The 57,671-nt window shown below is 39.9% G+C and carries 58 protein-coding genes and 1 riboswitch (1 of these 59 running past the window's edge); of the genes, 35 read left to right on the forward strand and 23 right to left on the reverse strand.

The window, feature by feature from the left end; translation table 11 throughout:
• Positions 1–172: 172 nt before the first annotated feature.
• Genes IAE53_RS05505 through menB form a run of 3 tightly spaced genes read right to left on the reverse strand, consistent with a single transcriptional unit; the run spans position 173 to position 3,025 of the window.
• Positions 173–1,357 (reverse strand): pyridoxal phosphate-dependent aminotransferase, encoded by a 1,185-nt coding sequence (locus IAE53_RS05505; RefSeq protein WP_188353340.1) that lies wholly within the window; start codon positions 1,355–1,357, stop codon positions 173–175.
• 14 nt (positions 1,358–1,371) lie between these two features.
• Positions 1,372–2,163 carry a carbon-nitrogen family hydrolase gene (locus IAE53_RS05510; protein ID WP_148423979.1) on the reverse strand — a complete coding sequence of 264 codons (792 nt, stop codon included), beginning with the start codon at positions 2,161–2,163 and terminating at the stop codon, positions 1,372–1,374.
• 28 nt (positions 2,164–2,191) lie between these two features.
• Complete coding sequence (gene menB, locus IAE53_RS05515; protein WP_004910708.1) at positions 2,192–3,025, reverse strand: 1,4-dihydroxy-2-naphthoyl-CoA synthase; 834 nt, start codon at positions 3,023–3,025, stop codon at positions 2,192–2,194.
• Between the two features lie 34 nt (positions 3,026–3,059).
• On the opposite strand from menB, the gene IAE53_RS05520 reads away from it, so the two are divergent.
• Positions 3,060–3,434 carry a PaaI family thioesterase gene (locus tag IAE53_RS05520; RefSeq protein WP_010275891.1) on the forward strand — a complete coding sequence of 125 codons (375 nt, stop codon included), beginning with the start codon at positions 3,060–3,062 and terminating at the stop codon, positions 3,432–3,434.
• Positions 3,435–3,497: 63 nt separating this feature from the next.
• Here the strand turns inward: IAE53_RS05520 and asp3 are convergent, their stop codons facing one another.
• Genes asp3 through asp1 form a run of 3 tightly spaced genes read right to left on the reverse strand, consistent with a single transcriptional unit; the run spans position 3,498 to position 7,523 of the window.
• Positions 3,498–4,520, reverse strand: a complete 1,023-nt coding sequence (asp3, locus tag IAE53_RS05525) for an accessory Sec system protein Asp3 (protein ID WP_010275895.1) — start codon at positions 4,518–4,520, stop codon at positions 3,498–3,500.
• Complete coding sequence (gene asp2 / locus IAE53_RS05530) at positions 4,520–6,040, reverse strand: accessory Sec system protein Asp2 (protein ID WP_200136096.1); 1,521 nt, start codon at positions 6,038–6,040, stop codon at positions 4,520–4,522. Before asp2 ends, asp3 begins: the two co-directional genes overlap by 1 nt.
• A gap of 10 nt (positions 6,041–6,050) precedes the next feature.
• Positions 6,051–7,523 carry an accessory Sec system protein Asp1 gene (gene asp1 / locus IAE53_RS05535; RefSeq protein ID WP_188353339.1) on the reverse strand — a complete coding sequence of 491 codons (1,473 nt, stop codon included), beginning with the start codon at positions 7,521–7,523 and terminating at the stop codon, positions 6,051–6,053.
• A 223-nt stretch (positions 7,524–7,746) separates the two neighbouring features.
• On the opposite strand from asp1, the gene IAE53_RS05540 reads away from it, so the two are divergent.
• Together IAE53_RS05540 and IAE53_RS05545 are read left to right on the forward strand one after the other, a co-directional pair.
• The gene (locus IAE53_RS05540; RefSeq protein WP_233610684.1) at positions 7,747–8,679 is read left to right on the forward strand and encodes a sensor histidine kinase; all 933 of its coding nucleotides are present in this window, start codon (positions 7,747–7,749) and stop codon (positions 8,677–8,679) included.
• Complete coding sequence (locus IAE53_RS05545; protein WP_200136095.1) at positions 8,600–9,301, forward strand: LytTR family DNA-binding domain-containing protein; 702 nt, start codon at positions 8,600–8,602, stop codon at positions 9,299–9,301. The genes IAE53_RS05540 and IAE53_RS05545 overlap by 80 nt, the downstream gene beginning before the upstream one ends.
• A gap of 44 nt (positions 9,302–9,345) precedes the next feature.
• Here the strand turns inward: IAE53_RS05545 and gyrA are convergent, their stop codons facing one another.
• The 6 genes from gyrA to dnaA form a co-directional block, all read right to left on the reverse strand.
• Entirely contained in the window at positions 9,346–11,895 is a 2,550-nt protein-coding gene (gyrA, locus tag IAE53_RS05550; RefSeq protein ID WP_200136094.1) for a DNA gyrase subunit A, read from the reverse strand.
• 66 nt (positions 11,896–11,961) lie between these two features.
• The gene (gyrB, locus tag IAE53_RS05555) at positions 11,962–13,974 is read right to left on the reverse strand and encodes a DNA topoisomerase (ATP-hydrolyzing) subunit B (RefSeq protein WP_139968479.1); all 2,013 of its coding nucleotides are present in this window, start codon (positions 13,972–13,974) and stop codon (positions 11,962–11,964) included.
• 46 nt (positions 13,975–14,020) lie between these two features.
• Positions 14,021–15,145, reverse strand: a complete 1,125-nt coding sequence (recF, locus tag IAE53_RS05560; RefSeq protein ID WP_148423984.1) for a DNA replication/repair protein RecF — start codon at positions 15,143–15,145, stop codon at positions 14,021–14,023.
• Positions 15,127–15,576: a S4 domain-containing protein YaaA gene (gene yaaA, locus IAE53_RS05565; protein WP_004910727.1), complete on the reverse strand. Its 450-nt coding sequence runs from the start codon at positions 15,574–15,576 to the stop codon at positions 15,127–15,129. Before yaaA ends, recF begins: the two co-directional genes overlap by 19 nt.
• Before the next feature lie 180 nt (positions 15,577–15,756).
• Complete coding sequence (dnaN, locus tag IAE53_RS05570; protein WP_148423985.1) at positions 15,757–16,890, reverse strand: DNA polymerase III subunit beta; 1,134 nt, start codon at positions 16,888–16,890, stop codon at positions 15,757–15,759.
• A gap of 230 nt (positions 16,891–17,120) precedes the next feature.
• Positions 17,121–18,467: a chromosomal replication initiator protein DnaA gene (dnaA, locus tag IAE53_RS05575; RefSeq protein WP_148423986.1), complete on the reverse strand. Its 1,347-nt coding sequence runs from the start codon at positions 18,465–18,467 to the stop codon at positions 17,121–17,123.
• Between the two features lie 600 nt (positions 18,468–19,067).
• On the opposite strand from dnaA, the gene IAE53_RS05580 reads away from it, so the two are divergent.
• From IAE53_RS05580 to IAE53_RS05610, 7 genes are all read left to right on the forward strand, one after another.
• The gene (locus IAE53_RS05580) at positions 19,068–19,691 is read left to right on the forward strand and encodes a carbonic anhydrase family protein (protein ID WP_188353337.1); all 624 of its coding nucleotides are present in this window, start codon (positions 19,068–19,070) and stop codon (positions 19,689–19,691) included.
• Between the two features lie 165 nt (positions 19,692–19,856).
• On the forward strand, positions 19,857–20,795 hold the full coding sequence (locus IAE53_RS05585; RefSeq protein WP_010275940.1) for an AEC family transporter: 939 nt from the start codon (positions 19,857–19,859) through the stop codon (positions 20,793–20,795).
• Positions 20,796–21,188: 393 nt separating this feature from the next.
• Entirely contained in the window at positions 21,189–22,367 is a 1,179-nt protein-coding gene (locus IAE53_RS05590) for an ABC transporter substrate-binding protein (RefSeq protein WP_200136093.1), read from the forward strand.
• Positions 22,368–22,415: 48 nt separating this feature from the next.
• Positions 22,416–23,294 (forward strand): branched-chain amino acid ABC transporter permease, encoded by an 879-nt coding sequence (locus tag IAE53_RS05595; protein ID WP_148423988.1) that lies wholly within the window; start codon positions 22,416–22,418, stop codon positions 23,292–23,294.
• Positions 23,294–24,268 (forward strand): branched-chain amino acid ABC transporter permease, encoded by a 975-nt coding sequence (locus tag IAE53_RS05600; RefSeq protein WP_148423989.1) that lies wholly within the window; start codon positions 23,294–23,296, stop codon positions 24,266–24,268. Before IAE53_RS05595 ends, IAE53_RS05600 begins: the two co-directional genes overlap by 1 nt.
• Positions 24,240–25,025: an ABC transporter ATP-binding protein gene (locus IAE53_RS05605; protein WP_004914183.1), complete on the forward strand. Its 786-nt coding sequence runs from the start codon at positions 24,240–24,242 to the stop codon at positions 25,023–25,025. Before IAE53_RS05600 ends, IAE53_RS05605 begins: the two co-directional genes overlap by 29 nt.
• On the forward strand, positions 25,022–25,735 hold the full coding sequence (locus tag IAE53_RS05610) for an ABC transporter ATP-binding protein (protein WP_148423990.1): 714 nt from the start codon (positions 25,022–25,024) through the stop codon (positions 25,733–25,735). Before IAE53_RS05605 ends, IAE53_RS05610 begins: the two co-directional genes overlap by 4 nt.
• Positions 25,736–25,800: 65 nt before the next feature.
• Here IAE53_RS05610 and fba read toward each other — a convergent pair whose 3' ends face one another.
• From fba to IAE53_RS05630, 4 genes are all read right to left on the reverse strand, one after another.
• Positions 25,801–26,679 carry a class II fructose-1,6-bisphosphate aldolase gene (gene fba / locus IAE53_RS05615; protein WP_148423991.1) on the reverse strand — a complete coding sequence of 293 codons (879 nt, stop codon included), beginning with the start codon at positions 26,677–26,679 and terminating at the stop codon, positions 25,801–25,803.
• Between the two features lie 3 nt (positions 26,680–26,682).
• Positions 26,683–27,249 (reverse strand): hypothetical protein, encoded by a 567-nt coding sequence (locus tag IAE53_RS05620; protein WP_188353333.1) that lies wholly within the window; start codon positions 27,247–27,249, stop codon positions 26,683–26,685.
• Between the two features lie 156 nt (positions 27,250–27,405).
• Entirely contained in the window at positions 27,406–28,221 is an 816-nt protein-coding gene (locus IAE53_RS05625; protein ID WP_148423992.1) for a Cof-type HAD-IIB family hydrolase, read from the reverse strand.
• Entirely contained in the window at positions 28,218–29,729 is a 1,512-nt protein-coding gene (locus tag IAE53_RS05630) for a transcriptional antiterminator (protein WP_148423993.1), read from the reverse strand. The genes IAE53_RS05625 and IAE53_RS05630 overlap by 4 nt, the downstream gene beginning before the upstream one ends.
• Before the next feature lie 194 nt (positions 29,730–29,923).
• Here IAE53_RS05630 and ulaG point away from each other — a divergent pair, with 194 nt between their 5' ends.
• From ulaG to IAE53_RS05740, 22 genes are all read left to right on the forward strand, one after another.
• Complete coding sequence (gene ulaG, locus IAE53_RS05635) at positions 29,924–30,997, forward strand: L-ascorbate 6-phosphate lactonase (protein WP_188353331.1); 1,074 nt, start codon at positions 29,924–29,926, stop codon at positions 30,995–30,997.
• Positions 30,998–31,009: 12 nt separating this feature from the next.
• Positions 31,010–31,489 carry a PTS sugar transporter subunit IIA gene (locus IAE53_RS05640; protein ID WP_010292480.1) on the forward strand — a complete coding sequence of 160 codons (480 nt, stop codon included), beginning with the start codon at positions 31,010–31,012 and terminating at the stop codon, positions 31,487–31,489.
• A gap of 10 nt (positions 31,490–31,499) precedes the next feature.
• Entirely contained in the window at positions 31,500–33,011 is a 1,512-nt protein-coding gene (locus tag IAE53_RS05645; protein ID WP_031941304.1) for a PTS ascorbate transporter subunit IIC, read from the forward strand.
• A gap of 33 nt (positions 33,012–33,044) precedes the next feature.
• Positions 33,045–33,350: a PTS sugar transporter subunit IIB gene (locus IAE53_RS05650; RefSeq protein WP_004913450.1), complete on the forward strand. Its 306-nt coding sequence runs from the start codon at positions 33,045–33,047 to the stop codon at positions 33,348–33,350.
• Between the two features lie 10 nt (positions 33,351–33,360).
• Positions 33,361–33,999: a 3-keto-L-gulonate-6-phosphate decarboxylase UlaD gene (locus IAE53_RS05655; RefSeq protein WP_010292489.1), complete on the forward strand. Its 639-nt coding sequence runs from the start codon at positions 33,361–33,363 to the stop codon at positions 33,997–33,999.
• Between the two features lie 2 nt (positions 34,000–34,001).
• The gene (locus tag IAE53_RS05660) at positions 34,002–34,868 is read left to right on the forward strand and encodes an L-ribulose-5-phosphate 3-epimerase (protein ID WP_188353329.1); all 867 of its coding nucleotides are present in this window, start codon (positions 34,002–34,004) and stop codon (positions 34,866–34,868) included.
• A complete protein-coding gene (locus tag IAE53_RS05665) occupies positions 34,868–35,587 on the forward strand; it encodes an L-ribulose-5-phosphate 4-epimerase (protein WP_148424073.1) in 720 nt (239 codons plus the stop codon). Before IAE53_RS05660 ends, IAE53_RS05665 begins: the two co-directional genes overlap by 1 nt.
• A gap of 299 nt (positions 35,588–35,886) precedes the next feature.
• Positions 35,887–36,768, forward strand: coding sequence for an XRE family transcriptional regulator (locus IAE53_RS05670; protein ID WP_148423997.1), 882 nt, complete (start codon positions 35,887–35,889; stop codon positions 36,766–36,768).
• 16 nt (positions 36,769–36,784) lie between these two features.
• Complete coding sequence (locus tag IAE53_RS05675; RefSeq protein ID WP_188353328.1) at positions 36,785–37,531, forward strand: multidrug ABC transporter permease; 747 nt, start codon at positions 36,785–36,787, stop codon at positions 37,529–37,531.
• Positions 37,532–37,781: 250 nt separating this feature from the next.
• Complete coding sequence (locus IAE53_RS05680; RefSeq protein ID WP_148423998.1) at positions 37,782–39,638, forward strand: FAD/NAD(P)-binding protein; 1,857 nt, start codon at positions 37,782–37,784, stop codon at positions 39,636–39,638.
• The gene (locus IAE53_RS05685) at positions 39,638–40,873 is read left to right on the forward strand and encodes an amidohydrolase family protein (protein ID WP_200136092.1); all 1,236 of its coding nucleotides are present in this window, start codon (positions 39,638–39,640) and stop codon (positions 40,871–40,873) included. The genes IAE53_RS05680 and IAE53_RS05685 overlap by 1 nt, the downstream gene beginning before the upstream one ends.
• Complete coding sequence (locus IAE53_RS05690; RefSeq protein WP_148424000.1) at positions 40,870–41,679, forward strand: HAD-IIB family hydrolase; 810 nt, start codon at positions 40,870–40,872, stop codon at positions 41,677–41,679. The genes IAE53_RS05685 and IAE53_RS05690 overlap by 4 nt, the downstream gene beginning before the upstream one ends.
• 54 nt (positions 41,680–41,733) lie before the next feature.
• Positions 41,734–42,600 carry an NAD(P)-dependent oxidoreductase gene (locus IAE53_RS05695; RefSeq protein ID WP_148424001.1) on the forward strand — a complete coding sequence of 289 codons (867 nt, stop codon included), beginning with the start codon at positions 41,734–41,736 and terminating at the stop codon, positions 42,598–42,600.
• A 99-nt stretch (positions 42,601–42,699) separates the two neighbouring features.
• Positions 42,700–43,764, forward strand: coding sequence for a BMP family protein (locus IAE53_RS05700; protein WP_148424002.1), 1,065 nt, complete (start codon positions 42,700–42,702; stop codon positions 43,762–43,764).
• 114 nt (positions 43,765–43,878) lie between these two features.
• Positions 43,879–44,013 carry a 50S ribosomal protein L34 gene (gene rpmH, locus IAE53_RS05705; protein ID WP_002816117.1) on the forward strand — a complete coding sequence of 45 codons (135 nt, stop codon included), beginning with the start codon at positions 43,879–43,881 and terminating at the stop codon, positions 44,011–44,013.
• Between the two features lie 128 nt (positions 44,014–44,141).
• Positions 44,142–44,492 (forward strand): ribonuclease P protein component, encoded by a 351-nt coding sequence (gene rnpA / locus IAE53_RS05710; RefSeq protein WP_010292508.1) that lies wholly within the window; start codon positions 44,142–44,144, stop codon positions 44,490–44,492.
• Positions 44,489–45,328: a YidC/Oxa1 family membrane protein insertase gene (locus IAE53_RS05715; RefSeq protein ID WP_010292510.1), complete on the forward strand. Its 840-nt coding sequence runs from the start codon at positions 44,489–44,491 to the stop codon at positions 45,326–45,328. Before rnpA ends, IAE53_RS05715 begins: the two co-directional genes overlap by 4 nt.
• A gap of 99 nt (positions 45,329–45,427) precedes the next feature.
• The gene (lepB, locus tag IAE53_RS05720; RefSeq protein ID WP_139967746.1) at positions 45,428–46,039 is read left to right on the forward strand and encodes a signal peptidase I; all 612 of its coding nucleotides are present in this window, start codon (positions 45,428–45,430) and stop codon (positions 46,037–46,039) included.
• Complete coding sequence (locus IAE53_RS05725) at positions 46,008–46,472, forward strand: GNAT family N-acetyltransferase (protein WP_148424003.1); 465 nt, start codon at positions 46,008–46,010, stop codon at positions 46,470–46,472. Before lepB ends, IAE53_RS05725 begins: the two co-directional genes overlap by 32 nt.
• The gene (locus IAE53_RS05730) at positions 46,469–47,392 is read left to right on the forward strand and encodes a magnesium transporter CorA family protein (RefSeq protein WP_139967744.1); all 924 of its coding nucleotides are present in this window, start codon (positions 46,469–46,471) and stop codon (positions 47,390–47,392) included. The genes IAE53_RS05725 and IAE53_RS05730 overlap by 4 nt, the downstream gene beginning before the upstream one ends.
• Positions 47,393–47,466: 74 nt before the next feature.
• Positions 47,467–47,564: riboswitch (purine riboswitch) on the forward strand.
• 74 nt (positions 47,565–47,638) lie between these two features.
• Positions 47,639–48,973 (forward strand): nucleobase:cation symporter-2 family protein, encoded by a 1,335-nt coding sequence (locus IAE53_RS05735; RefSeq protein ID WP_148424004.1) that lies wholly within the window; start codon positions 47,639–47,641, stop codon positions 48,971–48,973.
• Complete coding sequence (locus IAE53_RS05740; RefSeq protein ID WP_148424005.1) at positions 48,970–49,539, forward strand: xanthine phosphoribosyltransferase; 570 nt, start codon at positions 48,970–48,972, stop codon at positions 49,537–49,539. The genes IAE53_RS05735 and IAE53_RS05740 overlap by 4 nt, the downstream gene beginning before the upstream one ends.
• Here the strand turns inward: IAE53_RS05740 and IAE53_RS05745 are convergent.
• The gene (locus IAE53_RS05745) at positions 49,534–50,352 is read right to left on the reverse strand and encodes a LysR family transcriptional regulator (protein ID WP_148424006.1); all 819 of its coding nucleotides are present in this window, start codon (positions 50,350–50,352) and stop codon (positions 49,534–49,536) included. The two genes, IAE53_RS05740 and IAE53_RS05745, sit on opposite strands and share 6 nt — an antisense overlap.
• A gap of 115 nt (positions 50,353–50,467) precedes the next feature.
• On the opposite strand from IAE53_RS05745, the gene IAE53_RS05750 reads away from it, so the two are divergent.
• A complete protein-coding gene (locus tag IAE53_RS05750) occupies positions 50,468–51,466 on the forward strand; it encodes a YeiH family protein (protein ID WP_200136091.1) in 999 nt (332 codons plus the stop codon).
• Positions 51,467–51,574: 108 nt separating this feature from the next.
• On the opposite strand, the gene IAE53_RS05755 is transcribed toward IAE53_RS05750, so the two are convergent.
• Positions 51,575–52,348 (reverse strand): 2-keto-4-pentenoate hydratase, encoded by a 774-nt coding sequence (locus tag IAE53_RS05755; protein WP_200136090.1) that lies wholly within the window; start codon positions 52,346–52,348, stop codon positions 51,575–51,577.
• A gap of 290 nt (positions 52,349–52,638) precedes the next feature.
• Positions 52,639–54,099 (reverse strand): glutamate--cysteine ligase, encoded by a 1,461-nt coding sequence (locus tag IAE53_RS05760; RefSeq protein WP_148424009.1) that lies wholly within the window; start codon positions 54,097–54,099, stop codon positions 52,639–52,641.
• A gap of 147 nt (positions 54,100–54,246) precedes the next feature.
• On the opposite strand from IAE53_RS05760, the gene IAE53_RS05765 reads away from it, so the two are divergent.
• Positions 54,247–55,131, forward strand: coding sequence for an alpha/beta hydrolase (locus tag IAE53_RS05765; RefSeq protein WP_200136089.1), 885 nt, complete (start codon positions 54,247–54,249; stop codon positions 55,129–55,131).
• Between the two features lie 35 nt (positions 55,132–55,166).
• Here the strand turns inward: IAE53_RS05765 and IAE53_RS05770 are convergent, their stop codons facing one another.
• The 4 genes from IAE53_RS05770 to IAE53_RS05785 are packed head-to-tail and all read right to left on the reverse strand — an operon-like array spanning position 55,167 to position 57,361.
• Complete coding sequence (locus IAE53_RS05770) at positions 55,167–55,430, reverse strand: PspC domain-containing protein (RefSeq protein ID WP_010292537.1); 264 nt, start codon at positions 55,428–55,430, stop codon at positions 55,167–55,169.
• Positions 55,431–55,448: 18 nt separating this feature from the next.
• Complete coding sequence (locus IAE53_RS05775) at positions 55,449–55,643, reverse strand: hypothetical protein (RefSeq protein WP_004915105.1); 195 nt, start codon at positions 55,641–55,643, stop codon at positions 55,449–55,451.
• A 33-nt stretch (positions 55,644–55,676) separates the two neighbouring features.
• Positions 55,677–57,026 carry a DUF4097 family beta strand repeat-containing protein gene (locus IAE53_RS05780; protein WP_188353324.1) on the reverse strand — a complete coding sequence of 450 codons (1,350 nt, stop codon included), beginning with the start codon at positions 57,024–57,026 and terminating at the stop codon, positions 55,677–55,679.
• Complete coding sequence (locus IAE53_RS05785) at positions 57,023–57,361, reverse strand: PadR family transcriptional regulator (protein ID WP_004915101.1); 339 nt, start codon at positions 57,359–57,361, stop codon at positions 57,023–57,025. Before IAE53_RS05785 ends, IAE53_RS05780 begins: the two co-directional genes overlap by 4 nt.
• A 122-nt stretch (positions 57,362–57,483) precedes the next feature.
• Here IAE53_RS05785 and IAE53_RS05790 point away from each other — a divergent pair, with 122 nt between their 5' ends.
• Positions 57,484–57,671: the beginning of an SDR family oxidoreductase gene (locus tag IAE53_RS05790; RefSeq protein WP_148424012.1), read on the forward strand. Its footprint extends 640 nt past the window's final position; the window shows 188 of its 828 coding nt (coding positions 1–188); the start codon lies at positions 57,484–57,486; the stop codon falls past the right edge of the window.

Consider the following 57,671-nt stretch of genomic DNA (forward strand, 5'->3'; position numbering starts at 1 on the left):
TTGAGACAACTATATTATCTTATCACCTTTCGCTCGCCTTGTCAACTACTTTCTTCGTTGACTTTTTTCGCTCGCTTCGGTGCCGCTTAGACAACTATTAAAACTATACGCTCTTTTTTCCCTTTGTCAATACCTTTTTCTCGTTTTATTCAATTATTTTTCAATAAGCCTATTACTGCCTAAAAATAGCCAATTGACTAATTCGTTCAGCGGCTTCTACTAGGCGCTCCGCTTCAACTGTCAAGCCCACCCGGACGTAGCCTTCGCCACCATCCCCAAATCCAGATGCATCTGCAACAGCCACGTTAGCCTCTTCCAGTAATAGATCTGCAAACGAACTTGACGTATAACCCTCGGGTACTGGCATTAATACATAAAAAGCGCCTTTAGGTGCATAGGGTGTCCAACCAAATTTGGTCACGGCCGTAACAAATGCATCCCGTCGTTTCTCATATAAAGCAACTAAGTTCGAGACCGATTCTTGACGTGCTGTTTTATTTGCCAATGCTTCAATCGCTGCATCCTGTACCGCAGGAAAAAGTGATACAAATAAGTGGTCTTGAATCAGATTAAGCGCTTCAATCATCTCAGCATTACCAACCGCAAACCCAACACGCCAACCAGCCATATTAAAGGTTTTTGAAAAAGTATATGTCTCAATTCCCACTGATTTAGCGCCTTTTGTTTGTAAAAATGACAGTGGTTTTTGACCGTCAAATCCAATAGCGCCATAGGCAAAGTCTGATACAATACCAACTTGCTTTTCTTCAGCAAAAGCGACCGTATCATTATAAAACTTGGCAGTTGCAACCGCCCCTGTCGGATTGTTTGGATAGTTTAAATAAAGAAACTTCGCTTTTTCAGCTGTTTTGTCATCAATATCATGATAGTCAATCAAAAAATCATTCTCGCGCTTGAGCGTAACTGATTCATATTTAACCCGTCCCAACGCTGCCCCTGACAAATAATCTGGGTATCCTGGATTAGGTAGTAAGAGCAATTCTCCTGGATTCATTAACGCCCAAGGTAATTCAACTAAACCGATTTTTGATCCAGCTAAAATGGCCACTTCCGTGTATGGATCAATAGTTACACCATATTCATCCTGATAAAACTGGGCAATTGCTTCCTTGAAGCGCAATTCGCCACGAAAAAGCGAATACTTATGATCAGCTGGTTTTGCTGTTGCATTCTGCATCGCTTTGACAATATAATCCGGCGTGGGTTGATCTGGGTTACCTTGCCCCAAATTGATGACATCATGCCCAGCCGCAATTTTTGCGTTTACTTTTGCCACTAATGAAGCAAAAAATTGTTTTGGAAGTGTTTTTAATAAATCAGATTCTTCAAAATGCATTCTCTTTACCTCGCTTAACGGTATAAATCAGGACGGCGGTCGCTAAAAACCGGTATCTGCCCACGGATTGCTGTTTCATCAGCAATATCTATGTCAGCTGTGACTAACATATCATCAACATCCGTGCCTTGCGCTACAATGTTGCCCAATGGGTCAATTACTAGTGAACGCCCACCAAAAGTATTGTCTCGGTCACTACCGACACGATTTGCAGCAACAACAAACGCTTGATTTTCAATCGCACGTGCTTGTAATAAAATTTGCCACTGCGCAATACGTTGTATAGGCCATTCTGCTGACACATACAAAATTGCTTGTGGACCACTTGACATCATGGTCCGTACCCATTCTGGAAAACGAATATCGTAACAAATCACACCAGCTGACAAGACACCCGCCAGTTCGAATGTATTTGTTTGACGCCCTGCAGCAACATATTTTTCTTCATTCATTAAGCCAAATAAATGCGCCTTATCATAACGTGAGACTTGTTGCCCTAACTGATTAAAAACAAACATTGTGTTGAAAAATCGCCCATCACGCATTGTTGCAACCGAACCACCAACAATATTGAGTTGATATGTTTTGGCTAATCTGGCTAATAAATGACGGCTCCGTTCGCCGTCATTGTCAACTAGTTGCGGCAAATCAGTCAGTGCATAACCAGTGTTCCACATTTCAGGGTAAATTAAAATATCTGCCCCTGCTTCAGAAGCTTTCTGAGCGTATTTTGCCACGGTTTGTTCATTTACCTCAGGTTGTCCTAAAGCAATATTCATTTGTGCAATAGCAACTTTTAACGTCATAACAGCTCATTTCTCAGTGATAGGTAGATTAAGGAAACTTTGGATATTGATCAAAGTCTGGATCACGTTTCTCCTTAAATGAATCACGACCTTCTTTGGCTTCATCTGTGGTGTAGTACAACATTGTTGCATCCCCAGCAAATTGTTGCAATCCAGCTAAACCATCCGTATCTGCGTTCATAGCCGCTTTAATAAAGCGTAGTGCAGTTGGTGATTTTGTCAGCATTTCATCAGCCCATTCAATTGTCGCTGTTTCAACTTCTGCCAAAGGGACAACACGATTAATCCAGTTCATTTGATAGGCTTCTTGCGCAGAATAAAAATGGTTCAAAAACCATACTTCCTTTGCACGCTTATGGCCAATAACACGTGCCAAATAACCCGAACCATAGCCAGCATCAAATGAGCCGACCATCGGACCAGTTTGTCCAAATTTTGCATTGTCAGCGGCAATTGTAAGATCCGCAACTAACTGCAAAATATTACCACCACCAACAGACCACCCTTTGACCATAGCAATAATTGGTTTTGGAATAATTCGCATGAGACGTTGCAAATCAAGCACATTAAGACGTGGAATACCATCAGCCCCAACGTAACCACCATTGCCACGCACTTTTTGATTACCACCAGAAGAAAACGCCTGATCGCCAGCTCCTGTCAAAATTATAACGCCTATTTCAGCGTTGTCACGAGCTAATGTAAAGGCATCAATCATATCTGAAACCATGCCAGGTGTAAATGCATTGTGCGTTGACACATCATTCATTGTGATTTTGGCAATTTTACCAGGGTTCTTACCGTCTGTGTTTTTTTCAAACAAGATTTCGTCGTATGTTTTGATAGCTTTCCAAGTTGTCATTTGTTATACTCCATTCAGAAGGGAAATTAGTTATATGAATATTATAGAACTTTTAGGCCTAAAAACCACATTATTAGCTGCAGAAAAAACAATTGTCGAAGTTGACGTCACCGATAAGCTGATGCAACCCTTTGGCATTGTTCATGGCGGTATCAACGCCCTATTAGCCGAAACAGCCGCCTCATTAGGCGCTAATGAAGCTAATGACGACAGTCAGATACCTGTTGGTGTTGATATCCAAGTTGCGCATTTAAAGGCCGTCTCGCAAGGTCATTTAATTGCAACAGCCACGCCACTATCAGTTGGTCGTACGTTGCAAGTATGGGATGTTAAGATTCGTGAAAGTATCAAAAATGAGCTAACCAGTACTGCCACTGTAACGCTGATCAATAAATCCCGACCTGTTTAAAAAGTCAGTTGTATTTGACCTATGCTGGAAATCTTTCAGTCTAGGTCAAACACAACTGACTTTTTATTTAGTGAACCATTGCGCTAATTTATTGACTTTAGGTTGGCGAGCAGCAATTTCAGCCGCACGGGCCAGTTCTTCATCAGTCAATGTTTCATAAGGTAACATCTCTAAGCGCTCATATTTTGGTCGATTCACAACCAGACGGGCAATATAGTTTGGGGCAATTGGATTGCCTAACGCGCGTACACCGTCAATCGTTCGTGTAATGGCCCAACCAGTAATACCGGGATCAAGTTGCACATCATCAGTGATAATTGCCGTACTGCCTTTGATGATTTGCTGATAGTACAAGGCCGCATAGCTTGAAACGGGACCGTACCCGACAAATTCAATATTACGAGCGTGTACGTCGCGGCGTGCATTTTTAAAGGCAGCCATCAGGCTGTCTTGCCGATAAAAACCAGCTTGTAAATGGTCACTTGTGACAAATAAAACCCCTTGCTGTGTCACTTTAATTTTGTCTGTCATGTAATCAGTTACTGCCGCTTCCGGCTCTGAAAAAATAACACGCAATGTTTTACTGACAATTTTAGCTGGCTTTTGTAAATTTGTATACACACCGGGCGCAATTTCTTGATCGTTTTCACTTAAAACACCCGTCATTTTTTCTCTAAGCAAAAAATCATGAAAAACAAAGTTGCCTGTACCTGCAGATACCAGATCGACGGTATAAAAATGATACTGATCCGGTACTTCAATCGTCAACTGTTCCGCATTTTTACTAAATGTCTTAATGACCTGAAATTGTTCATCAAAAAAAGTGATACTTAGATAGGCAAACATGCGCTCACTCATGTCAATATGACGGATTACTTCATAAGTTTTTCCTTGCTGTAATCGTGGTAAATCCGCTATCGGTTTGTCATTTAAATCATGACGTTGTGACTGCCAACGAGCAATAATGTGGCCACTTGGCAAAAAATAGTGTTCATAGAACACCTCATTCAATGCTCGAAAATCAACTGTTGCCCCTTGTAGTGCCAGTAATTGTGTTTGCGGTTGCCAATAAATTTGATATTGCATTATTCGTCCTCCGCTAGCCGATTGTCTCGCAATTGCGTCAACTGTGTCATCATAAAGTCAACCATTTCATCAATCTTTTCATTATGATAACCCGCTTCAACCTGATGCGTTAATAAGGCATGATGTGTGTCAAGATAATCAAGTAATTCAGGTAAGCTGTCGCCATCATAATTATCTTGTGCCATCGTCAGTAACGCTACTGTTGTAGTTGACCAGTCCACAGTGCTAATATGTCGCCAAAGCTTCTGATTCAGAGCTTCAGTATCATTTGGTCGCACGTATCCTGTCAAGTGACGTCGAACATCTAATGTCCAGTCTTGATTGTATTGATGAGCAAATTCTGCATCCGCAGTTAATGTGCCTAAATTAATAATTGGTTTAGCTAACACCAATGCACCGGGTTGAATGTCCCCAGCATAATACATCGCTGGGTAACTGCCCATTGAATATCCTGTCAAAATGACATCTTGTGATGTTAAATTAAGTTCCGCCATCGCGCGTTTAATGATGTCAATCACTGTTTGTTCATAGGCTGGCGACCCAACATCAAATGCACCACCTTGCATACGAGCATCTGTAAACAGCAAATACGGAACACCTAATTGATTAAAAGCTGATGCCATCTCAAAACCATCGACATGTAATCGTGCCCCTGAAAAGTTGACCACTAATGGTTTAGGCAACGTCCCTGGATTGAAATAAGATAATACTTCCTCGTCTTCTGATGTTAATTGCCACTGACCACCAGGTAACAAATGCCCTAAACCATGACGAGAACGACGCTGGTGAACCACATGCAGTGTTAACTGCCCTTTGCCACTGCCTAAAACAATTATTTGATAGCTGTCATAATCAGCAGGCGCTTGAACCTGCGTCATTCGCCGCAAAGCATCTCCTTTAATCATGTCTTGCTTTAAAATGTCACCATCGCGATAAAAGATGAATAGCAGAGCTGCAGCGGCTGTCCCCGTTTGACGATAATCTAGCCAAATTTCGTTGGTTTGATTAGCAATGAAATCTGTTTTAAGTGTCTGTAATGTCCCGATTTGTTGCCATTCTGAGCCAAAATCACCGTCGAAGCGCGCCAAAAAACGACCCATACGACTAAAATGAATGCCACTTGGTACTGTTGGTAAAAACTGTGTTTCGCTAAAACGCGTTGCAAATCCTTGCTGCCCAAGATAAAGGTCGGTTAAAATACGCTTTGACACAGACTCTGGTGTTGTTTCACTAATCGCAAAAGCACGTCGTTCGTTTAATATTGTTTGAAATTCAGGGGCAATCTGGGTAGCAAAATAAATCACCCGAAATGCTGGCCACTCCTGAATCTGACTAGATAATAAAGAACTTTCTAACACATCATCGGTCAACACAACATAAGTTTGTTCAAGGATATAAGGGTCTTTTTGTGTCGCTAAAAAAGTAGGCAAATCAAAAATAGACGTGTAGTGCCAATCTAATGGTGCAGTAATTTCTGGCGTCCAATCAATGGCGCCAATTTGTAAAATAGATGTTGTCATATATGCCCCGTTACAATTTCAATTTATTAAAGATTTGTTGCCACTTTATCCAAAGCATTTCACTATTTGTCTCTTTAGCCAGTTCACGCGCTGCACGCTGTGTTTGATTAAACTTATCTTGATTATCCAAATACATGGGTAACACGTCTTTTAAATCAGTTATTGCTGCCAACTGTTGTCCGTTTTCTTGTGGCACTAAATAAGACGTTGCTACTAAATTAATTTGTGGGACTGAAAATGTTAATGCCAAAGACTGTAAAAATTGGTCCGGATGCTCATCAAGGTCTATTAGTACGCGTGTCTGCGCCATTAATTGTTGTCGCTTTATTTCATTTTGAGGCGCCAAAATTTGAAAACGTACTTTAAAGGCTGCTTGGCTATCATCGTCAATCAAACCATGTTCATTCTTAGCAGAGAGACTGGCGTGGTCTATCATAGCCTGAATTTCTGGATATAACATCGTTGATTCAAAAATAATTGTCGTACTAAAATCATTTGCTAATAGATCAATTAATTGCGTCACCACAACTTTTTGATCCGTTAGTGACATTGATTTAGTAGTCCAATAAATCTTTTTAATCGGATTCATCATATCATTTGAAGTTAATTCAACATGATTATCAGTGGAAAACGCAGGAATAATACTAATATCAACGTCATCTGACACTTGCTGCGATAAATATTCTCGATCGGCCGGTGTTTGAACAACATTGAAACCGGATTTATCATGTCCTCCATCTGCCATGGCTTCATGGTCATTAGCCGGCCAACTCATGACGACAGGTTGAAAAAATGACCACGATTGAATGATTTCACGATTTAACTCACCACTAGCCATAATCACATTGTCCAAATCTGGTATTGCGCTCAGATGTGATTTCAAAACAGCTTTAACTAGACTATTAATACTGTCAAATTGGGTTTGTGTCGTCCAATTTTGTTGTGTTGTCACTTGCCCTGTTAAACAGTCTTCTTGGATGGCAACTTGCCCACTGGGCGTCAAATAGTCTCGACGTACAAGATTATCTTGCTCAAATGTCAATACTTGTGACACAAAGCCACGATCATCCAAAATCAAACGTTGTATGAGATGGTCAGCTTCGTACAAATCAATATGGTCAAGCGCTGCATCCGTTTTTGGCGTCAAATAAACTGTCGCATAATGTTGCTGATTGACGGTCACTAATATTTGCCCTTGGAGTCTCACAAATAGAGCCCCACTGGGCCAATTTAAATCCGCTAATGCTAAAGGTAACTGTGCTTTCAAATCAATGTGTTGTAATTGATCAAATGCCGACCAGACATTGGCTAATTCTAATTGTGCATTGGCCAATAATAGTCGTAATTGTGGTAAATAATCAAGTACAACTAATTCAACTGTCTGTCCTTGCGACAAAAATAATTGTGCTTGATGTCGACTGTCATTAAATTGTGGAACGACCGCATTTGCCTGATGCCAGTCTGGAATAATATGAATTTTCAATCTTTTTACCTGCCCATCAGCATGTACTTCAGAACTGCGGTAACTCGTACCGCTACACTGCTTCCATTATATCAGGTTTCTAAAATGAACTTCATTGCGCCTTTTTAACAAATTATAAGCAATTATGACTGATATGACGTATTATTTTTTAGTGATTATTATTGATATTTTGTTCATTTTTAATTCATTTATTTTATTGTTATGATTATATATGTGCAATTTTATGAATAGAGGTATCGTTTTAATGGTTCAAGCACTCATTGCCTTACTATGCCAACCAACTTTTTCACCTTGCTACGTCATTGATATCTTACTCATTTTGATGCAGCTTATTTTACTTTCGAGTGAAGCAAGATTTTTATTAGTTTTTTTGCTCGTTTTTCTTATTAATTATCTTGTCATTGCATTTTTTCGTCATCGTCATTTACTATCCCAAAAGCAACGCGAAATATCAATCACACACGATTATACACAATCCCTAGAAAAAGCAAATGAGGATTTCCGGTACTTCAAGCACGACTATCAAAACGTATTAGCAAGTTTAGCCTTTGCTATTCAAAACGGTAATTTACAGGAAGTATCCTGTGCCTATGAAACGCTAGTGTCAAGTAGCTTAACGACACTACCAAATCAAAAATCTTTCAACATTCATTTAATTGGCGACTCAAATTTACGTAGTTTATTATTAGTTAAACATCTACTGGCTACTGATACTGGTGTTTCATTTTCAATAGATTTACTAACAAGTTGTGATACTCAAATCAGTCTAAACCTATATCGTTCAATTGCCATTTTACTTGATAATGCTATTGAAGCAGCTGAAGAAACACAAGATAAATTAGTACGCTTAACTTTGCAAACGCTCAATAACCAACACATCGTTCAAATTACCAACAGTATCGACCAACCATTTTCAACCAATCATCTCACCCGATCAGGGTTTTCCAGCAAAAAAGGTCACAGCGGCATTGGCTTGACGTTTGTGAAGCATTATGTGAACCATCAACCGGATGTTTCACTGCGCACGACGGTCAGCCACGACACTTTTACACAAACACTCACTTTTGGAGCGACTAATGAATTTTTACATCCTTGCAGACGACCCAATTGGACAGCAACGAATTCAGCATTATCTGCCAGCCAGTTTTATTACTGATTCACCAACAAAACTAATCACAGCTCTAGCAGCAGATCCCAATCCAAAAATTATTTTGCTTGATTTAGAAATTAAAGGTTTGCTGCATGCTGGTATTAATACGGCAAAAATGATTCGCCAAACCGATTGTATTTCTCCGATCATTGTTATTACGACTCATGATGAACTATCATTACAAATCTTTCAATCGCATATTAGTGCACTTGATTTTATCCAAAAAGCACAACCTGAAACACAATTTGGTAAAAAGTTGCAGCACTCTGTTCAAATGGCTTATCAACGATTAAATCAATTTGACCTTAAAATGCCGGTCTGGCTGGCAATTCACAACGGCGTACACACCGAAACCTTTGATTTGAATACAATTTCTCATGTTAGTAGTAACAACGGGCGTCACTATATCAATGTCCATCAATCAAATATCACGACCCAAATACGAAATACCATTAAACAAATCAGCCGTTACCACGATAAATTTCTTCAAGTGCACGCTTCTTTTTGTGTCAATCAGGACTCCATTCAACAATATCACCGAAAAGACAATGTCCTTTTGTTAACCACGGGTGATTTATTACCTGTTTCACGTCGTTTCAAGCATAATTTGTCGTATCTTCAACCATGATAAAAAAGAGTATCTCACTAATAGTGAGATACTCTTTTTAAATGTTATTCTACATCATCTTGTGCACGATCTAATAATTGTGAGACTTGGTCAATCTGTTGATTATCAAGTGGTGCATTGTCAGATGTTTCACGTGAAACATCTTCATCTACTACTTCTTCTTGCTGATCAACTTTTGCCAAAGTGGCAACTTGCGCCTCGTCTTCAAGTCTAATCAAACGGACACCAAGTGTTGCACGACCAGTTTGGCTAACTGAATCTACGCTGAACCGTATCATCACCCCTTGGGTAGTCGTCACCATAATGTCTTCTTGTCCATTGACAATTATCATACCGGCCAAAGGCCCATTTTTCTCTGTAATACTAGCCGTTTTGATACCTTTACCACCACGACCTTTAATGGGATACTCGCTAACAGGTGTTTGTTTACCATAACCTTTTTCAGTAATCACCAACACGTTATCATTATCGTGTAAGACATCAGAACCAATTACCCAGTCACCTTCACGCAAACGAATACCACGCACACCCGCAGCGGAACGACCCATGACGCGAACATCCGCCTCCGCAAAACTAACTGAATAGCCATTGTGCGTTGCAATAATAATATTTTGTGTTCCATCAGTAATTTCAACAGAAAGCACTTCATCATCATCATGTAACGTGACAGCTTTTAGACCATTAGTACGAATATTTGAAAATTCGCTCACTGCCGTACGCTTAACAACACCTAAGCGTGTAACAAAGAATAGATAATCTTTACTTTCACTGGCTTCGCCACGAACATTGACCACTGTTTGAATTTTTTCGTCACCTTCAAAATTCAAAAGATTCACAACGGGAATTCCTTTGGCTTGGCGCCCATACTCAGGGACTTCATATCCCTTCATACGATAGACCTTTCCTTTGTTGGTAAAGAACAACAGTGTATCATGCGTTGATGTGGCAACCATTTGTTCAACGAAATCTTCATCATGGACGTTCATGCCTTGCACGCCGCGACCACCACGATTTTGTGCTTTGAATTCAGCAGTTGGCACACGCTTGATATAACCACTGTTTGTCAATGTCACAATGACATCTTCTTCTTCAATGAGGTCCTCATCTTCAATGCTCATCACATCGCCGACTTGTAGTTCGGTACGTCGCGCATCACCGAATTTAGTCTGAATTTCTAATAACTCATCATAAATAATTTGATCCACGCGTTCTTCATGTGCCAAAATATCCTTCAAATCAGCAATTAGTGCAACAAGTTTTTGATATTCATCCTCAATTTTGTCGCGTTCCAAACCTGTCAGACGAACCAGACGCATATCCAAAATGGCCTGTGCCTGTTTGTCAGATAACGAATAATCAGCAATCAATCGTGTTTTCGCGATTTCAGAAGTAGCTGACGCACGGATAATACTGATAATAGCATCAATATGATCCAACGCAATGCGTAAACCTTCTAAAATATGAGCACGTGCTTGCGCTTTTTGCAAATCAAAGGCAGTACGGCGACGAATGACTTCACGCTGATGCGCTAAATAAGCAACAAGAATTTCTTTCAAACTCATTGTTTTTGGTGCGCCATGATCAATCGCTAACATATTGAAGCTAAAGCTAGTCTGCAATAAGGTTTGCTTGTACAAATTATTTAAAATAACGCTGGCTGAAGCATCGCGACGGACGTCAATAGAAATTCTCAGTCCTTCACGGTCTGATTCATCTCGAATTCCAGTGATGCCGTCAATTTTCTTCTCACGAGCGAGTTCAGAAATGCGCTCAATCAAACGTGCTTTATTGACTGCATAGGGCAATTCAGTCACGATAATTTGCTCTTTGCCGTTTTTTGTTGGTTCAATGTCAACTTTAGCACGAACAGTCACAGTACCGCGGCCTGTTTCATAGGCACGACGAATACCAGACTTTCCCATAACAATACCGCCTGTTGGAAAATCAGGCCCGGGCAATGCCTCCATCAAATCTGCAGTCGTCGCTTCAGGCTTTTTCATCAAAATATGAAGTGCCGAAATAACTTCCCCAAGATTATGAGTCGGAATATTGGTAGTCATACCGACCGCGATACCAGTAGCACCGTTAACCAATAAGTTAGGAAAACGCGCTGGCAAGACTTCAGGCTCCCGCTCTTCACCATCATAGTTGGGCACAAAGTTTACCGTATCTTTATTCAGATCCCGGACCATTTCCATGGCAACTTTACTTAATCGTGCTTCGGTATAACGCATAGCAGCAGCGCCATCGCCATCCACAGAGCCGAAGTTACCATGACCATCAATTAACATGTGTCGATATGAGAATGGTTGTGCCATACGAACCATTGATTCATAAATAGCTGAATCACCGTGCGGATGGTACTTACCCATGACATCACCGACGATACGCGCTGATTTTTTGTGTGGTTTATCTGGCGTGTTACCTTGTTCAATCATCGAATATAAAATACGACGGTGAACCGGCTTCATGCCATCACGAACATCTGGCAAGGCACGCGCCACGATAACTGACATGGCGTATGACAAGAATGATGTTTTCATTTGTTCTGACAAATTCGCATTTTTAATGCGACTATCATTTGATTCAGACATGCTGCTTAACTCCTTGTAAATATTTTGAATGATATTACATTACGTAAATCATCTGGATGGCAATTATTAAATATCCAAGTTCTCAACAAAGACAGCATTGTCTTCAATAAACTTACGACGTGGCGGTACATCCCCACCCATTAACATATCAATAACTGCTTCGGCTTCCTCAGCATCAGTTGGGTCAACTCGTAACAAACGACGGTTCTGCGGATCCATGGTTGTATCTGCTAGTTGATCATAATCCATTTCCCCTAGTCCCTTATAACGTTGAACTTTTGGTTTAATATTGGATGGTAATTGTGACAAATAGTCTTCAAGTTCTTCATCAGAATCAATGTACGTCATTGATTTATTATTGCCTAAGGCAACACCGTAAAGCGGTGGCTGCGCAATATAAATATAACCAGCGTCAACAAGCGGCCGCATATAACGATAAAATAGCGTTAACAATAGTGTTCGAATATGGGCGCCATCGACATCGGCATCTGTCATAATAATGACTTTGTGATAATTGGCTTTTTCAACATTAAAGTCATCACCAAATCCAGTTCCCATTGCTGTAAACAATGATCGAATTTCTTCGTTGGCTAACACTCGATCCAATGAGGCTTTCCCAACATTTAAAATTTTGCCTCGAATTGGCAAAATAGCTTGCGTCAAACGGTTACGTCCTTGCTTAGCCGAACCACCGGCTGAATCACCCTCAACAATAAATAATTCTGAAATTTCAGGGTCATTTGAGGTATTATCAGCTAGTTTACCTGGCAAATTACCAATTTCCAAACCAGATTGTTTGCGTGTCATTTCGCGTGCACGCTTGGCAGCCAATCGTGCTTTTTGGGCTAAGACACCTTTTTCAACAATTTGCTTGGCAACTGCTGGATTTTCCATCATGAAACGACTAAACGTTTCTGAAAACATCCGATCCGTTGCTTGACGTGCATCGGAGTTACCTAATTTAGTTTTGGTTTGTCCTTCAAATTGTGGATCTGGGTGCTTGATTGACACGATAGCAGTCATGCCTTCGCGCACATCTTCCCCTGTCAAACTTTCTGCATTATCTTTGAGCTGACCATTTTTACGAGCGTAATCATTGATTACACGTGTTAAGGCTGTTTTAAAGCCAGTTTCGTGCGTCCCACCTTCATAGGTATTGATATTGTTAGTAAACGTCCGCAGATTGTCTTTAATATCGGTAGTGTACTGTAAGGCAGCTTCCACTACAATGCCATTTTCCTCACCCTCAACGTAAACAGGTTCAGGGAAAATAGCAGTCTTGTCCTTATTCAAATAGCTGACGTATTCTTTAATTCCACCTTCAAAATGAAAGCTTTCAGAAACAGCTTCTTCAGGTCGATTATCTGTAATTGAAATACGCAAACCTTTATTCAAAAAGGCCAATTCGCGCACACGTGTTAGTAATGTGTTGTAGTTATAAACTGTTGTTTCACGGAAAATATCTGCATCTGGCTTAAAATGAACAATTGTGCCACGCTCAATAGTGGGCTTTTCAGTCAATTGCTTCATCGGCGTATTGACACGTCCCACTTTGAAATCCATGTAATAAACAGTATTATCACGAACAACTCTAACGTCCAAATCCGTTGACAAGGCATTGACAACAGAAGCTCCAACACCGTGTAATCCACCAGATACTTTATAACCGCCACCGCCAAATTTACCACCGGCGTGTAATACCGTAAAGACAGTTTCAAGAGCTGGCTTACCCGTTTTAGTTTGAATGTCGACAGGAATACCACGACCGTCATCGGTTACCGTGATTGAGTTATCCTTTTCGATTGTGACCGTAATATGTGACGCAAACCCTGCTAATGCCTCATCAATCCCGTTATCAACAATTTCCCATACCAAATGGTGCAAGCCTTGCGCTGTGGTCGTACCAATGTACATGCCAGGGCGTTTGCGGACAGCTTCCAATCCTTCCAAAACTTGAATCTGATCAGCATTGTAAGCGCCTGCTGCTGCATGAACGGTGCTTGCTTGACGGATTTCAGTATCATCGGTTACGATGCCATCAATGTTCTCCAATGCTTCATTTTCGATATTCTCTGCCATATTATTAGCGTGTGAACAGATATAATCTGCGAACACATTCTCCTTTTTAATTTTCCGTTTCTAAGGTGATTTCACCATGTTTCACGTGAAACACTTTAGGCGTGTGAATCAGTTGTCGTGCCACATCAGTTAACGATGGCGCCGTGATAAAAGTTTGCACTTTATCTTGGATCGCCAACAAAAGGTGGGTTTGCCGATTCGCATCAAGTTCACTGAGTACATCATCTAGCAATAACACGGGATATTCCCCTGTTTCTTGTTGCATTAAATCAATTTCAGCTAACTTGACTGCCAATGCCGTCGTTCGTTGTTGCCCCTGCGAGCCAAAGACAGCGACATCATTGTCATTGACAATAAATTGTAAATCATCGCGATGCGGTCCTAAGAGTGTTGACCCCATCATAATTTCACGAGCACGTTGTTTCAGTAGCGCCGCTTCAAAGGCTGCTGTAACGCCAGCCAAATCATCCTTTTCATCAAAATTAACTGAACTATTATAAACAAGATGCAACGTTTCTCTTTGATCTGATATTTCAGCATGAATTGGTTGCGCAGCTTGTTCTAATTTCTTTAAAAACGACTCACGTGCTAGTAAAATTTGCGCGCCAACATTGACAAGTTGCTCTGACAAAACATCTAAAAAGACGGTGTCCGCTGTTTGTTTCAGTTGCAAACGTTTTAAATAAGCATTTCGCTCTTTTAAAATACGCTTATACTGTGTCGTATTATACAGATAAAGCGGGTTCATCTGACCAAACTCCATGTCAATAAATCGACGACGAACACTCGGTGCGCCCTTTACTAACTCCAAATCTTCGGGTGCAAACAAAATCACATTGAGTTGTCCAATGTATTGTGAAAGCTTGCTTTGTTCTAAATGATTAACGCGCGCTTTTTTGCCTTTATTTGAAAAGTTTAATGAGAGTGGCGTGTCACTAATGGCGCGCTTCACGCGACCACTAATTGTTGCTTCCTTTTCAGACCACTGAATTAAGTCTTTGTCACTACTGGTTCGATGCGATCGTGCCAAAGCCAGAACATAGATACTTTCTAGTAAATTTGTTTTGCCTTGCGCATTTTCACCTAAAAACACATTGACCCCATCACTAAATTCAAGTGTCAAATCACCGTAATTACGATAGTTTTTAAGGGTTAGCGACTCGAGTTCCATGAAGATGGTCCCTTTGGATTATTGCGTTTTGGTCGACCAAATCCGCCTGAACGTGTTTGATTTTTTCGGCGCATATCTGCAAAGCGGGCTTCTTTACGTGCTTTGGCGGCAGCCGCTTTCTGCGCTTTGATACGATCATCTCGAATGGTTTTTTTAGCATTGACTGCGCGCGCTGCTTTTTGTGCGTCCGCCTCAGCGATTAGTTCGTCGACATTTTCAGCCAACTCAATAAGGTAACGCTCACCTTCAATCTCAATTTCATCATGATCGTAGAGCTTTTTACCACGTCGATTTTCTGGCTCGCCGTTAAGCAAAACCGGATGATCCATCAAATAGTATTTGGCTTGACCACCCGAAGAAATGATATTTTCTTCTTTTAGGAGTTGCGTCAACGTGATAAATTCAGTTGTTATATGTACGGTTGTTGTCAATGTGGCGCACGCTTTCTTCACAGTAGTTACATGTAGTATTATACCATTTTTTAAGGTCAAAGTCTCAAAAAAACGGTCTAAAATTGCATATAAGCGATTTTAGACCGTTTGTGTGTAAGTGGTTTATTCTGCTTTAAACGGTTAATTTTAAGTTTTTAAGGGTTGTCTGATTGGATGCGATTAAAATGTTCGAACTGGTGTAATCAGTTGCAGTTGTTTATTATCAGTTTCACCGGCAGGTGTCAAAGTGAAAGGACGCAAGTTACTTGTGAACTTAACATCAACACTTTTACCATTAAAGACACGTAACGCGTCACGGACATAATCAGGGTTAAACGAAATTTCTAAATCATCCCCATCAATTGTCTGTGCGCCCAACTCTTCTTTAACTTGCCCTACTTCTTGAGAATTGCCAGTCAAAACAGCCGCACCATTTTTCAGCGATAGTTGGACAACGTTGTTACGACTTTCGTGACTCAGCAAACTAGCACGATCAATAGCACCTAATAATGCGCTAGCTTCAATCGTAATGGCTGTTGTACTTTCTGTGGGAATCAAGCGGTCTGTTTCTGGATAATTACCCTCTAATAACCGGGTATAAAATGTTGTGTGCCCCAGATTAAATACAGCCTGATTTGCGGCTAATTTAATATCGACACGATCTTGACCTTCTAATAGTGATTGCAATTCATTAAACGCTTTAGCCGGAATAATCACATCGGCATCAACATCGGCATCCGTACCTGTTAATGTCACGATTCGTTGTGACAAACGGTGAGAGTCAGTTGTCACTGCTTTCACACTATTCCCAGTCAGTTGTAAATGAATACCTGTTAAAATTGGCCGACTTTCTTGTGTTGAAGCTGATATTTTTGTTTGGGAAATAATATCAACTAATTGCGCTGCTGAAACACTCAAACTTTGAACGTCTTCCATTTCAGGTAATTGTGGATAGTTTTGAACATCTTGACCATTAATTGTAAAGGCTGAAGCGCCTGAGGTAATAGCAGCCCGTAGGCCATCAATGGCTAATGTCATATTGTCAGCAGGTAATCGTTTAACGATATTTGTGAAAAAAGTTGCTGGCAATGTAATCCCACCGGGTTGCGTAATGACGAGTTGTGCACTTGTATCTGATTGTGGAATCGTTGTTTCAATTGAAATATCTGCATTAGATCCAGTAAGAATCAGTTCCTCATCATTTAAAACCAATTTGATATTTGTCAAAATAGGAATCGTTGTCCGTGATGAAATAGCACGTGACACATCATTTAAGGCTTTAATAAATGCTTGTCGATTAATTGTAAATTGCATAAATAGGCTCCTTTTTACTTAACACCAATATACCAGCAATATGTTCTTAATAAAGATAAAAGATCTAGTAGTAATAATAAGGGGTGTGGAAGTTGTGGAAAACTGGGATGTGAATAAAGACATGTAAGCAATTAGTTGTTCACAAACCTGTTGGAAAACTTGGTTATTTATTACCAGTTATTCACACAGACTCTCGCCTCTCCTATTGCCACTATATCACGATAAATGTGTTATTTGCCGTTTTTAATTTCGTCAGTTAGTGCATCAAGCATCTCTTTTGTGCGTGGATCACTTTCTGACTTTTCGGTAATTTTTGTGGTGGCATGTAGAACACTAGAATGATCGCGGCCACCAAACGCGCGACCAATATCTGGCAAACTTTCATTAGTCAATGTTCGCGTGAGATACATGGCAACGTGTCGGGCCGTGACCAAATCCTTCTTGCGACTTGAACTTTTGAGATCATCAATCGTTTGCATGTAGTAATCAGCTACCACTTGCTGTATTCTCTCAACTGTAATTTTGAATCCTTGATTAATGTTCAGGTCACCTAAGATTTGTTGTGCCGTTTCCTTTGTTGCTGGCTTGTTCATATAGCGTAGACTGGCTTCAAATTTATGAAACGCCCCTTCCAAACTTCGGACGTTGGAGTCAATCTTTTCAGCGATTAATTCCAAAACATCATTTGGAATTGTCAGGCCATCTGATTCAGACAAGTTTTGCAAAATGGCAACACGCGTTGGCAAATCAGGCTTTTGAATGTCCATCATAATACCCGCTTCAAATCGTGATGTTAATCGCGTTTGCAAATCGACTATTTCCGTTGGTAGCTTATCAGAAGTCATAACGATTTGTTTACCATTTTTGGTGAGGACATTGAAAGTATTGAAGAATTCTTCTTGAACCTTCTCTTTTCCTGACCAGAATTGAATATCATCGACTAATAATAAATCAACAGAACGATATTCTTGTTTAAAAGCGGCAGTTGCCCCATCACCAGCTCGCAAAGATTCGGTGAAATCATTCAAGAAATCTTCAGCAGTGGCATATTTGATGTGTGCTGACGGCGTGGAAGCGGCATAAGCGTTACCAATGGCTTGCATCAAGTGGGTTTTCCCTAGTCCAACACCACCGTAAATCAAATAAGGATTGTAGACTTGTCCTGGTTCATCAGCGACTGCACGCGCCACAGCGTAAGCATTTTCATTACCTGAACCAATGACGAATTTTTCAAATGTAAAGTCAGGATTTAAATCTGATTCCCGTGTAAACGGCAAGTTGTCAAGCGTTGGTGCAGCAGCTGTCATTTTTGGTTGGGCAATTTGAAGGTCTGGCTTGATAAAACCATCAGCAATGGTCATGGCAAATTGGACAAAATCCATTGAGTATTCGCGATCCCATTGATCGATGATATCTTGCGCCATGTCGCTTGGGACAGCTAGCGTCAGACTAGTATCTTCCAGTGTTACTGGTTTGAGTGGTTCTATATAGGTAGAAAAAGTCACACGACCGAGTTTTGTGAAAAATTCAGCTTGGACTTTGGACCACAGTTCTTCTTTTGTGATTGGTTTAGTCACGTATCTCTCTCCTAAAAGCGTTCAAGTCAAAAATGACGATCAGACACTGATTAGATTTAGCGTCGATCATGGATTGAACTGACTGTGTTTCTAAAAGTTTAGAAGCAGTAGCAAAGATAATTATAACAATAAGAAAACGAGTTTTCCACAGGGTAACGACAACTTTAGAGAATATCAACAGTTGTGGACAACCAAAAGGGGTGAATGTGGACAATGAGACGAACAAATGTGTGGGTTATCCACACATCAACATGATTATGCACAGCAAAACGTGTGAAAAGACAATATTTGAGGTTGGTTATCCACATTATCCACATGTTAACGTGCACAACTTGTGGATATGTGGATAACTTGTGTAGACCGTTGTTTATAAAAAATGCTAAACCCTTGCTAATCAACAGCCTAGGGGATAAATATGGATAAGCCTGTGAATGTAAAGGAAAGTTTAAGAAACTTAAATTTTAAATATTTTCCAGAAAAAACGTGTTGATGCATGTGAAAAAATAGGCAAAAGGAAGGGGACATTATTATAAAAAATGCCCCTAATTTTTGGTAAGAGAATAAAACTTTTAATGGTAGAATAGTGCAAAGGAGAATGACATGCGGCATTTAGATTATACAGAACAAGAAAATTGGCGTCAGCCAGATGATACAGCTTATCAGTCACCAATCGACATTGCGACGCAGTCGGTTCAACCTCAAGAAACTGGGAAATTTGCAATTTCTTTCCAAGATGAGGTGCAATACGATGATCGTGAAATAGGCGAGCAATTCCTAGTTCATGGGCAGTTACGCCTTGATGATCAAATTTGGGAACTTGAACGCTTTCACTTTCATGATGGGGCAGAACACTTGGTTAATGGCCAACGACATGATGTGGAAACACATTTTGTTTTCCAACATGGGGACCAAACTTTAGTAGTGGCTAGTTTTGGGGATGTTAGTGCCAATGAGAAAACTGGTGCAGTTAAAAATATCTATGATAATCAGGTCAATGCGGCAACATTGCTGCGTTTGTTGCCAGATAACCATAGTTATTTCCACTATGTTGGCTCACTAACAACACCACCACTTCGTCATGATATTCAATGGCTTGTGTTGACTGAGCCTGTGGCAATTTCAGCAGAAGATAAAGCAGTATTACACGACCATTATCCAGATAATTACCGTGAGATTCAAGAGATTAATGAACGCGTTATTACTTATTACAATGACAAAAATTAGGACAATTGTGAGACCTACTAGTTTGCTGGTAGGTTTTTTATTTGCATAGAAACAGCTCTATGTTTCACAGAATTTAAAAATTTCAGATGAAAATCATAGCGGTAAATGATATGATAACATGTGAATGTTTTTAATTTAAATCTCACATTTTAAAGAGGCGATGTTTTGGCTGTTTTTTTTCAAAGTATACAGGGTGTTTTAGTCATTTTAGTGATGATTGCCATTGGCTATTCCTTGGCAAGTGCTAAGTGGTTTACCGACAAAAGTGGACAAATCATTGCACGGATTGTCACACAAGTGGCTTTGCCAATGTACATGGTTAATACCATTACGCAAGATTTCACTAAAGATGAGTTAGGGCGCTTGCTACCAGATATTAAATTTCCAATCATTTCAATGTTGGTCTTATTTGCAATTTCGGTGGCATTTGCACGGGTATTAGCAATTCGTAAAAACAGACGTGGTTTGTTTCAGTCCATGTTTTTTAATTCAAACACGGTGTTTGTTGGGCTACCAATCAACATGGCGTTGTTTGGCACTAAAAGTTTGCCGTATGTGTTGGTTTACTACATGATTAACACGACTTTCTTTTGGACACTGGGCACTTATTTAATTCAACGAGATGGTGAAGGAGAGTGGCGTTTTGATATCAAAACAACCCTAGCAAAAGTATTTTCACCACCGTTGTTGGGATTTGTGCTAGGTGTTTTGCTGGTTGTTTTTCGAATTCAATTACCCACGTTTATTGCCTCTGATTTACAATACGTAGGTAGTTTAACGGTACCATTATCAATGTTTTTCATTGGTATAGCCGTGCAACGTGCTGGATTACGTAATCTAAAAGTGAATAAATACAGTCTTGGCATTTTGTTCGGGCGCTTTATTTTAGCGCCAATGGTGATGTTTTTATTGTTGTGGAAAGCTGATGTACCAATCTTGATGAAGCAAGTCTTTATTTTGCAGTCGGCAATGCCTGTGATGACTAATGCGCCAGTAGTTGCCAGTCTGTACGGTGCGGACGCGGATTACGCGGCCATTATGGTAACGGAATCGACGATCTTGAGTTTGATTGTTGTGCCAATTTTAATGACGATTATTAACTAAATCAAAAGATATAAGCAGGCACCTGTTGTAGGTTTTTGTAGCCATACTTGATTGACCGTGTTTAGAATGAAAAAGTTTCTCATTTTATTAGTTGTTGACAAGATTTTGTGTGTCTTGTATGATATTAAATATTAAGAAATTGGAGGCAACACATCATGCAAAACATGAATCAAACACAAATCTCATCTCAAGCCCTCCTTCTCCTCCTCATGCTGTAAGTCATGACGAGGTTTTTCGCGCTCATGACTAACTGGTAATCAGTTTTCATGGGTGTTGAAATGATGAGTATGTCTATTATCATGATTAACGATCTAAACCCATGAATTTTGATATTCATGGGTTTTTTATTTGCGAAAAAGAAGGTAATTAGAGAAGAGAATTGGAGAAGGAAAAATGAAAAGAATTGTAATTGTTGGGGCAGTATTTGTCGTCGCAGTTGGCGGCATTATTGGCTATGGGGTAATGAATCGTCAGTCAGATCAGGCATCATCGTCAACGGTGATTAAAATTGGTGGCGTATTTGACACATCAGGTGATGCCTCTTCGTATGGAAAAGCCGAGCAAGATGGGGCCAATTTTGCCATTAAGCAAATCAATGCTAATGGTGGTGTCAAGGTCAATGGCAAAAGCTATAAATTTAAGATTATCAATAAAGATGCCAAGACGGATAACACTGAAACAGCGTCAGTGACAAGTAACTTGATTAACAACGAAAAAGTGAGTGCAATTGTAGGTCCTGTTATTACTTCAGGCGTTCAAGCAGCCGTCCCAGTGGCGACACAAGGGAAGACGCCAATGATTTCACCAACAGCTGGTGCTGATAATATTACGATACAAAAAAACGGAAAAGTTCAGCCTTATGTTTTCCGAGCACAATATAAGAATTCGTTTATGGGCACAAAGATGGCACAATTTGCGACTGAAAATTTGAAAGCCAAGAATGTCGTTATTTTCCAAGATAATTCCTCAGATTATGGGACAGGCATTACAGCTGCGTTCAAAAAAGCATATAAAGGCAAGGTTGTTGACGTTGAATCCTATCAAGAAGGCAGCAAGGACTTTCAAGCTGTTTTGACCAAAATAAAAGATAAGCAGTTTGATGCTGTGGTTATCAATGGTTACTATACTGAAGGGGGTGCCATTTTGAAGCAAATGCGCGATATGGGCATTAATGTGCCAGTTATTGGTCCTGATGGTATTGGTGATCCTAAAACTGCTGAGATTGCGGGCAACAAAAATACAAGCAATGTTTATTATGCTGCCCATTTCTCAGTCGATGCACCGGCAACCAAAGTGGCAACGCCATTTGCAAAAGCATACAAAAAGGCCTATGGCAAAGAGCCATCACAGTTTACAGCCTTGGCCTATGATTCTGTTCGCATGATTAAAGCAGCAATTGAAAATGAAAATTCAACAAGTAAGGCGGCGATTACCAAGGGTTTGGCAAATTTGAAGAATTTTGAAGGCGTTACAGGAAAAATGTCGATTGACAAAGACCATAATCCGGTGAAGTCAATGGTGATGGTTGGTATGACTGATGGTAAAGAGTCATCTGCTGTGGTCGTGAAGTAAATCAAACGTTACATAGAGTTGACGTGTTGATCAAATTTTGAGGTTAAAATGACAATTTTCATTCAGCAAGTAATCAACGGACTGATGCTAGGCAGTGTTTACGCACTATTGGCATTAGGCTACACAATGGTTTACGGTATTATCAAATTAATTAATTTTGCACATGGCGATATCTATATGTTGGGCGCCTATTTCGGTTATTTTTTTATTAAAGTGCTACACTTAAATTTCTTCATTGCCTTGGTTTTGGCGATGGCAGTCAGCGCGGTGATTGGGGTTTTGATTGAATATATTGCATATCGGCCACTACGTCATTCACCAAGGATAGCGGTGCTAATTTCAGCGCTTGGTATATCATTTTTGCTGGAAAACGGCATGACGTACCTATATGGGTCTGATCAACGTTCTTTTCCGCAAGCTATCAAGACTGTGCAATACCATTTTTATGGAATTCAAGTGTCTAACATTCAACTCATCATCGCCGTGACATCAATCGTATTGATGTTATTGCTAACGTATGTTGTCAAACGTACTAAGATGGGTCGGGCAATGCGGGCGGTGTCAGCAGATCCTGATGCGGCAACTTTAATGGGTATCAATATTAATCACACGATTTCATTTACTTTTGCAATTGGATCAGCATTGGCCGCGGCTGGTGGTGTGTTGATTGGACTTTATTACAATAGCATCGATCCTTTGATGGGCATGACACCGGGGTTGAAAGCCTTTGTTGCCGCTGTTTTGGGTGGTATCGGTATTATTCCCGGAGCCGCTGTTGGTGGCTGGTTGATCGGTATATTAGAAACAATGGTACAAGCGACTTCGTTTTCTGCTTATAAAGACGCCATCGTGTATGCGATGTTAATTGTTATTTTGTTGATAAAGCCGACTGGTATTTTAGGTAAAAACAAGCGGGAGAAGGTGTAATGGATCAAACGCATATTAAATATACATTGTCGTGGGCAGCAATGGCTGCCATGGGCTTTATTTTGATTTTTATGGCACAAATGGTTGGCTTAATCGGACATTATGGTGTCACAACGATTGTGTTGATCGGCATCAATGTGATTGCGGCATTGGGCTTGAATTTGGTTGTGGGGATATCAGGGCAATTTTCGCTAGGCCACGCCGGATTTATGGCGATTGGGGCATATGCAACGGCGCTGATTATGGGAGTTTTGCCCGGTGTTATGGGCTTTGTTTTAGGCATGGTAACTGGTATCGCTGTGAGTGGTATTGTTGCTTTGATCATTGGGATACCAACTTTACGTTTACGTGGTGACTATCTAGCAATTGCAACGCTAGGATTTGCAGAAATCATTCGTATTGTCATTATGAACTTAAAAATTACTAACGGACCAGCCGGTATATTTGGTATTGCGCCGTATGTTAGTTGGCAATTGGTCTATATTTTAGCGGTTATCACGCTAATTATTGTCGTTAATTTTGTCCGTAGTATGCCGGGAAGAGCAATTATTGCAGTACGAGATAATGAAATTGCTGCTGAATCATTAGGTATTAATACGACAAAATACAAGGTTATCGCCTTTGTATTGGGTGCATTATTTGCAGCTATGGCTGGTAGTTTACGGGCAAGTTTTATTCAATCGATTGCGCCTAAAGACTATGCATTTATGCAAAGTATTATGATTTTAATCATCATTGTCATTGGCGGGATTGGGTCAATGAGCGGCACGGTAATTACGGCTATTGCTTTGGGTATTTTAGACACGTTGTTACAAAATTTTGGTTCATTACGTATGGTTATTTATTCCGTTATCTTAATTGTCGTGATGTTAATCAGACCGCAAGGTATTTTTGGCAGTCGTGAATTATCTTTAAAAAAATGGCTATTTGATGGAGGAGATGGACATGACACAGACCATACTGAAAACGCATGATTTAAGCATTCGCTTTGGTGGTGTCACAGCAGTTGATCACGTCAATATTGAAGCTTCCGAAAATGAGTTAATTGGTTTAATTGGTCCAAACGGCGCAGGTAAAACGACATTATTTAATCTGTTGACCGGTGTTTATCGGCCAACCGAGGGCGATGTGGCCTTGTTTGATGGTCAAAAGTTAGCCATAGTGAACCAACAATCACCAGCTAAAAGAGCACGATTGGGCATTGCGCGAACGTTCCAAAATATCCGTTTATTTGAAAGCCGTACGGTTTTGGAAAATGTCATGATTGCAATGAATTCGCATACTCGAGCCCACACATGGGACGCGATATTGCGACTGCCATCTTTTTACAAGCATGAAGCGACTTTAAAAAATGAGGCACGTCAATTATTGTCAATTTTTGATATGTTGGGTGTTCAGGATACTTTAGCCACTAACTTACCGTATGGGCAGCAACGACGCTTAGAGATTGTTCGAGCATTGGCGACTAAACCAAAAATCTTGTTTTTGGATGAACCTGCTGCGGGGATGAATCCCCAAGAAACCGCTGATTTAACGCGTCTTATTAAACAGGTTCAACAGGAATTTAAGATGACCATTATTCTAATTGAGCATGATATGAATTTGGTCATGGCAGTGAGTGAGCGATTGTATGTGCTGGAATACGGGAAATTATTGGCAAGCGGGACACCGGCAGAAATACAACAAAATGCTGATGTCATCCGCGCATATTTGGGAGAAAACGATACATGAGTGCATTGTTAACTGTTGAAAATTTGAATGTCAGTTATGGCGCAATCAAAGCTGTACAAAATGTCAATTTTACTGTGCATGATAATGAAATTGTGTCGTTAATTGGCGCAAACGGCGCTGGCAAAACGACAATCTTGAGAACTATTTCAAATTTAATTAAACCGACCTCTGGGTACATCAATTTTCAAAATCAAGATATTTTAGGGATGGCTTCAGCCAAAATTGTGTCTAGCGGAATTGCCCAAGTACCAGAAGGTAGACGCGTTTTTGCTGGCATGACAGTGCAAGAAAATTTGCAATTAGGTGCTTTCACACGTGATAAAGGCACTAATTTGAAGTCAGAATACGCGCTGATTTACGACCAATTTCCAATTTTAAAGGAGCGGCGTAATCAAGATGCAGCAACCTTATCTGGTGGCGAACAGCAAATGTTAGCAATTGGACGCGCGCTAATGGCCAAGCCGAAGTTATTGCTACTAGATGAACCGTCAATGGGATTAGCGCCGTTATTTATTGAAAAAATTTTTGATATTATCAAGACTGTCAATGAACAGGGCGTGACTGTGTTAGTCATTGAGCAAAATGCTAACCAAGCATTGAAGATTGCCGATCGTGGCTATGTTTTAGAAAGTGGTCAAATTACGATGACTGGTACTGGTGCTGAATTACTGGCTTCAGATGACGTGAGAAAAGCTTATTTGGGTGGTTGACGCAATAGTGGTGTGTCAGTCGATATCTAAAACGCCAACACAGGAAGGATTGTGTTAGCGTTTTTTTAGTGTGATGAAGCACCGAAAACAGCCAGACGTTCTGCCAAACTCGTTTCTACGGCCGTGACGCCGGGTTCTAATAGTTTCCTAGGATCGTAATTTTTACCAATCAAATCTTGATCAGTTAAAATAAAGTCTCTTAGCGCTTGATGGAATGCCAGCTGGGCTTCAGTGTTCACATTGACTTTGGCAACACCCATGCTAATAGCTGCTCTAATTTGATCATCTGGGACACCAGAGCCGCCATGCAAGACAAATGGTACCTGACTGTGGGTCATATTATCTAAAGTCGTCGTTAAGTCTTTGAGATGAGCGAGGTTTAGCCCTTGCCAATCTTTTGGATAGCGACCATGAATGTTACCAATCCCTGCTGCAATAAAATCTATTTGCGTTTGGATCATGGCAACTGCATCGTCGATAGGCGCGATTTCACCAGTGCCGATGATACCATCTTCTTCACCACCAATACTGCCTACTTCAGCTTCAACTGAAATATTTTGTTCATGAGCTAACGCTACAATCTCACGTGTTTTTTCTAAGTTTTCTGCTAATGGTAAGTGTGATCCATCAAACATAACTGATGTAAAGCCAGCTTTGATGGCAGCTTTAGTGGCAGTGTAATCACCATGATCGAGATGAATGGCAATGGGGACAGTAATGCCAAATGATTGGTCAAGGTCGCGCACGATATGAGCAACGGTTTCAAAACCACCCATATATTTAATGGCACCCATCGAAGCAGCGATGATGGTAGGAGCTTGTTTTGCTTGTGCAACACGCAAAATGGCTTGTGTCCATTCAAGATTATTTGTATTAAAGGCGCCGACAGCATAGCCTTGTTGACGTGCTGTTTGAACGATTTCTTTACCAGAAACGATTGTCATGAGTTATTCCCAACTTTCTTTTTTAAATGTTTGATCTGTCTGATGTAGTGAATAGTGATAATTATTATTAACTGAAAAAATTTTATCGCGAATTGAGTCGTGATTGGATTTGGCAACTTCAATTAAAAAATTAACCAGATTTTTTGACCATACCAATTCTTTATCGTGGCCATATTGTAACCAAAATGAATCTAATTCTGGGTCATCCCAATCATGCGCACCATGATAGGGACGATCATCTAGCAAAATGGCACCAGCATTTTTATTCAAATTTTTTTGGTGTGTCAGAATAACTTTTTTATAAAATGGGCTATCTGGCTGATTGCCAAAGAAATCATTTAACCAACTAATTTTATCTTCCCAAGCACTAGGGTTTTGCCAAGGTGCCGTTGATAAAATGTACATATCATAGTATTGAGACAGGGCATAAATGCTATCAATAGCGTCAGGTAAAGGTGGTAAATATCGAAAAATGCCAGGAATTTGATCTGGTTTTTTAAACTGATATAGATGCGGCTTATCATTTTTGGCATTTAATACAGGCAAAGTATCAACGATAGTGTTGTCCATATCAATGAATAATTTAGTTTTGATGATAGTATTCTCCTTTTTTTGAAAACGCTTACATTTTCGGAATAGACAAAATTATACAGCGTCAGAATAAAAAAATCAAATGTATACCAATTTTATACATTTGATTTTTTTTGAATGCGTTGTGTGATAGTTTCAGAGGTTGAAGTAGGATGATAAAAATGTTGCGACACCATCTTCCTCATTGCTACTGGTGATATCCGTGGCTGCCGATTTAATTAGTGGAATAGCGTTAGCCATGGCTACTGATACAGTGGCGAGTTTAAACATGGATAGATCGTTAGCCTCATCCCCAAAAACAATCAAATCTTTTGAAGTTAGGGACAATTTTTTTAGTAACACTTTGAGTGCAGCGCCTTTACTGACGTTGCTTGGCACAAATTCTAGCAGTGTTCGCCGAGATCTTGTAAATGAAATATTCTTGGTTAACACAGGTGTATGATGAAGAATATTTTCGAGATAGTTCAATTTGTCCTCAGTTTCGCAGACGACAAATTTGTTAAATGTCAACGCTGTTGGCAAATCAGTGATACTGACTTGCTGATAATGCAGCAGTTTACCAATTAAGTTAACATAGTTAGACTGCCCAAAGTCTGCAATAGAATAGACAATTTCTGGACAAACAATATCAATGGGCAAATTAAGATTATGGATTAAATTGAAAATCTCAGACATATCACTAAGCGTGAAACGCTTGTTTAAAAGCGTTTTATTTGTATTAATATTTTTAACCACACCACCATTGAACAAAATGACATAGTCATCATTTTTGTTTAGCTCTAGTTGTGTTAAGAAGGGTTGTACGTTTGGGAATGGGCGACCGGTTGTTAAAACAATATGATGGTTATCAGCATGTATTTTTTTCAAAATCGTAGCATTTTTGTGTGATAGTGTGCGGTCTGATTTTAGTAAGGTATTGTCCATATCCAAGGCAATTAATTTTGGCGTCATATTAGGATTTCCTCTTTCTTGGTAACGTTAATTTGTGATATTACCATTTTTAGTCGGTCAAACTCACTATCCGACAGCTCACTGTCTATCAGAAAAGTAGGTTGTTTCGTCGCAATTTCAGTCGATTCCGTAATAATCAAATCAAACTGATTGGGTTCATTTGACGAGTTTTCAAAATCATTAAGCGAGACAATTGATAATTCGCATGGTGCAGAACTACTACGTTTGATTAATGTTTCAAAAAGATTTTGACTATAAATTGGAAGTGACGTCACCATTAAAATGTGTAATTTATGAATTTTCTCGTGGGACAAGCTAAAGTTGTAAAAAATCATTGCTAGAATGCTAATCTGATCGGTTAGTAGTCCAAAAGGGAACAAACGTTGATACAGTGATCGATTAGTGATTTGACTCAGTGCGTCGGTGACGTATTTTTCAAAGGTTTCGTTGTGATATAAGTAGTCATACACGGTGATACTTTGGTACTTAGATGAGTACCAAAAAGGCTTGAGCTGTGTTTGTATTTTGCGTGTCAAAACTTCTTGCTCAGCTTGACTGATCTTAATATCTGAAGTGAGGACAAAAGCTTTAACGATTTCATGACTGACAACTAAAAGATCTTGAAAGGCACGCGCACTGAAATGGTTATCCTGTTCTTTCGTCACACTCAGTAGTTGCAAGGTTAGAAATAATTTGACGGCGTCTGGCATCTCTAATGAAAAATTTGTTTTGGTAATCATTGAGAAGTCATTGATAATATCGTTTTCTTTGCGTTTGGTAAAAGAAACTACGTCAGCGGATGTAAATAAACTTTCCTGTGCAATAGGATCTAGCTCACTATACAGCGAAGCAAGCGTTGAAAAAATAGTTAACGTTAAAGCATTGGAAATTGATATCTTTTTGCCTAGAGAATCTTGATACATGTTTTTTAATTTTTCGCTGATTAATAAAAATTTTGAGTAAGGTATGTGTTTATCCAGTGACCGGATAAAATACGACAGAGCATTCTTATGACTCTGCAGTAAGGCTAGGCCGTTATAGGCATGCACGAATGAGTCGTACAACGGTTCTGAAAACTCAAAACCTGATTTTTTAGAAAAAACGGGTTTAAATGTCTCTCGCTTTTTGAGATCTGATATATCACGGAGAACCGTATTCCTAGAGACAGAAAATAATGTTTGGAAAGCAGATAATGTCCATTTTTTAAGTGGTAGTGCCAAACAAATATCAATAATCAGTTGCCGTTCATAGGAATTAATATAATCATCTGAAGGAACATGAGATAATTTTGCTTTCAAAACGGCAATTTGGTTTTGTGTAATTTTGGTGTTGGGTGCCAAAAAGGGGAGATTTGATGAACGCAAATCAGAATTGGCGCTTTGTAATAAGTAATAGATTTTACGACTAGATAAATTGAGCCGGTTAGACATCGTTTGAACATTTGGGAGCAGATCTTGATTGGCTATGTAGTTAATGAATGTGGTGTAATTCATATTTGGTACGCTCATAATTAGTGTTCCTTTCCAAAACGTATATTCACTTTGATTTTACAATGAGCAAGTGATTGATTACAGTCTCATTCAAGCATTTTCATTGTGAGGTAATGGGACTGTTTATTTTTTTTATTCTCAACCATAATGTAATTGTACCAGCAAATGTAAGCGCATACATTTTAAAAAAGTTTGGAAGAAGGTTTAAAGAAATGGCAAAAGCAACAACAATTCAAGAGGCAACACGAGAAAATTGGATTCAGAATACATTCCCAGAGTGGGGCACTTGGTTAAATGAAGAAATTGAACAATCAAAAGTACCCGAAAAGAATTTCCGGATGTGGTGGTTAGCCAATAATGGTATTTGGTTGAAGACACATGAAGACACCAATATTTTAGTTGACCTATGGAATGGCACTGGTAAGCAAACACATGGTTCAGGTTTGATGAAACAGGGACATCAAATGATGAGGATGAGTGGCGTGCAAAAGATGCAACCGAACTTACGCCTACAACCATTCGTTATTGATCCTTATGCTGTTAAAAATGTCGATGCCTTATTGGTGACACATATCCATTCAGATCACCTAGACATCAATACAGCAGCGGCTGTGTTACAAAATAGTGGTCCAGAAACGAAATTTATTGGCCCTCAAGCGGTTGTTGACATTTGGAAAGGTTGGGGAGTTCCTGAAGAACGCACAATTGTTGTTCACCCAGGAGATGAAGTGACCGTGAAGTCGGTTACAATCAAGGCTTTGGAAGCTTTTGATCGGACAGCACTATTAACCGTCGATAACGATGTCACAATCAAAGATTCGCTACCACAAGATATGGATGAAATTGCTGTCAATTATCTGTTTAAAACATCTGGTGGGAATCTATATCACGCCGCCGATTCGCATATGTCAAATATGTTTGCTAAACATGGCAATGAGAATCATGTTGATGTTGAAATTATTAACTATGGTGAGAATCCGCGAGGCATAACAGATAAAGTTACATCAATTGATGTTTTGCGATCAGCCGAGGACCTGAAAGCCAGAGTTGTGATTCCTGTACATTATGATATTTGGTCAAATTTCGATGCTGATCCGCAAGAAATCGTTAAGTTATGGGAAATGAAAAAAGACACACTTAACTATCAATTCCATCCATTTGTATGGCGTGTTGGTGGCAGCTACACTTTCCCAGAAGATCAAAACAAGATTCAATATCATTATAATCGTGGCTTCTCAGATGTCTTTTCAAAAGATAATGATGTGCCATTCCCTTCATTCTTATAAGGAGTAATCAAAATGACAATGCTTAATTACTTTTACGACAATGACTTGGTAAGAATTTACCATGACACGCCATCAAGTTGGCGGGAGTCGTTGCGTGTTGCGGGTGAAAATCTCAAAGAAAAGGGGATTATTACCGAGCAATATATTAATGAAATTATTAAAAATGTTGAAGACAATGGCGCCTATATTGTCATTGTACCTGGTGTGGTGATGCCACACGCATTAGCTACGGGACCAGGTGTTTTAGGAACAGGTATTAGTTTCACCAAATTTAATGAAGCTGTTTCGTTTGAAGATGGCAATGTTGAAAAACAAGGGAAGCTATTTTTCACGCTAGCAGCTAAGGATGAAAAGCAACACCTAGAGAATATTCAAAATTTAATGTCGTTATTGATGACAGACGGTGTGATTGAAGCGTTGTCAGATGTTGAATCAATGGACGATTTCGTTCAAGTGATGAATCAATTTGATAAAATCCCTGCTGAACAATGAGGAGAGCATGATGAATAATATATTCGCAGGAATATTAGCTATTTGGGAATTTTTTGCCAATAACATTTTGACCCAACCAGCCTACATGATTGGTTTCATTGTCTTGATTGGTTACATGTTAGAGAAAAAGCCATGGTATGAAAGTTTGGCTGGTTTTCTAAAAGCCACGATTGGTTACATGATCTTAATTGTTGGCTCAAACGGACTGGTAACAAGTTTCCGACCGATACTAACAGGACTGAAAGACCGCTTTCATTTAACGGCAACTGTGATTGATCCTTACTTTGGTCAAAATGCTGTGACAGATGGATTAGAAAAAACGTTTGGCCGTTCATTTGGCGACGTCATGATTTTATTGCTAATTGCCTTTGTCTTTAATATTTTATTGGTAAGATTTTCTAAATATACAAAATTACGTGCAGTATTTACTACTGGAAATGTTCAGGTACAGCAAGCAGCAACAGCATTTTGGATTTTACTATTTGCGATTCCGAGTCTTGGACGAATTGAAGTTTTGCTTGTTATGGGTGTGTTACTTGGCTTATATTGGGCTGTTGGATCTAACATGACAATCAAGCCAATTCAAAGGCTTACTGATGGTGGCGGTTTCGCAATTGCCCATCAGCAAATGTTTGGGATTGCATTGGTTGCATGGTTAGCAGATAAGATGAGTTCTTCTGAAAAAAAGAAGAACAAGCCAGCTTCTAAGCGCTTGGAAGATATTACTTTACCTGGTTTTTTGAAAATATTTAATGAGAATATGGTGGCCACCGCGATATTAATGTTTCTATTCTTTGGCATCATTATGTTCGTATTAGGAGAAAATTATTTCCATCAACTATTCATTACTAGTAAAGGGACCTCTGGTTTAGCTCAGGGTGCGAGCTTCTTCTTCTACATTCTCACAACATCCCTTGGCTTCGCTGTTAACTTAGCAATTTTGCAGCTGGGTGTTCGAACATTCGTTGGGGAACTAACTGAAAGTTTCACTGGTATTAGTGATACGATCCTACCAAATTCTGTACCTGGTATTGATGTTGCAGCGACATTTGCCTTTGGTGAACAAAATGCCGTGACAATTGGTTTCTTGTTTGGCGCATTAGGACAATTTTTAGCCATAGGGGCACTGATGATTTTCCACTCGCCAACCATTATTATTGCCGGATTTATTCCGTTGTTCTTCGATAATGCCGTGTTTGGTGTTATTGCCAACAACCGAGCTGGCGCGAAAGCAGCCATGATTTTGCCATTTTTCTCAGGCATTATACAAGTTGTTGGCGCAGCCCTAATCTCAACTTGGATTGGTATGTCAAAGTTCGGTGGTTACTTGGGTATGTTTGACTGGGATACTGTTTGGCCAGGATTCACAGTTATCTTGAAGTATCTAGGTTACTTCGGTGTTGTCGTGGTAGCTGCAATTCTACTTCTAATTCCACAGCTGGAATATCGTAAGGATCCTAAAAATTATTTCTTGATGGTTGAAGATTATGATGCCTATAAAGAAAATAAGGGTCTTGAATAAAAAATTAATTTGCTTTAATAAAGGAGAATAATAATGAATATTTTAGTTTCTTGCGCTAATGGTTCGGGTACAAGCTTGATGATGATGAAAAGTGTTGAAAAATCAATGAAAAAGCTTGGCATTCCGGTATCAAAAATTAACCACACAAGTATTGCCGAAGGAAAGTCAACGGCAAGCCAGTATGATGCCGTTTTCACACCACTTAACTTTGTGGACATGTTTGAAGATGCCGCAAAAAAAGGCGTGACAGTGGTCGGTGTCAAAAATGTTATGAGTGACAAAGAAATCACCCAACGAATTGTTGACGAAACTGATTTTGAAGAGAAATACAAGAAGTGAGGATAAAAAAATGACGAAGCCTAATCTACAAATTGCTTTAGATCAAAATACATTAGCTGATGCCGCAAGAATTGCGCATTTGGCAGGACCGATTGTTGACATTGTTGAAGTTGGCACGATTCTTGAGTTGCAGGCGGGACAACAGGCCATTAGTGTTTTGCGAGAGATGTTTCCTGATAAAATTATTGCATCTGATACAAAGTGTGCGGATGCTGGCTCAACGGTGGCCCAAAATTCAAAAGACGCCGGAGCTGATTTGATGACAGTTATTGATTCAGCAACAATTGCTACAATGAAATCTGCAAAGTCGGTTCTTGATGGGATACAGGTTGAATTGTACTCAGCATGGAATTGGGATTTAGCGGAGAAATGGCAACAAATCGGTATTGAACAAGTCATTTATCACCAAAGCAGAGACGCCTTATTGGCTGGTGAAGTGTGGGGTGAAAAAGACCTCAACATTGTCAAAAAGTTTATTTCAATGGGATTCAAAGTTTCTGTTACCGGCGGACTTAATTTAGACACGATTAAACTGTTTAAAGATGTGCCAGTGTATACATTCATTGCTGGTAGAGCCATTACGGGTCAAGATGATCCAGCAGCTGCTGCACAAGCCTTCCAAGATGAAATTGGAAAGTACTGGGCATAACGATGGCGCGATTGGGCATTAATGAAAAATCCTTACCGTTCGAATTATCGTGGCGGGAAAAATTGGCATTTGCTAAGCAGCAAGGTTTCTCTTTTATTGAATTATCAATCGACGAAAGTGATGAGCGTATTGCGCGCCTAGATTGGTCGGACAATGACATATTTAGCTTACTAAAAAATTCGTATGAATCGGCTGTTTCAATCGACACAATGATGCTATCAGCATTACGTAAATTTCCTCTAGGTTCACAAGATCCTGTTCTTTATGATGCTGCATACCGTATGTGTCAAAAAGCAATTATCTTAGCTAAAAAATTGGGAATAAGAAATATTCAAATTGCTGGATATGATGAATATTATCATGCCAAAACAGCACTCACCCGTGAGAATTTTATTGAGAATTTACAGCGAGTAGTTGATTTTGCAGCGGCGAATCAGGTTATGATTGCGATTGAAACGATGGACGATGACTTTATTAATTCAATTAACAAGATCAGAAAAATCAAACAAAATATTTCGTCACCGTGGCTGCAGGCCTACCCTGATATCGGTAATATTTCAGCATGGCCACAGGTAAACCCTGGGGAAGATTTGACTGATGGATTTGAAAATATCGTTTCTGTGCATGTCAAAGATACCTTAGTTGTGACAGAAAATACACCCGGTAAGTTTAAAAATGTGCCTTTTGGAACAGGTAATGTTGAATTTTTAGGATTATTTAAAACATTGAAGCGGCTTGGTTATCAAGGCACATTTACGATAGAAATGTGGTCAGAACGAGACAAAGATTGTGTTGACCAAGTCAAAAAAGCACACGATTTCATTCTTGAATTATTGACCCAAGCAGGTATTTTAATAGAGGTAGTATGATGTTAGAAGAACTAAAAAATGAAGTATATCAAGCAAATATGTCTTTGCCTAAATTGGGATTGGTAACATTTACTTGGGGTAACGTGTCGGGAATTGATCGTGAAAAAGGACTATTTGTGATTAAGCCATCTGGTGTTGCCTATGAAGATTTGAAGCCTGATGATATGGTAGTGGTTGATTTAGATGGTAACGTTGTGGAAGGTGATTTAAACCCTTCTAGTGATACACCAACACATGCCTATCTGTATCGGCATTTCAAAAATATTGGTGGCATTACGCATACACACTCACCATGGGGCGTTTCCTTTGCTGCTGCTCAAATGGATATTCCTGCTATTAGCACGACGCACGCAGACACTTTCTATGGTGATATTCCGTGCACGCCAGCCTTGAGCCAAGAAGAAATTCAATCAGCTTATGAGTTAAATACAGGAAAAGTCATTGTGTCAGAATTTGAGCAAAGGCAAATTGACCCTGATGCAACACCTGCTGTGCTAGTCAGCCAGCATGGACCATTTACATGGGGCGTCAATGCCTCAAAGTCTGTATATAATGCTAAAGTATTAGAAGTTTCAGCAGAAATCAGTTATCATGCGCTACAGTCGACACGTTCGGATATTCATGTGCCCCAATACCTACTGGACAAGCACTATTATCGCAAGCACGGCGTAAATGCTTACTATGGGCAAAAAGAAGCAGTTTCTGTTAATCATAGTTAATTCATGTCGCAAAATACCCCAAAAGCTATTATGCTTTTGGGGTATTTTATATGCAACCGTGTTTGTCAAAATCTCAAAAGTCAATATAGAATAAAATCTTATCAATGATGTCTATCATGATAAGACAAATGGTAAAAAACACCTAGTTTTCAATTGATAATAGGGTGCAACTAACGGTTGCGACCTCCGCAAAAAAGTCTATACAGCACTTTTGTGAGAAAATGTTTATTGATTAAATTGTTCATGTATAATCATTTTTATCAGCTGATGAATCAAGATCACGGAGAATAATATTAAGTATGGAAAACATTTTCAAATCGCAGTTAAGCGCTTTGCGGCAAAAAAAGCACTTGTCACAAGAATTGTTAGCACAAAAATTATTTGTCTCTAGACAATCAATCTCTAAGTGGGAGAACGGTGAATCAGAACCTAACATTGATAAGCTGATTTCTATTTCAGAAATATTTTCGGTCAACTTAGATTTTTTACTTGCTGGTCATACACATGGCGATGCTTTAATATTGGAGCTGAAAAATTTAAAAAAATCATTCAAAAATCCTGTTTTAAAAAATGTTAATTTGTCTATCTATGGTAGAGATCGTATCGCTTTGTTAGGCAGCAATGGATCAGGTAAAACAACAATTGTTAATACGATTTTGGGCAATATCATTCCGGATAAAGGTAGTGTCGTTAAACATTTTAATGCACAAGATGACCTCAGCGTTATGACGCAAGAAAATTGTTTGATTGCGTCTTTACAGGTTCGCGAACAAATTGCTTTATCTTTGAAAATATATGATGCCTACTCAAAGATCAACATAGATGATTTGCTCAAAAAATTTAGATTGACTGAGCAATCTGAAGTGATCGTTGATCAACTTTCCGGCGGACAAAAACGGCGTTTAGCATTACTTTTAACATTAATTAAACCATCAAAACTGTTGATACTAGATGAACCAACAGTGGGCATGGATTTAGAATCAATTGATTTATTTTGGGATTATTTGGATCATGTGGGTGGCAGTGTCGTCACTATCACACATGATTTCAATCAAATTGATAACTACTTTACACGTGTCGTGTTACTAAAAGATGGTGTGATTAAGTCAGATGAATCAGTTGCCAATATTCACTCTAATAATCAGACGATTGAACATTGGTATCGTCTCATGAATCAATAATTAAAGGAGCTATTTAATGATTACTTGGATAGAAATTAAAGATACATTCAGAAATAAACGTTTTATTTTGTTTACAGTCGTTTTCCCATTAGCATGGTATTTAATGATGCTAAGTGTTTTTAACGGTATGACACACAATCCTGTTAATCGTTATTTGTGGTTTACGATTGCTGCGATAATCGGTATTTCGGGTAATTCTGTTGTGACGTTTTCTAAAAAAATATGTGATACCTATCAGTTTTATAAATTACAATCTCAAACTTCGCATTATAGTATCAAACGTTGGATAACAGATCAGTTTATCGTGCAAGTTATTTTGAATGCCTGTATCGTTTTTGTTATTTTAGTTGCTGGCGTCTTATTTAAATCTTTGCCAATTAATTTGAGTTTAGGCATGTTAGTTATCTTGCTACTCATAATGGGGCTGTATTTAAACGCAATCGGTTTTTTAATTGGTATTTATATGGATCAAAAGACAATTGCTGCGCTCAGCATGCCATTGAGTATGGGATTTGGCGTTTTGATGATTCGATGGGATACCGTAACGGCCGCTAACGGTATCTTAATAAAAATAATCTCGGTTGTGCAACAATTTTTCCCTGGTTACTATATTTTTGACTATATTAAAAAAATTGGACAAAGCCAGTCAGTCAATCAATCTTTATTTAAATTTTTGTTGAGTGTTTTATTGATTGCCATTCCGTTTATTGTTATTTATTTGAAAAAACAGCAATCGGTATCACGATACCACGTGAAAAACTAAGCCCTTCTATTGAATTGAATAGGGTAGCCTCGAAAGTGAAAAAACTTGCGAGGTGTTTTTTATTTTATAAGTCTAAAGCGTTGTCCTCATCAAGTTCTCGTCATAAATTAAGACGATATATTTTCAATAGAGACAAGTAAAGACCGTACTTTGAAAATAACCGGTTAAACCATTATAATAGTGAGTGACTAATAATAAATCAGTATTGAAACCTTAGTTAGGTTGATTTGATACGCTGGGGAGAATATAAATGCAAGTAGCAATCATTGGTGCCGGTCCGCGTGGTTTAGCGGTAGCTGAGCGCCTTATTAATTTGGATGACAGTGATAATCAACTTGATGTACAAATCTTTGATCCATACGCCATTGGTGGTCGTGTTTGGGACCCCACAATCAAACAAAACAACTTATTCTTGATGAATACAGTCATTGACCAAGTGACACTGTTCAATGATGATTCAATTGAAAACGGTGGCAAACCTTTTTCAGGACCAAGTCTCTTTCAATGGTTAACCACTGAAGCGAGTGATTTTATTGCACAACACCCAGAATTTGATAGTGCTTATGCCAGTGAAATTTTGCAATTGACACATACTGGTGATTTCGCAACGCGTGGTATTATGGGCATCTATGCGGCTTGGTTTTTTGAATGGTTAAAAAGACGTGTCAAAGGCAATCAAACGCTTAATTATACGAAACAAACTGTAGCCGATTTAGTTAAAATTGGGACAAAATTTCAAGTGACACTAGGTGATGGTACACAGATATTAGCAGACCAAGTTGTCATGGCACTTGGGCACGCTGATGATGAATTGACACCTGAGGAAGTTGATTTTAAGGCATTTGCAGATGAAAATCACTTGCCTTATATTGGACCAACTCACCCATCAGAAGCTGATTTGTCAGGCTTGACAGAAAATAATCGCGTGATTATACGTGGCTTGGGATTGAGCTTTTTCGATTATTTAGCGGCACTTTCAATTGGCAAAGGTGGAACTTTTGTCCGTGATGATTCCGGAGAGTTACTTTATCAACCCTCTGGTCACGAACCACATATTATTGCTGGTTCGCGCGGTGGCTTCCCGCTACATGCGCGTGGTGTCAATGAAAAAGGCGCTAGTGAATTATACCAGCCAACTTTCTTTACGTTACCTGCTCTTGACGCGCTACGTGCTGCTGGAGACGGTAAAATGTCTTATGAGGCTTTTGAAAGTTTAGTGGTTAAGGAATTGACCTATAAACACTTGCTAAATCGTATTAATAGTGGGCAAAGTAATCTGACGTATGATCAATCCGAAACGCTTAAAGTGGCATTACTCACGAGTGGTGACTTGAACGCCACAGCTGCCGAATTTGGTTTGAGTGATATACCATCATTAGATATTGATTTGGTACGTAATCCAGCTCGTGATTTGCCAAATGATGCCGATTATCGCACTTGGGTATTATCGTATTTAGCTGCGGATATTGCTGATGCACGGCTGGGGAACAAATCAGCACCATTTGCTGGCGCGCTTGATATTCTGCGTGACATGCGTGATCGTGTACGCTATGTTGTGGAACATGATTATTTCTCAGTTGATGATTATGAAAAGTTTTTGACCAAATTCCGTCCGTTGGACGTTTTGGTATCAGTTGGACCTCCATTACTACGTGTCGAACAGCTTCGTGCGTTGATAAAAGCCGGTATTGTTGATGTTACCGCGTCACAAATCAAGGTGACAACCGAGGACGGTCAGTTTGTTGCACGAGATAGCCGACAACAAGAATACCATGGGAATGCCCTAGTGGAAGCAAGGTTAGGTGCAACTAACATGGCAATCGCGGTCAACCCCATTTTAGTTAATTTGCGTGATAAAGGGACACTCGTTTCGCCAACCTTGGTCCGTCAAGATGGGACAAGTTGGACATTGGGTGCTGCTAATATTGATCGCCAAACATTAGAAGTTATTGATGCAAATGGGGATCACATTCCCAATTTGTACTTGTATGGCATTCCTGTTGAAGGAAAAAAATGGTTTGGCACAGTGATTCCTCGTCCGGGTGTTAACACGGTGATTTTGCGAGAAGGTGCTGTCATTGCACAACGCATTTTGGAGAACTTGTGATGGCAAAATTATTTACAAATGCGCGACTATACCAAGAAGATGAACAGGTTTTTAGACCAAACGCATGGTTCGTGGTAGCAAATGATCATATTGTTTCACGTGGAACAAATGATGTGCCAAGTGATTTTTCAAGCTTAGAAACGACTGATTTGCAAGATCGCTATGTCATGCCAAGTCTGATTAATACGCATGTTCACATTGCTAATCGTGTATTTCCTGTTGGTGCTAATCAGTTGATCAAAACTGATGAAGAACGAATTCAAAATGGTTTGGCAAATCTTCAAACGTTGCAACAAAATGGTGTAGCGTTTGCTCGAGCATTAGCAACGACAAATGATTTAGATATTGACATTGCCAAGCGGGCTGAACAACAAAACCTGATTGGCTTACAAACTGCTGGGCGTGCAATTACAACAGTTGGTGGTCATGGTTCAAAGCAAGGGATCGTGGTTGCAACCCCTGCCGAGATGCGGGCTGCCGTGCGTGGCCATTTTCTAGCAGGTGTTGATAACATCAAATTGTTTGCCAGTGGGGGCATTCCTTTTAGTCCTAACGAGCAACCTGATGATGTGCAAATGTCATTTGAGTTAATACAAGCAGCTGCTCAAGCAGTTCATGAAAAATCTCATGCTCGTTTGGCAGTCCACGAAGAAGCGCTTGAAGGCGTTAAAATTGCTTTGCGTGCTGGCGCTGATGGCATTGAACATGCTTTTGATGCTGATGATGAAGCAATTAATTTGTTTCTTAAAACGGGCGCAACACTGACACCAACGCTGACGGCACCCTATGTGATTGTCAAACGTGGGGATGGCATTTTACCAGAATGGATGGTTAAAACAGCTTATAAGTGGGCACCGCGACACATGCGTGCTTTGGGTCAATATGCAAAAGCCGGTGTTAAATTAACACTTGGGACAGATGCCGGATCACCGCTCAACGGCTTCAATGATACGGCATTAGAGGCACAATTGATGGTGATGGCAGGTGCAACACCGGCCCAAGTGTTGCAAGCTGCGACGATTAATGGTGCTGAATTGCTACATATTGAATCAGAGTATGGGCACTTGAAGACGGGTGCGATGGCTAACTTTATCGTCATGGACCAGTCTCCGCTTGAAAATATAACGGCAGTAAATTTGCCAACCGTTTATTATAAAGGTAAACTAGTGTCAGAGGCACCAGACCGTTCTGGTGAATTAGAATACCCATTGAATAAAGGAAGCTTGGACTATTGACAATTCAGCTTATTGCAACTGATTTAGATGGTACGTTTTTGACAGATGACAAGAAGTTTGACCAAACGTTATTTCGGCGTGTTTTGAGTCAATTGAAACGTCAAAATATTGCTTTTGCCATTGCAACTGGCGTTCATCAAGAGCGAATCAACGTTATTTTTAAAGACTTTTTGAATGAACCGATTAATTTTGTGACTAATAATGGTGCGCGTGTCATTAAAAGCGATGGTTCAGTGCTGTTTTCAAAGGCTTTATCGTTGAAAACGTTAGCACATATTCAAGATTTTTTATTTAATTATGATGTTCAACCTGATCGTGGTTTGGTTTTTTCGACTGATGAGACGGCTTATTTGCCACGGTACGCTAACATTAAAAATAGTGAACGGTATTTCAAGTTTTTTAAAAATATTGTTCGGTTTGAAAATGTCTCAGACATTCCGGAGCCAATATATAAGGTAACAATGAGTTGGCAAAATTTTGATGAGTCTCAATTTTATCGTGACGCGCGGCTGGCACTAGGTGATGCTGTCCACATTACTGAAACAGGGACTGGAGCGATTGATATTATCGCGGCCGGTGTTAATAAAGCGTCTGCTCTCAATATGTTAGCGTCGAGCTATGGTGTTAATATGGTGGATGTTGTCGCTTTTGGTGACGGTGGCAATGATGTGGAAATGTTGTGCGCGGTTGGGCAACCGTTCAAAATGCCAAACGCACGCATCACTGGTGATTATCAAACAGCAGTTGATGATAATAACAACAGCGGTGTGTTGAAAACAATTCAGAAGATAACGCATTTATCATAAAAAAAGCATTGCAGGTGTGCAGTGCTTTTATAATACCTGTAAGGAGGCATTATTATGGCATTAGGATTTATTGGCACTGGCGTGATGGGAACGGGCATTATTAATAATTTGCTCAAAGCTGGACATCATGTCACGGTTTATAATCGCACCCAATCAAAGGCAGATGAAGTGATTAGTCATGGCGCCGTATGGGCGGATACACCAGCAGAAGTTGCCCAACAAGCCGATATTGTTTTTAGTATGGTTGGCTATCCGCAAGATGTTGAAGATGTGTGGACCCGAGATGATGGGATTTTTGCCGGTGCTAAACCGGGTAGTATTTTAGTGGATATGACCACTTCGACGCCACATTTAGCTGAGCAACTGGCACAAACTGGCGCGGATTTAGGCTTTAAAGTCTTAGACGCACCAGTATCTGGTGGTGATATTGGTGCAAAGTCTGGTACTTTAACTATCATGGTCGGTGGTGAGGCTGATGTATTTGAAGCCGTTAAACCAGTTTTTGAAAGCATTGGGCAACAAATTGTGCATGTGGGATCTGCCGGTAAAGGGCAACACATGAAAATGAGCAATAACATTGGCGTCGCCGCAACAGTCATAACAATGGCAGAATCTTTGGTATATGCCAAAGCGGCTGGCTTAGATTTAGAAACGGCTTATAATGTTTGGCGTAAAGGTGCTGCTGGCTCTTGGTCAATTGATAACTATACGCCACGTGTTTTAAAAGGTGATTTTGCTGCCGGATTTTATGCCAAACATTTGCTCAAAGACTTAAGAATTGCACTTGATGCCGCCAAGGAAATGGACATTGACCTCCCTAATACAGCCTTAGCCGAAAAATTGTTTGCAAAATTAAGTGTCGATCACGGGGATGAGGGCGTTCAAGCAATTGTGAAATTGTGGGCGGTATTTTCGTCATAATTTGTTGCATTTTTAGTCAATAGTTGTTAATATGGTAGACAGTGTGTCAACACAAAATTTTCTATGTATACCGAGAGATACATAGTCGGAGGATATGATATGAAACGTTCTACCTTAGTCGGCGCAGTTGTCGCCGCTGTTGCAGTTATTGGCATTGGTGCCGCGGTTATCACCAACAATCAGGCTAGTAAAAAGGGCGCGTATAGTGTGGCGTTAGTGACTAGTACTGGTGGTGTTGATGATAAGTCTTTTAACCAATCCGCTTGGGCTGGTATTAAAAAATACGGCGAACAAAATGCGCTCAAACAAGGCGTTAATGGCTATTCTTATTTTGTGTCAAATGATAGTTCAGAAATTAAGTCTAATTTGCAACAAGCTGTCAAGGCTAACTACAAATTAGTTGTTGGTATTAGTTTCATGGGTGGTCCGGCAATGAAACAAGTTGCCAAGGCAAACCCGAAAACGCAATTTGCCATGGTTGAAGCAGAAGTACCATATAAAAATGCCGTTTCAATTATGTTCAAATCAGAACAGTCATCTTATCTAGCTGGTGTTGCAGCCGCAACAGCCTCAAAGACAGGTAAAATTGGGTTTGTTGGTGGGGTCAAAGGTGAAGTGTTAGATCATTTTGAAGCCGGCTTTAAAGCAGGTGTCCTAGCCACTAACCCGAAGGCAACGTTCGTGTCACAGTATGCCAATACATTTACGGATGCAGCTAAAGGTAAGACAATTGCTGCTGCAATGTATGCGAGCGGTGTTGATGTGATATTCCAAGCTGCTGGTGCAACTGGTAACGGTGTTTTTGCTGAAGCTAAGGCTGAAAATCAAGCAACTACGGCAGACAAGAAGGTCTGGGTCGTCGGGGTTGATATGGACCAAAAAGCTGATGGTAACTACACAACCAAAGACAGTGAAAAGAGCAACTTTACACTAGCTTCAGCTATCAAACGTGTTGATAATGCAGTCGTTTTGGTGGCTAACCAAGGTAAAAAGGGTAACTTCCCCGGTGGCAAAACAGTTACTTACGGTTTGAAAGAAAAAGGTGTCGATATTGCACGTGACAGCATGCCAGACAATGCTTGGCAAGCAGCACAAAAAGCAAAACAACAAATTTTAGCTGGCAAAATTTCAGTGCCAACTGATCCTACAAAAGTTAAACAATAATTAAGGCTAAGTCAAAAACTTTGATTTACTTGTGCTTGGCTTGAATTCATGGTATGATTATTAGCGAATTGCAAAGTTTTTGCAGGTAAAAATCGCGATTGGAGGTGAACACACATGAAGCGTACATACCAACCAAAGAAGCGTCATCGTGAACGCGTACACGGATTCCGTAAGCGTATGAGCACGAGCAACGGTCGTAAAGTTTTGGCTCGCCGTCGTGCAAAGGGCCGCAAGGTTCTATCTGCCTAACAAGGTCGCTGCTCAGCAGTGGCTTTTTTATTTACAAGTTGAAGCTGATACCTGCATTCAGGCAGCTTTGGCAAATCTAATTTTGAATGCGGGTCAACCGCGTACATAATAGGGAGCCGCGTCACGTTATGAGAAAAACATTCCGTATCAAAAAACCAGAAGAGTTTCAACAGGTTTTTAATAAGCATCATTCGATAGCTAATAAGTATTTTATTGTCTATCAAATGACTAAAACAGACCAAAAGCACTTCCGTGTCGGTTTATCTGTTAGCAAAAAAGTCGGTAAGGCCCATGACCGAGTGTGGGTAAAACGTCGCATACGACAGAGCTTATTAGAATTAAAACCACAAATGCCTCAAGAGTTGGATTTATTAGTGATTGCGCGACCAGCTGCCGCACATCAAAGTCAAAAGTTCTTAAAAGAGCAGATGATTCATGTGTTAAAATTGGCTAAGATATTGAAAGAAGAGAATGCATGAAACGTTTTGAGAATATTTTAAAGAGTATTGGCCCTATGCCATTAGTGATGTCAGCCGTGGCATTGGTTTTGATTATTGTTTCTGGTTTATCTTATGAAGGACAGGTTGCGTCCCATAGCTTCTGGAGTGCCATTGTTGCCGTCTTCACTCGTGCCATTTTAGGGGCATCGAGTTGGTTCGGTAATAATTATGGTATGGGCATTATACTGTTCACGATTTTCATTCGTTTCTTGATTTTGCCATTGATGGTCTATCAAGTTCGTTCAATGATGAAAATGCAAGTGGTCCAGCCAGCATTGAAGGCCTTGCAAGCTAAATATCCGGGTAAGGATACAGAAAGTCGTCAATTAATGATGGCTGAACAACAAGCATTATATAAAAATGCTGGTGTTAATCCATTCGCCTCAATGCTACCATTGATTGTACAAATGCCAATTTTGATTGCGTTGTACCAATCAATCTGGAATTCACCTGTGTTGCGTTCAGGTAAGTTTTTGTGGTTGGAATTAGGTAGCAATGATCCATACTACATTTTGCCAGTGTTGGCGGCACTATTCACCTTTGCCTCATCATGGTTATCAATGCAATCCAATCCAGACCAAAATGGAATAACTAAGGCAATGCCTTACCTATTCCCAGTAATTATCTTCTTTTCGGCTTTGGCAGTGCCTAGTGCATTGTCACTTTACTGGGTGGTGGGTAATGCGTTCCAAACTGTACAAACGTTCTTCTTACAAAATCCATTCAAGATTCGTCGTGAACGTGAAGCAGCTGAAGCACTTGAAAAAGAAAAGCAACGTAAAATTAAAAAGGCACGTCGCGGTAAGCGTAAGTGACACTCAAAAAGGCAACCAAATGCGTTGCCTTTTTGTATCCAATCATGTTTGAAAACAATATATGTTATAATATGATGTAATATTGAAGAGGTAGAGTAAGTGAAAAATTTTATCAAAAATTGGGTTGTACCAATTGTCATTGGTCTAGCCATTGCGATGTTGATTCGGACTTTTTGGTTCACATTGGTTAAAGTTGATGGGCCCTCAATGTCACCCAATCTAGAAAATAGTGAACTTGTTATTGAAAACAAATTAGCGACGATTAAGCGTGGTGATGTGATTGTGTTTGATGCAACACACGAAGATCCGCAAATCAAGTCGGGACACAAAGACTATGTGAAGCGTGTTATTGCAGTGGCTGGTGACACAGTAGAACATCGTGGTGCTAACCTATACGTCAATGGTAAAAAGGTCAATCAGGACTATATTAGTAACGACCAGCGTACCAGTGGCACGTGGGGTGATTGGTCATTGAAGACATTATCATCTCGCGAGGATTTGTGGCAAAAGAAAGATCGGAACAAAAGTGTGGTACCAAAAAATATGTATTTTGTCCTAGGTGATCATCGTTCCGTATCAAATGATAGCCGCATGTTTGGCTTTATTGAAAAGAAGCATATATTAGGTAAGGTTTACGTACCATTTTGGAATTCAGATACCAAAGCAAAAGAGAACGTTAATGACCAATCAAAAGAGTTTTTTGTCAAATAAATTAGCGACCGAACTTGTACTACGCGCAATGCGACCTGAAGATTCAGACGCAGTTGCGCGTATTTATTTGGAGAGCCGACAACATCATTTTTCATGGGTGAAGCACCCTAAATTAGCTGACTTTGTGACAGATTCTCATGGTGAACGGGTGATGGTAGCTGTTTTTGGAAATGAGATTGTTGGCTTTGCGTCGTTATCTGAATGGGACCATTTTTTGCATTTGTTGTTTGTTAAAGAGGGTTGGCAACGCTATGGTATTGGCAAATGCTTGTTAAATTGGGCGCGTCAGGCTGTGAATGAACCTTTGGAATTAAAAGTGGTTGTGGCTAACCTTGATGCACAACGATTCTATGACCGTGAAGGTTTTGTTCCAGTCAGAAAATCTCAGCTTGTTAAACCACAAAATGTGACGTACAGGGATGGTAGAAAATGATTGACACAGTTAAAGCAGTTAAAAATTTTAAATGGTATCACGTGTCAAATTTGACGCCGGCGGAGCATCAACGGTTGATATCAGAGCATCATTTGACCAATGAAATGATTAATTATGCGGTCGACCACAATGAAAGTGTCCGGATGGAGTATGACCATGCGGCTGATGAAGCCTTAATGGTGATTGATGTGATTTCTTATCATCCTAAAAATGTGGAAACGCGACCAATTGGCATTTTGTTTGCGCATGGGGATGTTTATACTTTTACGCACGAGCCAACTGATTACATTAAAACGGTGCTTCTAGAACCACAAAATCAGCAAGTTCGTGCTGCTGACGACGATATCAGTGCCTTTGATTTCATTATGACGGGGCTTTATTCATTAATGACGCGCTATGTTGATGAAATTACGTCTATTAATCGTAAGAGACGTGTCATTCAAGCGCAATTTGCCGAGAAAAAGCGGACAACACAGCAAATGAACGATCTGTTACATTTGCAAACGCAAATGATTTATATTCAAAATTCATTGGCTAATAATCATGCCATGTTGGATAATTATCGGACTGACTTTAAAAAAACATTGCAAGATTTCGAGCTAGAACATATTGATGATGTTCGTGTGGAAGTTGGTCAAGCTGAACACATGGCTAATTTGGCAATGGAAGTGATTAATTCGGTGAGTGATGCGCTGGGAAATTTGAGTAATCGTGACCTGAACTGGACAATGAAAGTCTTAACGGTCTATTCTATTGTGTTGACTGTACCGACAATTGTCAGTGGCTTTTATGGCGAGAACGTCAAGTGGCTACCATTTGCTGCGGCACAAAGTGGCTGGTGGGTCACATTAGTCATTACCGCTGCCTTGATGGCGATTGTGAGCCTGCTGTTGATGTTGAGTGGGTTCTTTAGGAAGTAAACCACAAATACGCAACATATTGTGATTTAGAATATCATCAAAAACTTGCATTACCAATAGGTAATTTGATAAGCTATAAACATAAAATAATTGCAGATATAATTGGTTAAAAATGGTGACCTAGTTTCTACCGCACGCCAAAAGGTGCGACTATCGCAAGTTAGTATTCGATTCAAAGACAATGCTGGCCTTTTCTGATAGGGAAATGGTCAGTTTTTTTAATTGTAGCGAGAAATCGAGGGAAAAATGGATAACGCGGTGAAACAAAACAAAGTACAATCTTTGTTCTTAGGGTTACAACATGTGCTAGCGATGTATTCGGGCGGTGTTTTGGTGCCTTTGCTGATAGGAACAGCCTTGAAATTTTCGGCGGCACAGATGGCTTATTTAATTTCAGTAGATATTTTAATGACTGGTGTGGCAACATTGCTACAACTGAAGCGAACACCATTAACTGGTATTGCCATGCCCGTCGTGCTTGGTTCAGCCATTCAATCCGTATCACCCTTGATTAACATTGGTAGTACGCTAGGCATTGGTGCAATGTATGGTGCAACCATCTCTGCCGGCATTTTTGTTTTTCTAATTGGTGGGCTCTTTGCCAAATTACGTGCTTATTTTCCGCCAGTTGTCACCGGTTCTTTGATTACAGTGATTGGTTTTACATTGATACCGGTTGCCTTGCTGAATTGGGGTGGCGGTGATGCGAGTGCCAAAAGTTATGGTGATTTAAGCAATTTATTGGTTGGTTTAGTCACGATTACTATCATTTTAGGTTTCATGTTGTTTGCTAAGGGCTTCGTCAAAGCAATTGCTATTCTATTAGGCATTATCTTAGGTACTGTGTTTGCAGCCTTTTTAGGTAAAGTATCACTTGAACCTGTCGCTTCCGCTGCTTGGGTGCACGTGCCAACGCCATTTTTCTTGGGTGTTCCGACATTTCATACCTCAGCCATTATCACAATGATCGTGATTGTATTAACGAGTATGATTGAATCAACGGGTGTTTACTTTGCGTTAGCTGATTTGACTGGCCGTAAGCTAAGTGCACACGACATGGCTAATGGTTATCGAGCCGAAGGTCTAGGGGTCATTTTGTCTGGTATTTTTAACACATTTCCCTATTCAACCTTCAGTCAAAACGTTGGTGTGGTTAGACTTTCAGGCGTGAAAACGAAACAACCCATTTATTTTGCAGCAATCATTTTAATTATTATTGGTTTGCTACCAAAGTTTGGCGCATTAGCAACGATAATTCCAAGTGCCGTGTTGGGTGGTGCAATGTTTGTTATGTTTGGGACGATTGGTGTGCAAGGTGTCAATATTTTACGCCATGTCAACTTTGATTCTGAGAAAAACTTAGTGATTGCGGCGTTATCAATTGGTGGTGGTATTGGCGTGACGGTCTATCCCCAATTTTTCCAGCACTTGCCACAAACCATTCAACTGATTGTGACAAACAGCGTGGTCGTGACATCAATTTTAGCAGTGGTCTTGAACATGATTCTTAATGGTAAAATTAATGACGACGGCGAACAAGTAATGGATGGTAAAATAGTTGAAAAGGGGTTAGCACAATGAAATTGTTAGAAGAGCGCATTCAAAAAGATGGTCGGGTATTAAATGAAGACGTCTTAAAGGTCGATTCATTTTTGAACCATCAAATTGATCCAGAACTGATGCAAGCAATGGGACAAGAGTTTGCGCGTTTATTTGCTAATGAGAAGATTGATAAGGTCCTAACGGTTGAAACTTCTGGTATTGCACCAGCCGTTTTTGCTGGATTGGCGCTACACGTACCAGTTGTTTTTGCACGTAAAAACAAGTCATTAACGTTGCCAGATAATGTGTGGACTGCTGACGTCTATTCATTTACTAAGCAAACAACCAATCATATCATGATTGACAAGCGCTTTTTGACAGCAGGCGAGAATGTGCTCATTATTGATGACTTCTTAGCTAATGGTCAGGCGGTTGATGGTTTACTGACAATTGCCCAAGACGCTGATTTACATGTTGTTGGTGCTGGTATTGTCATTGAAAAAACTTTCCAAAAAGGACGCCAGATACTAGATGAGCGAGGCATTCATGTGGAAAGTTTGGCAAGAATTAAAGCTTTTGTCAACGGTCAAGTTGAATTTCTATAATTGGGTGGCAATTTTTGCGAAATGTTTATGCCACTTCAGGACATCAGCACGATTTTCATGCGCTGAACGAATCAAATAAAATGAGCGATTAAAATTACTATTTAAAGATTGATAAGGAACGCCATTGGGCAGTGTTTGAATACTGACAATCGACTTACCAAAGTTTTCTGCCAGCATTTTGACAATCACGTCGTTGTTGGCAATGGTTAAAAAATGGTCGGGAACAATGTCTTCTTGTTTGAAGTATTGCTGTGTATAGTGATATACACCAGAACCCTTTTCACGAACCAGCCATAGATCACTGTTAGGATTACCAGCTAACACTAACTGGTCGGTAGCAATGGCTTCACGCACAATAAAATCATGTGTAATCGGCTTTTCAATTAAGCCAATATCAAACTGATGATTCAATATGCCAGCTAGAATTTCCTCGGAATTATGCATTTCGATTTGGAAATCAGTGGTATTGAAATCATCTTTTTTAATATGAGCTACCATTTTAGGTAATAAGACGGTTGCTGACGTTTGCGAGGCACCAATTTTGATAGTGGTCCGTTGATTTTGAACAAGACTGTCGGTGGTCTTTTGCCAATCATCTAAAAGCGCTAACGCGCGTTGATACAACATACGGGCATTAGTTGTCGGTGCTAATTCAGTACGGCCATTTCGGTCAAATAGGGTTGTTTTTAACTCGGTTTCCAGTTGTTTAATATGGACACTGACGCTGGGTTGCGAGATAAATAATTGGTCTGCTGCCTTTGAAAAAGACCGCGTTTCATAAACTGCAATGAAGGTTTGTAATAATTTGAACATAGCCCATTCCTATTAGTTTTTTTAATTGAATACATTATAAATATTTATTTTACAAATAGCAAACGCGGGGGTAATATTAATTGTATTATAAGTTTAAGGATTGACGGGAGAAAACATGAAAATAAAAGCAAATATGGTATCGGGTATTATCATTACCTTAATTTTGTCTTTTGTCGCTAAAATTTTGGCGAATTGGTTACCTTTTCTGGGCGCAGAAGCGATTGCGATGTTGTTAGGTATTTTACTAGGTAACACTGTGTTAAATCGTGATTCATTTGCACCGGGGATGAAATGGGCGGAAAAATATCCGATTGAAATTGGTATTGCTTTGATGGGACTGACCGTAACATTGCGAACCATCGAGAATTTGGGCATCAACGGGTTGGCCTTTATTCTAATTCAAATGACATTAACAATTGTGATTGTGCTGTGGATGGGTGGTCGACTGTTTAAGGTCAGTGATAAGTCAGCCATGTTAATGGGGGCTGGCAATGCGGTTTGTGGTTCAAGTGCCATTGCCTCAGTGGCGCCGGCCATTGGTGCCACTGATGATCAACGGCGTACAGCAGTTGCGACGGTTAGTTTAACTGGTGTGGTGTTGTTGTTATTGCTGCCAGTTGTTGGGCCACATTTAGTTGGCAATCATAATTTATTATTAGGTGCATTAGTGGGTGGTGTTGTTCAGTCAGTTGGTCAAGTTGTTGGAACGGCGGCCTTGATTAACCCAACAGTTGTGACCTATGCGACTTTGTTTAAAATGCTGCGGGTTATTTTGTTAACAGTCGTTGTTTTGGTATTTGCTAAGATGGCACAAAAGCGCGATCAAGGAAATGGCGAAGCAAAAGTTGCTTCAAAAGGAGTCAAAATCCCTTGGTTCATCATTGCTTTCGTTATTTTATTGTTAGCCAATAGTTTTTTGACAATGCCACATTTGCTGACGTTAGGGGCAAAAGAAGTTTCTGGTTTCTTCGGTGTTGTTAACTTAGCAGGAATTGGACTAAACTTGAAACTAGATATTATTAAGAAATCTGGTAGCAAGTTCTTGAGTTATGGTTTGGTCACAGGTTTCGTACAAGTTGTTTTGGCGGTCATTTTAATTCATGTTTTGTTCTAATCGGCCCGAAAGGGAATGATCCTAATATCTCTGCGTTATCAGCGCAACGCTCTACCATTGAGCTACAAGCCTATGATGAAGATGTTTCATGTGAAACATCTTTTTTTGTTAGTCGACTTCGACAGTGACAGTACCAAAATCGTCACTAAATTGCGCTGACCAAGTACCAGCTGTCAAAGATGGTGGTAGTAAAAATGTGCCGGTTGAAGCATGTGTTCCCGCAGGGAATTTTTTTCCTTGTGAAAATAATTTGCCTACTAACCACTTCAAAGAGAAAACGGGGTTGCCAAGTACTTTAGATCCTTGACCATTGGCGACTTCTTCACCATCGTGGGTGAGAACAGCTTTTACATCAGCTAGTGTTTTGAGCGTCAAGCCAGCGCCATCTCGTGCCGTTCCATAAACAACAGCCCCACCAACAGCAGTGTCACTCAAAACCAAATATTTATCTAATTTTGGAAACCAATTGCCAAAGCGCGCGTCTGGCAATTCCAGTGCTGGTGCGACGGTTGTGTGTTGTAGCAATTCTTCTGGTGTCATGTCAGGCGTGAGATCTTCTTTGGCTGTGAAGAGCATTTCAACTTCCACAAGTGGTTCATTATAATCACTCAGGTGAAATTCGGTATTAGAAGGTAAGAATTTGTTGGCAAGTTGACCACCATAAAGCGGGGAATCTGAGTCGAACATCGCTTGTGTTTCAGGTGATGTCAAAGAAACTTTATAGCCGGCGACTGGTTCACCTTTTTGCTTAAGAACGGCATCTTGTACTTGATACGCCTCTTCAAAACTGTGGACAACGCCAACAAAAGCGTCGCGGTCAAGTGGCGTGTTGGTGGCGAAAGCCTGATATAAATGGTTAGCTAATTCTTGTGATGTCGTCATAATTTTCCTCCGAGATATTGTGCTACCCAAGGGGTAGTCACTGTGCTATGGCAAATAAAAAATCTCATTCAATAGCAGTTACGCTATCAAATGAGATTTAGGTCACTTGAAACCGTAACGACAGGCATACAGCGAGTCGTTACGCAAAATAACAACCCGATTACTAAATAATAATAATCGCGTTGATAATTGTGTTGTTTACTTGTGAAGTCATTTGCTTGTTCATGTGCTTAATTATAAAACAATAAAAAAAGAAAAGCAACGTTAATCTTACTTTTCTCATTTTATAATCATTTTTCGACATGATTTGGCAGATATTTTGTGAGGTCTTCGTCGCTCATAAAAGCCCAAACTTTGTCACCATAAGTGACTTGTAAGTGATTATCCTCGCGCATTAGTGTTTTAAAGCCAAGCTTATGCGCTTGAATATAAGTTTTTTGTAGGTTTTTTGGTACAAAAACAAAATTATTTTTGGCTTGTTGACGTGCTTTTAAAATGGCTTGCCCACGCGTTACAGCATAGGTGGTTAGTGAGTCATTTTTAATGAAGCTAGCGAGACGAGCACCAATCGTTTGTTTTGGATCATCTAGTGCCGTTTTGGCATAATCTAACGCCTGATTAAAATCGTCGCGCAAATCAGCTGGTGATACGGCAACAATTTCTGCTAAGCGTGTCAACAAATGACGAGTGTGTTGGGTAGCTGTGCTGCTGAGTGGTTCATCTGGGTGTGCCAATGCTACAACATGATTAAAGGCGCGTGCACCTTCGGCAGTGTGTTTTGGCCAAGGTTGTGGGTTAACAATTGCGTCGATAATCAGCAGATGTAGAAAACTCAAAGCGGTTTGAGAGATACCATCTAATGAGAATGGATCTGTATCAAACATTCTAAATTCCATGTAATTAGCGCCGTTTTGAATTAAATCTTCAATTTCTCCGGGGCCTTTAAGTCGGACTGGACCGTAAAACTCGCTTTTGTCATAGAAATCACCATTGGCGATGTATTGTCTAATTTGGCGAATGTGGGTTTCAAAATCTGAATAATCCACTAAAATTTCAGGGCGATTGGCAAAACCAAAATCACTGGCACGCCAAGAACGTACTGGCTGGATATCGAGTCGATTATTGGGTAAGTTGTCAGCACTGTTTTCAGTGACAGGACTTGCGCCAAATAGATAGGTTAGCAGCCAACGATAACCGGTGACTTGTTGCGCTATTTGGAAATATAACCGATTTTTGGCAGCTGGATAGGATTGAATATGATGTTGGGATCCAAACCAATCAATCAAATTATCAGCTGGTGAATAATTGACATGCACGCCGGTCATAATGTGTTGATAATAACCATAGCGAGCGATTAATTCTTCACGATATTCTTGATACCATGGCCGTTCAAAGTGTGTCAATAAGAAGTCAACATCGTCTTCATTGAGATGAGGTGGCATGGAAAGTGGCCAAATGATTTCATCTTCTGATAGTTCATTGCTCAAGATGGTTTGCAATTCATGTAGATGGGCTAAAGCATCCTTTGAAGCATGTTTTGGTGCAGTCACCAGCTCTTCTTGACTTTCTGAAAAATCAGTTTGGAAGTAAGGATTGGTTTTTCGAGTGCCAAGTTGGCGTGAGTGGGGATGCTGCGATAATCGCGGTTGTCCTAATTGGACGCGGTGTTCTTCAATTTCGATTCCAAAGCGCCCAGCAAATAATAGCTCAAGGAGATGATTGCGTTTTAAATGGTCAAGATTTTCGGACATATAATGTTACCCCAACAATGATATTTACCTCATTTTACCGCATTTACGTTTTAAAAGGGTGAAATATGTATTTTAGAATAGGCGTTTGATACGACTTTTGTAATCGAAATATTTGTATTAAGATACGCCCCAAACTATAATAAGGGTATGTTATTCAAAGATAAAATTTATCAATACGTTCCGGCTAAAGTGCCGGATAATGTAACGATTTTTCGTGATGTTGATTATGCTAGTGGTGCGCGTCATCAGCTTGATATTTACCGACCAAAAACGCAACATACAGTGGGGGTTATTGTAGATATTTATGGTGGGGGCTTATTACGTGGGGAAAAGTCTTCTTACAAGTTACAACCAAGTTTGCGATTTTTAGCTGATCATTACGCCGTTGTGAGTCCAAACTATTCACTCAATACCGTTCACACGAATCATTTTCCAAATCAAATTGCTGAAATTCGCGCGGTACTGTCATTTTTAGTTGCGCATGCCGAAACGTATGGGTTAAATATGACTGATGTGGTGTTGATTGGGGAGTCAAGCGGTGCTCAACTGGCCGTTTTAACTGCAGCCAGTATTTCGGGTGGTGTTATGTTAGGTGAAAAACCGGCAGGTGCGACATCTGGTGAGCTACCTGAAATTTCTCATATAATTGGCTTATACGGACCTTACCAAGTTGACCAATTTGTGCCACAGTTTGAAAAGTTAGGCATAACACCAAAGTTCACCGAGACTGGTTCAAAGTTGTCATTTGAAGGCATAATGTTAAATAATCAGCGACCGGCTGATGTGCCAGAACTAGTCGCACAAGCTAATCCGGCAACTTATTTTAGTCAAAAAATGCCACCACTTTATTTGTTATCAGGTACGGCGGATGATGTTGTACCGTATTTACAAAGTGTCAAATTAGCGCAAGAATATGGCGATATCGTTGGTCAATCAGCCAAAACAACTTGGGTGTCTGGTGCTCACCACGGGCCCAGTGATTTTGACACTGATGATATTTATCAGCAAAAGTTAGCGTTTATAAAACAATAAAAAAGATTGATGATTTAACGCATCAATCTTTTTTATTATGGACGATCAGTATCATCTGGTGTGACGTCTTTTCTCGTCTGGTCAGAATAATAGTGAGATTTTGTTGGTGCATCAGGCATTAAAATCCATGCTAGGATATAAACCAAAATGCCTGGGAACGCGGTTGAAAAGAATGATACAACCACGAAGATGACGCGAACGAGTGTTGCGTCCCAACCAAAATACTCAGCAAATCCGCCGAGAACACCACCAATTAAACGATTACTGCGTGAACGCGTTAATTTTTTATTTTTAGCCATGATGAAATTTCTCCTTGTTTAATGAATAACTTTTTGAACGACTTCAGCAATATAGTAACCAATGTAGCCCCAACTTAAGAACGCGTGCCACAAAGTTGACCACCAATCGTGAGATGTCGCAAATTGAATACCGCCGGCTAGTAAGAAGCCGACGCCGTAAGCTTGCAGACCATGATCGTGGCCTACGTGAATATGATTATAGTGTTCTTTCATGTGATGATGTTGTACGACTGACCCGTACACTCCTTAATAAATTTTAACAGTACCCGAATTAGCTTGCGCTTCGATGGCAAATTCGGGATCTGTTCCAACGAATCCGCGTTTGTAGCTGCCATTATTTTGGTCAAAATGAATATTGCTGCGCTCAACAGACACACTGCCGGAATGCGCTGATAATTCAAAGTTGAAATCTTGATTGTTTGGCGCGGTAACGCGAATTGAACCAGAATTTGCTTTTAAGGTTAAATCACGCGTCAATTTTGAAAGGCGTAACCGGATTGCGCCCGAGTTAGCTTTAAAGTGGCCGCCGCCAACAAAATCGTCAATACGAATTGAACCAGAATGTGCCGACACGGTAGCGTCATTGATGACAGTTTTTTCTAATTTGATACTGCCTGATTTATTTTCAATTTCAGCGGTTTCAAACTTAACATCGCTGGCTTTGATCGTCCCAGAAGTGACCCGCCATAGACCACTTTTGGCTGTAATATGTTGTGCTTTGAAACTGCCAGAGTACACACTGACGTTAAATTCTTCAAGTGCAACGCTATTAACATATAAACTGCCTGAGTGGTTGATTGTCGTTATTTTTCCAGTGCTGAAGTTCTGTGGTAAGCCGATTTGAATCGCAGTCTTGACATGGAAAAGCATTGGATGGTCGCCTTGTGAAATCAGAACATGATCATCTGTTTCTGAGATACGGGCAAAGTAACGGGCATTATCACGACTGAAATATTCATCAACCGTGATTAAATCAGTTTTGTCATTGGTATAAAAACTGACGCTGGCGTCTTTGTAGTCAAAAATGAATGGTTTGTCACTTGTTGGAATCGTGATATTGTGATGTGCTTTGGTCCAGAAAGGTTCCTCAAGCGTATGCGTTTCAAAATTATAGTGACCTTGATCACCTTCAAATTGATAATACTTGTCACCAACTCGTGCACCTTCGTGATCCACGTGCAGCCAGTCGCCAAATTGTACTTTGTCGTGTTGACCGTCAATGACAATATCGTCACCAAGGCGTACCCCTTTGCTGTTAATATGAAGATTACCAATGTGTACGCCTTCATCAGAGATATCTACAAATGACCGTTTGCTGTTTTCGGTTGTATCTTCCTGCTCATCTGATTGTGTATCATCTTTGGTTGTTGATTTTTGTTCGCTTAATTCTTTCAAAACAGTATCAATATCACCGAGCTGATCAAAAGTATCATCCAATGCTTCGTCATGAGAACGGTCAGTTTTGGCAAAGTCTTGATAAGCCTCAATTAAATCAGCCACTAGTTCCTCTTTAAACTCGGTTAGCTGAGTGTTAGGTGTATATTTTGAAAAAATAACATCTAAACGTGTTCTAATTTCCATTTCTATTGATGTCATAATTCGATTCTCCCACTAATCAGATTGCTGATCACTTTTTTAGCAAATCGCCATTCATCTAGCGCCGTGGCTAGATGGTCTTGCCCTTGTGAGGTGATACGGTAATACTTTCGACGTGCACCTTGTGTTTCGTCACCCCAATAGCTCTCAATATCACCCAGCTTTTCTAGCCGGCGAAAAGCAGTATAAAGGGTTGCTTCATTGAGTTCATATTGGTGGTCGGATAATTGTCGAATAGATTTTGAAACTTGATAACCGTAAGAATCACCTTGATTTAAGATATTCAGAATAATCGTATCAGTGTGACCTCGAATGAGATCTTTTGATATTTCCATAGTAAATTACCTCGTATGCTTATATAATATAACAAACTACTATGCTTGTCAAAGTAATTTGTTTGTTTTTACAAAAAAGTCATATTTGCTGTGTATAATAATGCTCAAAAGGAGTTAGTCTTATGACACAACAAACAACACAAAATAATCACCCTCATACGCGGTATCCTGATTTGTCAGGAAAAACCATTGTGGTAACTGGATCCTCTTCTGGTATCGGCGAAGCTATTGCTCGACATGCTGGTGCTGAAGCAATGAACGTTGTCGTTAATTATTTAAATGCTAAAAAAAATGTCGTTGACGGATTGTT

The organism is Leuconostoc sp. S50, assembly GCF_016624925.1.
Classification (GTDB): domain Bacteria; phylum Bacillota; class Bacilli; order Lactobacillales; family Lactobacillaceae; genus Leuconostoc; species Leuconostoc pseudomesenteroides.

Coding starts and splice junctions, on each gene's coding strand:
- IAE53_RS05505 (WP_188353340.1), bottom strand. CDS start 1,357: ATGCATTTTGAAGAATCTGATTTATTAAAAACACTTCCAAAACAATTT.
- IAE53_RS05510 (WP_148423979.1), bottom strand. CDS start 2,163: ATGACGTTAAAAGTTGCTATTGCACAAATGAATATTGCTTTAGGACAA.
- menB (WP_004910708.1), bottom strand. CDS start 3,025: ATGACAACTTGGAAAGCTATCAAAACATACGACGAAATCTTGTTTGAA.
- IAE53_RS05520 (WP_010275891.1), top strand. CDS start 3,060: ATGAATATTATAGAACTTTTAGGCCTAAAAACCACATTATTAGCTGCA.
- asp3 (WP_010275895.1), bottom strand. CDS start 4,520: ATGCAATATCAAATTTATTGGCAACCGCAAACACAATTACTGGCACTA.
- asp2 (WP_200136096.1), bottom strand. CDS start 6,040: ATGACAACATCTATTTTACAAATTGGCGCCATTGATTGGACGCCAGAA.
- IAE53_RS05540 (WP_233610684.1), top strand. CDS start 7,747: ATGAATAGAGGTATCGTTTTAATGGTTCAAGCACTCATTGCCTTACTA.
- IAE53_RS05545 (WP_200136095.1), top strand. CDS start 8,600: ATGAATTTTTACATCCTTGCAGACGACCCAATTGGACAGCAACGAATT.
- gyrA (WP_200136094.1), bottom strand. CDS start 11,895: ATGTCTGAATCAAATGATAGTCGCATTAAAAATGCGAATTTGTCAGAA.
- gyrB (WP_139968479.1), bottom strand. CDS start 13,974: ATGGCAGAGAATATCGAAAATGAAGCATTGGAGAACATTGATGGCATC.
- recF (WP_148423984.1), bottom strand. CDS start 15,145: ATGGAACTCGAGTCGCTAACCCTTAAAAACTATCGTAATTACGGTGAT.
- dnaN (WP_148423985.1), bottom strand. CDS start 16,890: ATGCAATTTACAATTAATCGACAAGCATTTATTAAAGCCTTAAATGAT.
- IAE53_RS05580 (WP_188353337.1), top strand. CDS start 19,068: ATGCGGCATTTAGATTATACAGAACAAGAAAATTGGCGTCAGCCAGAT.
- IAE53_RS05590 (WP_200136093.1), top strand. CDS start 21,189: ATGAAAAGAATTGTAATTGTTGGGGCAGTATTTGTCGTCGCAGTTGGC.
- IAE53_RS05595 (WP_148423988.1), top strand. CDS start 22,416: ATGACAATTTTCATTCAGCAAGTAATCAACGGACTGATGCTAGGCAGT.
- IAE53_RS05600 (WP_148423989.1), top strand. CDS start 23,294: ATGGATCAAACGCATATTAAATATACATTGTCGTGGGCAGCAATGGCT.
- IAE53_RS05605 (WP_004914183.1), top strand. CDS start 24,240: ATGACACAGACCATACTGAAAACGCATGATTTAAGCATTCGCTTTGGT.
- IAE53_RS05610 (WP_148423990.1), top strand. CDS start 25,022: ATGAGTGCATTGTTAACTGTTGAAAATTTGAATGTCAGTTATGGCGCA.
- fba (WP_148423991.1), bottom strand. CDS start 26,679: ATGACAATCGTTTCTGGTAAAGAAATCGTTCAAACAGCACGTCAACAA.
- IAE53_RS05620 (WP_188353333.1), bottom strand. CDS start 27,249: ATGGACAACACTATCGTTGATACTTTGCCTGTATTAAATGCCAAAAAT.
- IAE53_RS05625 (WP_148423992.1), bottom strand. CDS start 28,221: ATGACGCCAAAATTAATTGCCTTGGATATGGACAATACCTTACTAAAA.
- IAE53_RS05630 (WP_148423993.1), bottom strand. CDS start 29,729: ATGAGCGTACCAAATATGAATTACACCACATTCATTAACTACATAGCC.
- ulaG (WP_188353331.1), top strand. CDS start 29,924: ATGGCAAAAGCAACAACAATTCAAGAGGCAACACGAGAAAATTGGATT.
- IAE53_RS05640 (WP_010292480.1), top strand. CDS start 31,010: ATGACAATGCTTAATTACTTTTACGACAATGACTTGGTAAGAATTTAC.
- IAE53_RS05645 (WP_031941304.1), top strand. CDS start 31,500: ATGAATAATATATTCGCAGGAATATTAGCTATTTGGGAATTTTTTGCC.
- IAE53_RS05650 (WP_004913450.1), top strand. CDS start 33,045: ATGAATATTTTAGTTTCTTGCGCTAATGGTTCGGGTACAAGCTTGATG.
- IAE53_RS05655 (WP_010292489.1), top strand. CDS start 33,361: ATGACGAAGCCTAATCTACAAATTGCTTTAGATCAAAATACATTAGCT.
- IAE53_RS05660 (WP_188353329.1), top strand. CDS start 34,002: ATGGCGCGATTGGGCATTAATGAAAAATCCTTACCGTTCGAATTATCG.
- IAE53_RS05665 (WP_148424073.1), top strand. CDS start 34,868: ATGTTAGAAGAACTAAAAAATGAAGTATATCAAGCAAATATGTCTTTG.
- IAE53_RS05670 (WP_148423997.1), top strand. CDS start 35,887: ATGGAAAACATTTTCAAATCGCAGTTAAGCGCTTTGCGGCAAAAAAAG.
- IAE53_RS05675 (WP_188353328.1), top strand. CDS start 36,785: ATGATTACTTGGATAGAAATTAAAGATACATTCAGAAATAAACGTTTT.
- IAE53_RS05680 (WP_148423998.1), top strand. CDS start 37,782: ATGCAAGTAGCAATCATTGGTGCCGGTCCGCGTGGTTTAGCGGTAGCT.
- IAE53_RS05685 (WP_200136092.1), top strand. CDS start 39,638: ATGGCAAAATTATTTACAAATGCGCGACTATACCAAGAAGATGAACAG.
- IAE53_RS05695 (WP_148424001.1), top strand. CDS start 41,734: ATGGCATTAGGATTTATTGGCACTGGCGTGATGGGAACGGGCATTATT.
- IAE53_RS05700 (WP_148424002.1), top strand. CDS start 42,700: ATGAAACGTTCTACCTTAGTCGGCGCAGTTGTCGCCGCTGTTGCAGTT.
- rpmH (WP_002816117.1), top strand. CDS start 43,879: ATGAAGCGTACATACCAACCAAAGAAGCGTCATCGTGAACGCGTACAC.
- rnpA (WP_010292508.1), top strand. CDS start 44,142: ATGAGAAAAACATTCCGTATCAAAAAACCAGAAGAGTTTCAACAGGTT.
- IAE53_RS05715 (WP_010292510.1), top strand. CDS start 44,489: ATGAAACGTTTTGAGAATATTTTAAAGAGTATTGGCCCTATGCCATTA.
- IAE53_RS05725 (WP_148424003.1), top strand. CDS start 46,008: ATGACCAATCAAAAGAGTTTTTTGTCAAATAAATTAGCGACCGAACTT.
- IAE53_RS05730 (WP_139967744.1), top strand. CDS start 46,469: ATGATTGACACAGTTAAAGCAGTTAAAAATTTTAAATGGTATCACGTG.
- IAE53_RS05735 (WP_148424004.1), top strand. CDS start 47,639: ATGGATAACGCGGTGAAACAAAACAAAGTACAATCTTTGTTCTTAGGG.
- IAE53_RS05740 (WP_148424005.1), top strand. CDS start 48,970: ATGAAATTGTTAGAAGAGCGCATTCAAAAAGATGGTCGGGTATTAAAT.
- IAE53_RS05745 (WP_148424006.1), bottom strand. CDS start 50,352: ATGTTCAAATTATTACAAACCTTCATTGCAGTTTATGAAACGCGGTCT.
- IAE53_RS05750 (WP_200136091.1), top strand. CDS start 50,468: ATGAAAATAAAAGCAAATATGGTATCGGGTATTATCATTACCTTAATT.
- IAE53_RS05755 (WP_200136090.1), bottom strand. CDS start 52,348: ATGACGACATCACAAGAATTAGCTAACCATTTATATCAGGCTTTCGCC.
- IAE53_RS05760 (WP_148424009.1), bottom strand. CDS start 54,099: ATGTCCGAAAATCTTGACCATTTAAAACGCAATCATCTCCTTGAGCTA.
- IAE53_RS05765 (WP_200136089.1), top strand. CDS start 54,247: ATGTTATTCAAAGATAAAATTTATCAATACGTTCCGGCTAAAGTGCCG.
- IAE53_RS05770 (WP_010292537.1), bottom strand. CDS start 55,430: ATGGCTAAAAATAAAAAATTAACGCGTTCACGCAGTAATCGTTTAATT.
- IAE53_RS05775 (WP_004915105.1), bottom strand. CDS start 55,643: ATGAAAGAACACTATAATCATATTCACGTAGGCCACGATCATGGTCTG.
- IAE53_RS05780 (WP_188353324.1), bottom strand. CDS start 57,026: ATGACATCAATAGAAATGGAAATTAGAACACGTTTAGATGTTATTTTT.
- IAE53_RS05785 (WP_004915101.1), bottom strand. CDS start 57,361: ATGGAAATATCAAAAGATCTCATTCGAGGTCACACTGATACGATTATT.